This window comes from Bacillus sp. X1(2014) (assembly GCF_007678255.1).
Genome location: NZ_VEED01000008.1, coordinates 115,343 through 173,013, shown reverse-complemented (window position 1 = coordinate 173,013; position 57,671 = coordinate 115,343). Strand labels below are relative to the sequence as shown.

General features: G+C 38.2%; 46 protein-coding genes and 2 riboswitches (1 of these 48 cut by a window edge). Of the genes, 12 read left to right on the top strand and 34 right to left on the bottom strand.

The features are described 5' to 3' along the window. The 3 genes in view from FS608_RS16490 to FS608_RS16480 are tightly spaced (each overlapping or abutting the next) and all read right to left on the bottom strand, a layout consistent with a single transcriptional unit that may run on beyond the window. Nucleotides 1-50, bottom strand: the beginning of a protein-coding gene (locus tag FS608_RS16490) for a hypothetical protein (protein WP_144552914.1). The gene continues 268 nt to the left of window position 1, outside the view; the window shows 50 of its 318 coding nt (coding positions 1-50); it begins with the start codon at nt 48-50; the stop codon falls past the left edge of the window. Next, on the bottom strand, nt 35-1,060 hold the full coding sequence (locus tag FS608_RS16485; protein ID WP_144552912.1) for an anti-sigma factor: 1,026 nt from the start codon (nt 1,058-1,060) through the stop codon (nt 35-37). The genes FS608_RS16490 and FS608_RS16485 overlap by 16 nt, the downstream gene beginning before the upstream one ends. After that, entirely contained in the window at nt 1,053-1,544 is a 492-nt protein-coding gene (locus tag FS608_RS16480; RefSeq protein WP_144552910.1) for a sigma-70 family RNA polymerase sigma factor, read from the bottom strand. Before FS608_RS16480 ends, FS608_RS16485 begins: the two co-directional genes overlap by 8 nt. Before the next feature lie 353 nt (nt 1,545-1,897). On the opposite strand from FS608_RS16480, the gene FS608_RS16475 reads away from it, so the two are divergent. Continuing rightward, a complete protein-coding gene (locus FS608_RS16475; protein WP_144552907.1) occupies nt 1,898-3,451 on the top strand; it encodes an ABC-F family ATP-binding cassette domain-containing protein in 1,554 nt (517 codons plus the stop codon). 364 nt (nt 3,452-3,815) lie between these two features. Here the strand turns inward: FS608_RS16475 and FS608_RS16470 are convergent, their stop codons facing one another. The 14 genes from FS608_RS16470 to FS608_RS16405 form a co-directional block, all read right to left on the bottom strand. Beyond that, nucleotides 3,816-5,360 carry a response regulator gene (locus tag FS608_RS16470; RefSeq protein WP_186328769.1) on the bottom strand — a complete coding sequence of 515 codons (1,545 nt, stop codon included), beginning with the start codon at nt 5,358-5,360 and terminating at the stop codon, nt 3,816-3,818. Nucleotides 5,361-5,373: 13 nt separating this feature from the next. After that, nucleotides 5,374-7,122, bottom strand: coding sequence for a cache domain-containing sensor histidine kinase (locus FS608_RS16465; RefSeq protein ID WP_144552903.1), 1,749 nt, complete (start codon nt 7,120-7,122; stop codon nt 5,374-5,376). Nucleotides 7,123-7,244: 122 nt separating this feature from the next. After that, complete coding sequence (locus tag FS608_RS16460; protein WP_144552900.1) at nt 7,245-8,588, bottom strand: NosD domain-containing protein; 1,344 nt, start codon at nt 8,586-8,588, stop codon at nt 7,245-7,247. A 246-nt stretch (nt 8,589-8,834) separates the two neighbouring features. Next, nucleotides 8,835-9,722, bottom strand: coding sequence for a carbohydrate ABC transporter permease (locus FS608_RS16455; RefSeq protein WP_144552897.1), 888 nt, complete (start codon nt 9,720-9,722; stop codon nt 8,835-8,837). 22 nt (nt 9,723-9,744) lie between these two features. After that, nucleotides 9,745-10,635, bottom strand: a complete 891-nt coding sequence (locus FS608_RS16450; protein WP_251459207.1) for a carbohydrate ABC transporter permease — start codon at nt 10,633-10,635, stop codon at nt 9,745-9,747. A 91-nt stretch (nt 10,636-10,726) separates the two neighbouring features. Further along, complete coding sequence (locus FS608_RS16445) at nt 10,727-12,061, bottom strand: ABC transporter substrate-binding protein (RefSeq protein ID WP_260871716.1); 1,335 nt, start codon at nt 12,059-12,061, stop codon at nt 10,727-10,729. Nucleotides 12,062-12,853: 792 nt separating this feature from the next. Continuing rightward, on the bottom strand, nt 12,854-13,816 hold the full coding sequence (locus tag FS608_RS16440) for a carbohydrate kinase family protein (RefSeq protein ID WP_144552892.1): 963 nt from the start codon (nt 13,814-13,816) through the stop codon (nt 12,854-12,856). A 77-nt stretch (nt 13,817-13,893) separates the two neighbouring features. Then, on the bottom strand, nt 13,894-14,871 hold the full coding sequence (locus tag FS608_RS16435) for an ABC transporter permease (protein WP_144552889.1): 978 nt from the start codon (nt 14,869-14,871) through the stop codon (nt 13,894-13,896). Next, on the bottom strand, nt 14,868-16,430 hold the full coding sequence (locus FS608_RS16430; RefSeq protein WP_144552887.1) for a sugar ABC transporter ATP-binding protein: 1,563 nt from the start codon (nt 16,428-16,430) through the stop codon (nt 14,868-14,870). The genes FS608_RS16435 and FS608_RS16430 overlap by 4 nt, the downstream gene beginning before the upstream one ends. Nucleotides 16,431-16,532: 102 nt before the next feature. After that, a complete protein-coding gene (locus tag FS608_RS16425; protein WP_144552885.1) occupies nt 16,533-17,501 on the bottom strand; it encodes an ABC transporter substrate-binding protein in 969 nt (322 codons plus the stop codon). Between the two features lie 383 nt (nt 17,502-17,884). Continuing rightward, nucleotides 17,885-18,646 carry a DeoR/GlpR family DNA-binding transcription regulator gene (locus tag FS608_RS16420; protein ID WP_144552883.1) on the bottom strand — a complete coding sequence of 254 codons (762 nt, stop codon included), beginning with the start codon at nt 18,644-18,646 and terminating at the stop codon, nt 17,885-17,887. 650 nt (nt 18,647-19,296) lie between these two features. Then, a complete protein-coding gene (locus FS608_RS16415) occupies nt 19,297-21,267 on the bottom strand; it encodes a beta-propeller fold lactonase family protein (RefSeq protein WP_144552881.1) in 1,971 nt (656 codons plus the stop codon). A 13-nt stretch (nt 21,268-21,280) separates the two neighbouring features. Then, nucleotides 21,281-23,380: a glycoside hydrolase family 88 protein gene (locus FS608_RS16410; RefSeq protein WP_144552879.1), complete on the bottom strand. Its 2,100-nt coding sequence runs from the start codon at nt 23,378-23,380 to the stop codon at nt 21,281-21,283. A gap of 195 nt (nt 23,381-23,575) precedes the next feature. Further along, nucleotides 23,576-24,310 carry a hypothetical protein gene (locus tag FS608_RS16405; RefSeq protein ID WP_260871714.1) on the bottom strand — a complete coding sequence of 245 codons (735 nt, stop codon included), beginning with the start codon at nt 24,308-24,310 and terminating at the stop codon, nt 23,576-23,578. Nucleotides 24,311-24,618: 308 nt separating this feature from the next. Here FS608_RS16405 and FS608_RS16400 point away from each other — a divergent pair, with 308 nt between their 5' ends. From FS608_RS16400 to FS608_RS16390, 3 genes are all read left to right on the top strand, one after another. Next, nucleotides 24,619-25,293: a response regulator gene (locus FS608_RS16400; RefSeq protein ID WP_144552877.1), complete on the top strand. Its 675-nt coding sequence runs from the start codon at nt 24,619-24,621 to the stop codon at nt 25,291-25,293. Nucleotides 25,294-25,299: 6 nt separating this feature from the next. Next, nucleotides 25,300-26,697, top strand: coding sequence for an ATP-binding protein (locus FS608_RS16395; RefSeq protein ID WP_144552876.1), 1,398 nt, complete (start codon nt 25,300-25,302; stop codon nt 26,695-26,697). A gap of 164 nt (nt 26,698-26,861) precedes the next feature. Next, nucleotides 26,862-27,041 (top strand): small acid-soluble spore protein H, encoded by a 180-nt coding sequence (locus FS608_RS16390; RefSeq protein WP_045522495.1) that lies wholly within the window; start codon nt 26,862-26,864, stop codon nt 27,039-27,041. A gap of 417 nt (nt 27,042-27,458) precedes the next feature. Here FS608_RS16390 and FS608_RS16385 read toward each other — a convergent pair whose 3' ends face one another. The 12 genes from FS608_RS16385 to cax form a co-directional block, all read right to left on the bottom strand. Next, a complete protein-coding gene (locus FS608_RS16385; protein WP_144552873.1) occupies nt 27,459-27,626 on the bottom strand; it encodes a serine protease in 168 nt (55 codons plus the stop codon). 21 nt (nt 27,627-27,647) lie between these two features. Beyond that, nucleotides 27,648-29,432 carry a phosphomethylpyrimidine synthase ThiC gene (gene thiC, locus FS608_RS16380; RefSeq protein WP_144552871.1) on the bottom strand — a complete coding sequence of 595 codons (1,785 nt, stop codon included), beginning with the start codon at nt 29,430-29,432 and terminating at the stop codon, nt 27,648-27,650. A 142-nt stretch (nt 29,433-29,574) separates the two neighbouring features. After that, a riboswitch (TPP riboswitch) is annotated at nt 29,575-29,689 on the bottom strand. 541 nt (nt 29,690-30,230) lie between these two features. Then, a complete protein-coding gene (locus tag FS608_RS16375) occupies nt 30,231-31,481 on the bottom strand; it encodes an exo-beta-N-acetylmuramidase NamZ family protein (RefSeq protein ID WP_144552869.1) in 1,251 nt (416 codons plus the stop codon). A 98-nt stretch (nt 31,482-31,579) separates the two neighbouring features. Beyond that, nucleotides 31,580-33,652 (bottom strand): beta-N-acetylhexosaminidase, encoded by a 2,073-nt coding sequence (nagZ, locus tag FS608_RS16370; protein ID WP_144552867.1) that lies wholly within the window; start codon nt 33,650-33,652, stop codon nt 31,580-31,582. A gap of 27 nt (nt 33,653-33,679) precedes the next feature. Continuing rightward, nucleotides 33,680-35,365 (bottom strand): serine hydrolase domain-containing protein, encoded by a 1,686-nt coding sequence (locus tag FS608_RS16365; RefSeq protein ID WP_144552865.1) that lies wholly within the window; start codon nt 35,363-35,365, stop codon nt 33,680-33,682. A 476-nt stretch (nt 35,366-35,841) separates the two neighbouring features. Then, on the bottom strand, nt 35,842-37,224 hold the full coding sequence (gene rlmD, locus FS608_RS16360; RefSeq protein WP_144552863.1) for a 23S rRNA (uracil(1939)-C(5))-methyltransferase RlmD: 1,383 nt from the start codon (nt 37,222-37,224) through the stop codon (nt 35,842-35,844). Between the two features lie 121 nt (nt 37,225-37,345). Beyond that, on the bottom strand, nt 37,346-38,131 hold the full coding sequence (gene pdaA, locus FS608_RS16355) for a delta-lactam-biosynthetic de-N-acetylase (protein WP_144552861.1): 786 nt from the start codon (nt 38,129-38,131) through the stop codon (nt 37,346-37,348). A gap of 858 nt (nt 38,132-38,989) precedes the next feature. Beyond that, nucleotides 38,990-40,534: a fumarate hydratase gene (locus tag FS608_RS16350; RefSeq protein ID WP_144552859.1), complete on the bottom strand. Its 1,545-nt coding sequence runs from the start codon at nt 40,532-40,534 to the stop codon at nt 38,990-38,992. 188 nt (nt 40,535-40,722) lie between these two features. After that, nucleotides 40,723-40,920, bottom strand: a complete 198-nt coding sequence (locus FS608_RS16345) for an SE1561 family protein (protein WP_066251284.1) — start codon at nt 40,918-40,920, stop codon at nt 40,723-40,725. A gap of 268 nt (nt 40,921-41,188) precedes the next feature. Further along, a complete protein-coding gene (locus FS608_RS16340) occupies nt 41,189-41,959 on the bottom strand; it encodes a YfkD famly protein (RefSeq protein ID WP_373561737.1) in 771 nt (256 codons plus the stop codon). A 126-nt stretch (nt 41,960-42,085) separates the two neighbouring features. Then, the gene (locus FS608_RS16335) at nt 42,086-42,703 is read right to left on the bottom strand and encodes a YczE/YyaS/YitT family protein (protein WP_144552857.1); all 618 of its coding nucleotides are present in this window, start codon (nt 42,701-42,703) and stop codon (nt 42,086-42,088) included. Between the two features lie 379 nt (nt 42,704-43,082). Continuing rightward, entirely contained in the window at nt 43,083-44,138 is a 1,056-nt protein-coding gene (gene cax / locus FS608_RS16330; protein ID WP_186328768.1) for a calcium/proton exchanger, read from the bottom strand. Between the two features lie 198 nt (nt 44,139-44,336). Between cax and FS608_RS16325 the strand changes: the two genes are divergently transcribed. Together FS608_RS16325 and FS608_RS16320 are read left to right on the top strand one after the other, a co-directional pair. Further along, nucleotides 44,337-45,515, top strand: coding sequence for an MFS transporter (locus tag FS608_RS16325; RefSeq protein WP_144552855.1), 1,179 nt, complete (start codon nt 44,337-44,339; stop codon nt 45,513-45,515). Nucleotides 45,516-45,690: 175 nt separating this feature from the next. After that, nucleotides 45,691-47,604 carry a heavy metal translocating P-type ATPase gene (locus FS608_RS16320; protein ID WP_144552853.1) on the top strand — a complete coding sequence of 638 codons (1,914 nt, stop codon included), beginning with the start codon at nt 45,691-45,693 and terminating at the stop codon, nt 47,602-47,604. A 288-nt stretch (nt 47,605-47,892) separates the two neighbouring features. Here FS608_RS16320 and FS608_RS16315 read toward each other — a convergent pair whose 3' ends face one another. Together FS608_RS16315 and FS608_RS16310 are read right to left on the bottom strand one after the other, a co-directional pair. Continuing rightward, complete coding sequence (locus tag FS608_RS16315; protein WP_144553086.1) at nt 47,893-48,720, bottom strand: YihY/virulence factor BrkB family protein; 828 nt, start codon at nt 48,718-48,720, stop codon at nt 47,893-47,895. 22 nt (nt 48,721-48,742) lie between these two features. Further along, the gene (locus FS608_RS16310) at nt 48,743-49,114 is read right to left on the bottom strand and encodes a YtxH domain-containing protein (protein ID WP_144552851.1); all 372 of its coding nucleotides are present in this window, start codon (nt 49,112-49,114) and stop codon (nt 48,743-48,745) included. 190 nt (nt 49,115-49,304) lie between these two features. On the opposite strand from FS608_RS16310, the gene FS608_RS16305 reads away from it, so the two are divergent. Together FS608_RS16305 and FS608_RS30360 are read left to right on the top strand one after the other, a co-directional pair. Next, nucleotides 49,305-49,529 carry a DUF1128 domain-containing protein gene (locus FS608_RS16305; RefSeq protein ID WP_026564441.1) on the top strand — a complete coding sequence of 75 codons (225 nt, stop codon included), beginning with the start codon at nt 49,305-49,307 and terminating at the stop codon, nt 49,527-49,529. 36 nt (nt 49,530-49,565) lie between these two features. Next, on the top strand, nt 49,566-49,721 hold the full coding sequence (locus FS608_RS30360) for a hypothetical protein (RefSeq protein ID WP_222127367.1): 156 nt from the start codon (nt 49,566-49,568) through the stop codon (nt 49,719-49,721). Nucleotides 49,722-49,760: 39 nt separating this feature from the next. Here the strand turns inward: FS608_RS30360 and map are convergent, their stop codons facing one another. Beyond that, a complete protein-coding gene (map, locus tag FS608_RS16300) occupies nt 49,761-50,510 on the bottom strand; it encodes a type I methionyl aminopeptidase (protein WP_144552849.1) in 750 nt (249 codons plus the stop codon). A 274-nt stretch (nt 50,511-50,784) separates the two neighbouring features. Here map and FS608_RS16295 point away from each other — a divergent pair, with 274 nt between their 5' ends. Next, nucleotides 50,785-51,111 carry a helix-turn-helix domain-containing protein gene (locus FS608_RS16295; RefSeq protein ID WP_144552847.1) on the top strand — a complete coding sequence of 109 codons (327 nt, stop codon included), beginning with the start codon at nt 50,785-50,787 and terminating at the stop codon, nt 51,109-51,111. A gap of 90 nt (nt 51,112-51,201) precedes the next feature. Here FS608_RS16295 and FS608_RS16290 read toward each other — a convergent pair whose 3' ends face one another. Continuing rightward, nucleotides 51,202-51,324 carry an anti-repressor SinI family protein gene (locus tag FS608_RS16290; RefSeq protein ID WP_144552845.1) on the bottom strand — a complete coding sequence of 41 codons (123 nt, stop codon included), beginning with the start codon at nt 51,322-51,324 and terminating at the stop codon, nt 51,202-51,204. 30 nt (nt 51,325-51,354) lie between these two features. Further along, a riboswitch (cyclic di-GMP riboswitch) is annotated at nt 51,355-51,442 on the bottom strand. A 637-nt stretch (nt 51,443-52,079) separates the two neighbouring features. Here FS608_RS16290 and FS608_RS16285 point away from each other — a divergent pair. Then, entirely contained in the window at nt 52,080-52,283 is a 204-nt protein-coding gene (locus FS608_RS16285) for a hypothetical protein (RefSeq protein WP_144552843.1), read from the top strand. 44 nt (nt 52,284-52,327) lie between these two features. On the opposite strand, the gene hutH is transcribed toward FS608_RS16285, so the two are convergent. After that, on the bottom strand, nt 52,328-53,854 hold the full coding sequence (gene hutH / locus FS608_RS16280; RefSeq protein ID WP_144553084.1) for a histidine ammonia-lyase: 1,527 nt from the start codon (nt 53,852-53,854) through the stop codon (nt 52,328-52,330). A gap of 324 nt (nt 53,855-54,178) precedes the next feature. On the opposite strand from hutH, the gene FS608_RS16275 reads away from it, so the two are divergent. Further along, nucleotides 54,179-56,269, top strand: coding sequence for a DNA topoisomerase III (locus FS608_RS16275; RefSeq protein ID WP_144552841.1), 2,091 nt, complete (start codon nt 54,179-54,181; stop codon nt 56,267-56,269). A gap of 102 nt (nt 56,270-56,371) precedes the next feature. After that, nucleotides 56,372-57,640, top strand: a complete 1,269-nt coding sequence (locus FS608_RS16270; RefSeq protein ID WP_144552839.1) for an MDR family MFS transporter — start codon at nt 56,372-56,374, stop codon at nt 57,638-57,640. Nucleotides 57,641-57,671: the final 31 nt, after the last annotated feature.

Below are 57,671 nucleotides of genomic sequence, written 5' to 3'. Positions count from 1 at the left end.
TGCAGTTTTCTTTGTTTTCCTTTGTTCTTATTGTTCATTTCCAGTTCCATAATTTCACTTCCCCGACTTTCATTACTCTGATCAGATGATTATCTTTCAGTTTTCTTAATTCTGGAGTTGGTCCGGTGACAACTCCTCCATAGATATGAATCCCATTTTTCTCGATGTACGGTATTCTTTCTTTTAATGATAAAGACCTTGCCCGCGATATTTTCTCGGCATTTTTTTCATCCTTAGCCAGGAACTTTAAAATGTCTAAAAATACCTCCTCATTTGACTTCTCCCTGCCATTAAATGGTGACCATGTAGTGGTATCGACCTGCAACGGATAGCCGATTGGCGCAACAGAATGTCCCGCTTCATATAAGTTCTTATCCTCAAGCCCTGTGTCAACGGCAACCCATCTTACCTCGACATTATTCCCGAGCTGTTTTTTAAGCTCCTCCGGCTTCATTAATTGATTCAACGAAAGATAAATCTCCCCCACCGTTCCATCGGGAAGGTGATCGAGAATATCCCAGTCCGAATAGACGTTTTTGCCAGATGGCCCGTCCGGATGAAAAAGCATGTTTGTCTCCATGCTCCCCGAAATTGGTAGCGGCCTCTCAAGCTTCATATCACGCTTGGGGAAATTGGGATTATTCAGCGCAAACCGAACCGAGTATTCCCCCGCTTTATAATCCTCTTTCCCAATTCGCTTAAACACATCAAAATAAATATTCATCGTAAACAATCCGATATCCTCTTCTAACTCCATCTCTTCTAAACTCATGTTCGGTTCCGTTACATAAATGGTTTTAGTGGCGATATCAATTAGATGGTTCGCCCTTCCACCAATCGCGTAATACAAATAGCTGCTTAAGGTGAGGACCGGCACAAATAATAGTAAGATGGCCAGGCTTATCATAATGTTTGTCTGCAGGGCATGATTTCTGCCCGCTTTAATCAGCCGTTTTTGTTTCTCTTCCGGTACTTTATGGCTTTTTTCATAGTCCTGCACCGATTCATTTAAAATAGATTGATAAAATTCCTCATCGTTTTGAGTTTGATTTTTATCCATTCTGCCTTCTCCTTTCCTTGACCCTTTCAACCACCATTTTTCTTCCCCTTGATAAATGGCTCTTCAGCGTATTCAAATTTAATTGAAGAATTTCAGCCGCTTCTTTTAAACTCAACTGATGCAGGTCACAAAGAACCAATGCATGCATTTCGGTTTCCTTTAATGAATGAATATCGTTCATGAGTGCTGCAAATCCTTCCTTTTCTAAAAGATCAATTTCCGGTGTTTTCATGCTTATTCGATTATGTACCTCATCGGTGATGACCAGCCGTTTATGTTTTCTAATAAAATCGATAAAGGCATGATAAGCCACTTTAAACAGCCAAGGTCTAATATGGTTAATGTCATCTTCCGACAGTTGAAGGTACGCCCGGTAAAACGTCTCTTGGACTAAATCCTCTGCTGTATGGTGATTTTTTGAAAGGGAAAATAAGTATCGATAAAGATCATCTACATATGCTTCAAACACCTCATCTAAATCCACCACTTTCCCCCCTTCAACCTATCCACGAAACAACTGTATAAAAAGTTGCAAAATCGGATAAATTATTTTATATTTTTTTACAAAGGAGGAAATCCCTTCATTTTTAGTACAGTTATTCCCATATAGAAAATAACTCCTATCTTGCCTTCCGTTTCGGTTGTATAATAGACTTTTACCCAATTGTTATACCCCCAAGTAATATAATTCCATAACTTCATTTTATTAAGAAGGGGCGGACTTCAATTTTGCCCCAAAAATAGAATCATATTTTCACAAAAATAACTTCAAGATAGAAAAAACAGCCAAAATCTAGTAAGATATCCACATGTGATATTAGATAAGGAGTAAAAAAAATGAGCGTATTAAACGTAAAAAATTTAAGTCACGGTTTCGGTGATCGTGCGATTTTTAATGATGTATCTTTTCGACTTTTAAAAGGAGAGCACGTTGGACTAGTTGGGGCAAATGGTGAGGGTAAGTCTACTTTCATGAATATTGTTACTGGAAAGTTGAAACCCGACGAGGGGAAAGTTGAGTGGTCACGAAAAGTTCGTGTTGGTTATTTAGATCAGCATGCTGTACTTCAAAAAGGTACAACGATGCGTGACGCTTTGAGTACTGCTTTTCAATATCTATTTGATGCTGAATCAGAGATCAACGAACTTTATGCAAAAATGGGTGATGAAGGTGCTGATATCGATGCATTACTTGCAGAAGTTGGAGAGCTACAAGAAACTTTAGATAGTAATGATTTCTATCAAATTAATTCAAAAGTTGAGGAAGTTGCTCGTGGTCTAGGATTAGACGATGTTGGACTCGATCGAGATGTAGATGATCTTAGCGGTGGGCAACGTACGAAAGTTTTGCTGGCTAAGCTTTTGCTAGAAAAGCCTGAAATCCTATTACTTGACGAGCCTACGAACTATTTGGATGAACAGCATATCGAATGGTTGAAGCGCTATTTACAGGAATATGAGAATGCATTTATCTTGATTTCACATGATATTCCATTCTTAAACAATGTTGTTAACTTGATCTATCACATGGAAAACCAAGAGTTGAATCGCTATGTTGGTGACTATGATAATTTCTTAAATATATATGAAATGAAGAAGCAACAGTTAGAGTCTGCTTACAAGCGTCAACAACAAGAAATTGCTAATTTGAAGGATTTCGTTGCTCGTAACAAGGCAAGTGTTGCGACTCGTAATATGGCGATGTCTCGTCAGAAGAAGCTCGATAAAATGGAAATTATCGAATTGGGGAAAGAGAAGCCAAAACCAGAGTTTAACTTCAAGGAAGCTCGTGCGACTAGTCGATATATTTTCACGGCTGAAGATCTTGTTATTGGTTACAATGAACCACTTTCTCGCCCTTTGAATTTGAAAATGGAACGCGGGCAAAAAATTGCATTCGTGGGTGCAAACGGTATTGGTAAGTCTACTCTTTTAAAAAGTATTCTTGGGTTGATTGATCCAATTTCGGGTAAAGTGGAACGTGGTGAGTATCAACACATCGGCTACTTCGAGCAGGAAGTTAAACAATCCAACTACAACACTTGTATTGAAGAGATTTGGAGCGAGTTCCCAAGTATGAATCAGGCTGAAGTCCGTGCTGCTCTTGCAAAATGTGGATTAACGACGAAACATATTGAAAGTAAAGTCGAAGTCCTTTCCGGTGGCGAAAAAGCCAAAGTTCGATTGTGTAAAATTATTAACACAGAAACGAATTTATTAATTCTAGACGAACCTACCAATCACTTGGATGTGGACGCAAAAGAAGAATTGAAGCGTGCTTTAAAGGCATACCGCGGAAGTATCTTGATGGTATCCCACGAACCAGATTTCTATCGTGAAATTGCGACTGATATTTGGAATTGTGAGGATTGGACTACGAAAGTGTTTTAAATAAAGCTTAAGGGGTAACCAATGAATAAAAATTCACTTGGGTACCCCTTTTTATTTTTATTTAAATCTACTAAAGATAGAATGAGCTTCTATCTTTCAATATTAATTTTGCAACAACTTTTACATCAATGGACTGTAATTGACAACACAATTAGATGTTGGTTGGTTATCAACATTACAAAAGATTTTCTGTGTAGATATTTCGAAGATTCATCTTTTGTCTATTCATTTACCAATCGCCTCCAGGAGCTTAATTGAATTATTCTCCATTTCGCACATTGATTCAAGCGGGTACTCAAAATAACACTCGTCCGAGCACATATATTCATGTGTCCTCCCCCAACAAATAACTCTCATCCAACAATTACTTTAGTATGTGCTGTGAACGATAGAGACCTGGGGTTGTTCCGATATTTTTCTTGAATACTTGATTAAAGTATTTTTGATTTTCGTAGCCTACCTGTTTACAAATTTCGGATACCTTTAAATTGGTGGTTCTTAACAGTTTTTTGGCATTATTTAATCTGACCTTTGTAATATATTCAAAGATGGTGCTGCCAACTGCCTTAGAAAACAAGTTACAAAGGTAGGCAGGGTTCTTATGGAATAGCTTGCCTAAATCATCTAAAACAATTGGTTCTTTATAATTAGCATTAATGAAACTTTTTAAATCGATGATGAATTTTTCATTATATGACACGTGATTTTCATTTAAATTAGCAGTGGATTGCCCAATAAATTGTTCTAGCCAAACTCTGATTTCTTCAAAAGACTGCAGTTGATTTATTTCTTGATAAACTAAATATCGTTCGCCGCCGCTTTTATTTATTTCATATTCACTTTCGATATATTCCAAGAAATGATTAACGATTTTAAAACAGACGTATTTTGTTTTTTCTGGGGGGAGACTACTCTTTTGGCAATCGAGAAAAACTTGGTCCATGAAAAGATTCGTGTTGCTAAGCAGGTCTGGGCCATTACAATTAAAAAATGTATCAATTTTTTCAATAATACGATTACCAAAGGAATGATTGAATGTTTCTAATTCTTTAAAATAGGTTATTAACTGGTTTGAAAAAATACCATTTTTCAACGCTTCTTTTGCTTCACTATAGGCTTTCTTAATGTCCGAAATCGTTACATAGATATTACTCACTCCAACCATCGGTCTTATGTTCATATCATGAAAGAGCAATGACACAAGATCCTGAACCAAGTCATTCCCGAGCTCTGAACCAGCGTTTGAAATCATAATGACAATTTCACTATCAATCGTAAAGACAAAGTTCTGTATCTTCCTGTTTTCCAATAGACTTTTTAAACACTCTAAGGAAGCTTGAATTTTTTCAGTGGCATTTGAATCATCCCAGTCAAACCCCTTCAATCCGATGTTTAAAAAAGAAAAACTTTGTAGCTTTTGGTCCTTTTCCGGCACAACAAATCTTTGGCCTAAAATGTAATCAAGGATACGCTTTTCTTCTAAAGCCATTTGGTATTCATTAATCCGCACAGTTGCTTGTTTTTCATTTTTTATTTTTTCTAGTTTTAAAATGGCATTTTTAATAGAATGAACAATTTCTTCTACTTCAATAGGTTTAACTAGATAGTCGATTGCCTCGAGTTGAATAGCCCTTTTGGCGTAATCAAACTTTGAATAACCGCTTATTATGATAAAAACAGTTTCAAGATTAAGAGCCTTTGTTTCTTGAATTAAATCCAATCCATTTAATTTTGGCATTCTTATATCTACTAACACAATGTCAGGCTTTTTATTCATGATTTCTTTAAGTGCTTCTTCTCCATCTGAAGCAGATCCTACAATTTCAATCTGATGCTCTTGCCAGTTAACTGCTGATTTTAAGCCTTCAATTACAATTTTTTCATCATCAACAATTAAAAGTTTATACATAATAGAAAACTCCTTAAAAAGTGTCATGGATGATTTCTTCATTCTTTAGGCCAACATTAAGATAAACAGTAGTTCCCTTTCCTATTTCACTTTCAATCTTTAATCCATATTCTTTTCCATAATAAATCTTCAATCGTTCATTAATATTTTTTAAAGCATAACCATTTTTGTTAATATCCACCACATCCATGTCAAATCCCTTTCCTGTATCACGAATAACGAAAAGTAAACCTTTCTCGACCTTTGTGCCTTCAATCATAATAGTACCGCTTTCCTGATGTTCCAACCCATGGTAAACAGCGTTTTCTACAATTGGCTGTAACAGCAATTTAATGATACTTTCTTCCATGATTTCAGGTTCAATCATAAATGAGTAGTGGATTTTATGGTCAAAACGAATATTTTGGATATCCAGATAACTTTTAACTTGTTCTATTTCATTTTTTACAGAGGTAATATGATTACCATCATTTAAGGTAAGTTTAAAGATTTTTGACAAGTTAATCGCAATTTTTGCTATTTGTTTCGCTTTTGCCTTCTCTGCCATCCAATAAATAGTGTTCAACGTATTATATAAAAAATGCGGATTAATGTGGCTTTGCAAGGCCAATAGTTCTGCTTCCTTTTCCTTGATCTGTGATTTATATAACCTTTTTGTTAAATCATTATTCCAATTATAAAGGTGAACAATCTGATTCCCAATCTCTCCAAGTTCATCCTCGTTATTAAAATCAATACCCACTATTTTCTCTCGTTTTTCCATTTTTTCTGTAACCATGCGCAGCAAACTTAACTGGTTTGTTATTCTCCTCGTTATAAATAAAGCAAAAATTAAGGAGATAATTAATGCAATGACTAATAGTGAAATCGTTACCAATCGAAGCTGGTTAACCTCGCGAACAATATTTTCATAGGGGATCATACTGACGACATCCCAATTTGTTTTCTTGTTTGTATGAACATTAAAGAAATATCGTGTTCCATTGATCACTTTTTTACTTGTTCCACTTTTCTCACGACCTTGTATGATTTCGGCTACCTGAGAGGAAGAGAAACGATTGCTGCTTGAAAACAGAATTTCATCATCATCCAATATCAAAATATCCCCTGGCGGATTACTGTTTTTAAACATATTTTCAAAATAAGATCGATCGAGATCGATCAGGACAATCCCATTTTGTTCCTTCGTTCCAAGATCCCGAATATTTCTTCCATAAAGTAAAGATTGATTACTATCTTTCACAAGTTCTAAATTACTGCCATTTAGCCATTCACCCTGCCACTGACTATGGAGTAAACGCTGATAGATATTGGACTTTTTTACCGCTTGATAGATGTCATATTTTAAATTCCGTTCCCCGCGGTTTACTTTCAAAAAACCGTGGTTTTCATTCCCAACATAAATCGCATTGATATAGGGGTTATTTACAATTGTAATATTATTCAAGTTTTCTAGAGATGACGTTTCTAATCTGTATAACTTTGCATCTGTTTTACTATAGGTTAAATAAGACTGTATTTCATTTGAAAGAAAGGTGTCATTCGATAAATTCTCTACATTGCTTGCAAAAGCATTAATATTCCAATCGACAATCGTTAAAAAGTTATCAATCGTGGTAGACACTTTATTTTCTATTACTTTACTAAAATAAATGAAGGTTAAAGGACCAATAACAAGTAAAGGGATTATTGCTGAAAACAGTGCTAATAAGATAATCTTCCGCTTAATTGGAGAATCGATGAGTCTCATTAGTTTAGCCATTATGTTTCTCCAGTTTAAAAATTTTGTCCATGGTCATACTTACTCTGCTGTTTGAATACTTGATTGGTTCACCGTCCATAGGTCAAGCCAATCCACCACAAAAACATCGTTAAATATATTATTTATGCTCCTGGCGTTGGAGTGGCTCTGAATGCATTTACAGTCTTGTCCATTACAACCTGTGCATCACTTCCCGAATCAAGAATCGTATTTTGAAGCGATTCTTTTTCTACCAATACCGTTGATACGGTAAGCGGCTCTGATGCTTCGGTAGTCAACAAAGCTTCTACTTGCGCAGAGAAACAAGAATCACTTATCTTGGCATGAACCTCCGTGGCAACAACATGATTATTGGAAATATAATTTCCATTACCCGAAACAATACGTATGATTACCGGTGTTGCCCCTACCGGCTTGATGTTCTGAGTATTAATTACTTCAGAAAAGTGATTAGCAATTACAGAATTATTATTGCCACTGATATAGAGGAGACCATACAAATCATCTAAACCATTGTCTATTCCCAGAAAAGGCGTCCAAGGTTCATGGTCACGTAAAAAGTGATTTGAAGAAACCAAGTTTTCCGAACAATTTCCCCTGAATACCACCATTCCTGGATAAAATGAATGAATTCTATTATTTGTGATACTAGAACGTGCCACACCATCAAAATAGATACTGCTCGCGCCTCGTGGAAAAACATTATTCGCTGTAATCAAAAGTCCACCAAAATTTTGAGCGTAAATGGAATATCCTTTAAAACCTGCCCCTATCAAGTTATCGGTTATTTTTGAAGCCTGTCCCCAACCTCGTAGTTCTATACAGTTACCACATTCAGCTATGAAATTATCATGTATAGTCAGTGCATCTGCATGATAAATAGTAATTCCATGCTCTAAATACACAAACCCCATACCTGTAATCCGAAATGAGTCACAAGCACTTGCAACATAAATACCCGTTTTCCCGTTAGTGTATGTGTTTTCCGGATTTGTTTCTCCTGTACCATCTTCAATAAAATGCAAACCATCAATACAAAAGTCAGAAAACTCTACAGAGCTTATTCGGGGATTCCCACTTCGTTCAACATAAAATGCAGCTCCTTTATATTCCTCGTCATTTACTTCTAGGGGAATATCTACGAGTATTCGACTTCCTCCCGGCCACAACTCATGCAAATCCGCCCATTCATTCTCAGAAGTATTAAAACGAATACTCGAAGATGTAAACCCGTGTCCAGAACCCATAATTTTAAGATAACTGATGTCTATAACTACTTGACTGCCAAGATGATAATCTCCCGGTGGAATATAGATAACCGCTCCCGGCTTTCCTCCTTTATTCACATCAGTGTCCGTTTGCCTACTTTTAATATCTGCTATAATGCTATTGATTACCTCACCAATATCCTCATACGGATTACCGATAGGCCACTCTGTTACGTCGTAATAATTTTTACTAGCCATAAATAAATTCTCCTATCAATTTAGTTTAAAAATTTTGTTCAGAGCCATGGACACATTACTTTAACCGATAGACATCCAGAGAGAGTAGTTTTACATTTCCGCCATTCGAAAACAACTCAATACCATACATTTCCTCTTTTTCAACATTATAACCTATCACTGTTTCTTTTTTGGCTGATTTCTACACTTTTATCCCAAACTCCTTTGCTACTTCAAACTCAAATTCCACAATCATTTCGCAAGTCGTTATTCTTTTACTGCTCCTAAAGTCATGCCACTTACAATATAACGCTGTACGAAAAAGGAAAATATCATAACAGGCAGACTAAATGAGATGGCCGCAGCTGTCATTGGTCCTAAATCAAGATTATAAGCGGTTAAAAATTCTGAAATCCCTACTGTTGCCGTTTTGGCATTCGTACTGGTCATGAGTAGCGAGAACAAGAAATCATTCCATGCTAACATAAAAGTAAAGATAGCTGTCGTTGCCAGTCCAGGGAGTGACACCGGAAGAATAATTCTGATAAAGGCTCCGATCCAGCTGCATCCATCCACCCTGGCCGCTTCATCAAATTCTTTTGGAACTGAGTCAAAAAAACCAATCATTAACCAAATAGCAAACGGGACATTTAAGCTGGTATACACCAATATTAAGGCAAAATGGGTATCAATTAAGCCCATACTTTTTACAATCATATACATAGGAATTGCAATACTAATCATAGGTACCATTCTGATTACTAAGGTGAATAACAAAAAGTAGCTTCCTGTTATGGAAGAAAATCTAGAAATTCCATATGCAGCCATGGCCCCAAAAAACACACTTAAAATGGTGCTGGCACCCGCTGTAATTAAGCTATTTAGAAAATATTTCCCTATAGGCAAGTAATCAAACATTTTTATATAATTTTCCAGTGAAAATTGCGAGGGCCATAAAGTCGGCGGCACCGAAACTGCCTCTGCGGATGGTTTCAATGATGTTAATAATAGATAGATATACGGACCTAAGAATAATAAAGCCAGCAAGCAAGTGGTAAACAACATAATCAGCGTCCATATTTTATGTTTAACATGTAAAGTTGCAAACCAAACTGGTTTTTCTGCAATCGTTTCTTTTAATGGTATATGGGCCATTTCTATTTCACCTCTCCTATCATCATGAATGTCTTCTCCTAGGTGACCACATTTTTGTAATAAAGAAAGAACTTAGGAATAATAAAATGATGATAAAGATGACTGCCATTGCGCTAGACTGCCCAACCTCTCCATAACGGGTCAATGTCTTATACATATATGTACTTAGCAATTCGGAAGAAAAACCTGGTCCCCCTTGCGTAAGCACCCAGACAATATCGAATGTTCTGGCAGCATCAATAATGCGAATTAATAATGCTACTGTTGCTACTGGGATAAGAGAAGGGAAAGTAATGTAACGGAACTTATGCCATTTATTGGCCCCATCCATTTCAGCAGATTCATATAAACTAATCGGGATTCCTTTAATACCTGCTAATAGAACGAGCATAATGAAAGGTGTTGTTAACCAAATGTCTGCAATAATCGTAGAATAGAGTGCAAAACGGGAGTCTGATAACCAGAGTATTTGATGCGGGTCAGAAAGTATTCCAAGTTTATAAAGCCCCCAGTTGATTATGCCGAATTGGTCATTAAGCATAAATTTCCAAATGATTCCTGTAACTAAAGGTGCCAGCATAAGCGGGCTTAACAATAGTGTCCGAATAAATTGGCTTCCTTTAAAAGCATTGCTTAGAAGCAAAGCAAGGATTAGCCCGATGATAAACTCGAAACCCACCGCTACTCCTATATAAACGACTGTGTTCCAAAGCGCTTTTAAAAATCGTTCGGAAGTCAACGAGTTTGTATAGTTTGCAAAACCAACAAATTCTCGTAATGAAGGATTAATGATATCAATCTTATAAAAACTGTCTCTAATTAAAAGAAAGATTGGATAGACCAGAAATACCAACATAAAGATCCCTGCAGGAAAGAAAAAGATCGTCGATAATGCCCCATTTTTCAGTCTCAAGAAAACCGCTCCTTTCTATCAATATATTTTTTAGAACCCCTTCAATGGATTAGATATCTGCATGAAGAGGTTCTATTAAGTACGTTTCAGTTTATTGTGGCGGCAATAAATCTTTGATTACATCTGCTGCCCAATCTAGTGCTTCTTGAGGTGTTTTTTCTCCAGAAAGTGCATATTGCACGGCTGGGATGAGTGCTTCACTTTCGATTTCTTGCCATTCCTTAATAGCAGGTCGATTTTGCGTTTGTGGTCCGCTTAATGTCGTCATAAGCGGTTTCAAATGTTCATAGCCCTGCTGTGTACTATAACTTTCAAAAACGGATTTTCTCGCTGCTACCCCCAATGATTTCATAAATAGTTCATTCTTTTCATAGATGAAGTTCAGGTACTCTTTGGCAATCTCTTGTTTTTTGGAAGAACTAGGGATAACCTGGTACCAAGGACCTGGGACAGCACCTATTCCCGCTCCGCCACCAATCATTGGGGCACTTCCAACTTTTCCTGCTACCTTTGATTGTTTAGGGTCATTTGAAGGGACATAGAAGTGACCCCAAGCAAGCATCATGGCCGATTTTCCATTCCAAAATAGCTCAGAAGTTTCAGCAGATGCCATTTCTAGTGCACCTGATGGAACCGATTGATCTTTTTTCAAAAGGTCAACTAAAAATTGCAAGGAATCAACATACGGTTTTGTATTAACAAGAACTTTGCCATTATTACCAACAACCAATGGTTTCGCACCTGCTTGGGCTGCATGATCCAGCCAGCTGGCTACCGCATCCCCATTGTTCGCACCAAATACCGTAGTTCCGTACAAATCTACTTTTCCATCATTATCTGTATCTCTAGTAAAAAACTTGGCTACATCACGATATTCATCCCATGTTGTAGGCGGATGTAAATCATATCCATACTTTGCTTTAAAATCGGCTTTATTCTTTTCATCTTCGAAAAGGTCTTTACGGTAGATTAAATTTTTGGCGTTCGTCCATACCGGCATTCCATAAACCTTATTCTGATAACTTCCGCCTTCTACTAATCCTGGGAATAAATCATTTTTAAGGTCATCTGTCATGAGATCTTCTAATGGCAGAAGTCCGCCAGCTAGAGCAGGAAACCAAAGTATATCGATGGTTGCAACATCGAAAGCCCCTGCCCGTGAAGCTACCTCTGCCTTAAGTTTGTCGTAGACTCCTGTATATGGAACGGATTCAATTTTAACTTCGTAGCCTGTTTTCTGTTTAAATTCTGCGGCTGTTTCTTTTGAAACCTTAAAGGCCGGGCTTCCCCCTTCAACGAGGACCGTAATGGATTTATTATCACCTTTTGTTTCTGAACTTCCTGTTTTTTCTCCCGAACAACCCGATAAAAAGATAGATAATACTAAAAGTAATGAAACTACCGTTAGGATTCCCTTTTTCTTCACCTTAACCAGCCTCCTTTATTTATGACTGCATTCTTAATAAATGGTAATCCCCCAAATGGGCTATTAACCTACCATACATTCATTGATAATTCTCCTCTAATGTTTCTATTCTTTTTCAAAACTTGATAACGGTTTCATTTCTTGAAGTAAAAATAATTATCTTTTATTCCCTTTTGCCCCCTCTAACGTTTTTGTAAACTCTCTTTACACTTTTATTGTAATGATTAAGGAGTTTTAATAAAATTCTAACTTTTTTAGAAAAGGTTATATATATTTAGAACTTTTTCAATAACAAACTTCCCAGAATAATTAGTAGCTTGTTCCACTTTTTTATGAGGTGACAGGCACAGGGCATAAGAGATAAAGGAAACACGAAGAGCAAAAGCAACCACTTGCAAAACAAATGATTGGCATCTTTGAAAAGACATCATGGGCTTTGGAACGAGCTGAACAGCAGCTTCTTTGATAATGGAATTAAGAGAAAGCCGAGAAAAGATAATGGAAAGATGAAAAATACCCTTGAGAAAATATGAGGGTTAGCATGGACAACCTTCGGTCAATTATTGAATGCCTGCCTGAAGAAATATTGAAAAAAGCCCGGATTCGTATTGGAACAAACCCGGGTTGGTATGGAGTCAGGACTGAAAATCGGAAATGTTTATTTTAGTTTGGAAGAGTTAATTTATGGGTTACCTTTTTAAAACCAGCAGTGAACAGCACTCCACATGTGTGGACTGTAATTGGCAATACAAATAGATGTTGGTGGGTTTACCAGCTCTTTCAAAACAGTTACTAATTTTGATTATCCATTAGTTTCTTAATTTCTTCCATACAAGGCATGCTTAATATTGCACCTTTCCTTGTTGTGACAATTGCTCCAACCGCATTTCCAAATATAATAATTTCTTCCATATCATCCATGTTTAAATTAGCAATAGGTTTATTTTTTTCTAAATATTTGTATAAAACGCCACTATAGAAGCCATCTCCCGCACCTGTTGTATCAACTGGATTCACTTTGAAGGATTTAAATTTCCCTACGTTCTCCCCTTTTCGATAAAAACAGCCTTCTGCTCCTAAAGTGACAAATATAAGTTCTGTGTTATACTGTTCAACGAGTTGTCTTGTTCCTTTTTCTAAATCTGCCTTTCCAGTAATGAATTCCAACTCTTCCTCCGAAAGCTTTACGATGTTTGCATATTTCAATCCCTCTTTAATCATTTTCTTTGCATGCTCTAGATTCTTCCAAAGCAAGGCCCTTAAATTAGGATCATAGGAAACAACTTTCCCTAGTTCTTTTGCTAATTGGACTGTCTTTAGAGTGGTAGTGGCAGCTGGTTCATTAGTGAGGGAAAGAGATCCAAAATGAAAAATTTTGGTTTGAGCTACGATATTTTCATTAATGTCATCCTCTGTTAACTTGGTATCCGCACCGGGATTTCGATAAAAGCTGAATGAGCGGTCACCAAATTCATCTAAATGAACAAATGCCAGTGTAGTATTTGCTTTTTGGGTAAAGGATAATCCTTCACAGCCTATGTTTGTATCCATTAAAACTTGCTTTAAATAATGTCCAAATTGATCATCTCCTACCTTACCAATGAAACAAGTCTTCTTGCCTAATTTGGTTAAGCCCGCTAATACATTGGCAGGGGCACCACCAGGATTTCTTTCAAAGACAACTTTGCCAGGCTGAGAAGAGTTATAAGGAGTTAAATCAATTAATAACTCTCCAAGAGCTGTTACATCATACATTTGAACCTCTCCTAAATTCTAAAATTTATTAAGCCAGAAGACTACTCTTCTGGCCTTTTATTTGATATGGACCTAATTTAAGTTCTGCTTCGTAATCTATCAAGAAGCACAGCAATAACAATAACTATCCCTTTTACAACTTGTTGCCAGTAATAATCCACGTTAAGCAAAGTCATTCCATTTGTTAACACAGCCACAATCAAAACCCCAATGATAGTTCCTTGTATACGGCCCCGTCCCCCTACAAAACTAGTACCACCTAGTACGACAGCTGCTATAGCATCTAGCTCAAATGCTATTCCTACCATGGGCTGCCCTGAGAATAAACGTCCTGCCATCACAACGCCACTAACACCGGCTAATAAGCCACTGATCGAATATACGTTAATCAGGGTGCGATTAACTTTAATCCCCGTAAGATGTGCGGCTTCTTCATTACCACCAATAGCATAAACATGGCGCCCGAACATCGTATACTTTAAAACGATTAACATGATGATATAAACAATTGCCATCACATAAATAGGAGTAGGAATCCCTAGAATTTCACCTGCCCCAATAAACTTGAATTGCTTTGATGCCAAAACTACAGGATATCCGCCGGTTATAACATAAGCCAACCCCCTCAGGTATGTCATACTTCCAAGCGTCACGATAAAGGCCGGCAACTTAGGTACAGCTGTTAAAAATCCATTAATAGCCCCAGCAACGTATCCTACAGCAACTCCTACTAACATAGCGATAACTGGAGGAGTTCCGGCATTTGATAGTAATACAGATATAACACCGCTCAATGCAAGGGTTGAGCCTACCGATAAATCAATTCCTCCTGTTAATATAACTACCGTCATCCCAGCTGCCAGAATGGCAGTGATTGAACTTTGCTTTAGTACGTTTAAGATATTACTTGATTCTGTGAAATTCGGTGCAAAAATAATCATTACTATGATTAATAAGGCAAGAATTATTACCATGCCCAGCTGATTAAAAATCTGTTTTGAGCGTTCCTTAAATGAAACTACGGATGAACTTGACATTTGTAAGTTTGTATTCATTGTTTAACCTCTCCTGTAGCATAGTACATAATTTTTTCTTGTGTAGCTTCATTACGAGATAGTTCAGCTCTTAGTTTTCCCTCATGAATCACTAAAATCCGATCACTAACTCCTAATACTTCTGGTAATTCAGAAGAAATCATCAATACAGCAAGCCCTTGTTCTGCTAATTTACTTATGATTTTATGAATCTCGGTCTTTGCACCTATGTCTACACCACGGGTCGGTTCGTCAAGCAGCAGTATTTTAGGACCAATAGATAACCATTTAGCAATAACAACCTTTTGTTGATTTCCTCCACTAAGGCCCATAACATTTTGTTCCTTTGATGCCGTTCTTACTCCAAGTTCTTTAATGTATCGATCCGCGTCACGATTCATTTGCTTATACTGCAATAGTTTAAATTTACGATAGGTTGGCAATTGTGCCATCAGTATATTTTCTTTTACAGATAAATTTGGTAATAACCCCTGTTCCTTCCTGCTTTCAGGAACATGAGCAATGCCAAGTTTTATTGCGTCAATAGGACTTTTTATATGAACGGGCTTGCCATCTAAAATTATTTGACCCTCTGACAGTTCGGATAGTCCAAAGATTGTTCTCACCAACTCAGTCCGTCCCGCACCGACAAGGCCTGCTAAGCCCACAATTTCACCGGGGTAGATTTTCAGCGATATTCCCTTTACAACCTTCTTGTCAGAGACATTTTTTAACTCAAGGACTGGCTTTTGTTCAGGTCTAACAATACTTTCGATTCTCTCTCTTACAAATAGCTGATTTAACTCTCTTCCTACCATAAGTTTTACTAGATTCTCGGGATTTGTATCCGAAATTGGTCCACTTGTAACCCAATGACCGTCTCTAAGAACTGTAAAGCGATTTGAAATTTTAAAAATCTCATCCATTCGATGAGAGATATAAACAATAGCTACGCCTTTTCTTTTTAATTCTTCAATGATGACAAAAAGCTTTTCTATTTCTTTATCTGTCAGAGATGCCGTCGGTTCATCCATAATTAAAATCTCAGAATTAAGTGATAAAGCTCGAGCAATTTCTACCATTTGTTGTTGGGCCACACTTAAGGTGGAAACATCCGCTCGAGGATCCAAGGAAGATCCTATGGATTTTAAAACTTGGGCAGCATTTTCATAAATATCATTCCAATTTATTAGGCCCAGCCTATTTTTCTTAAATGTTGTCCCCATCATAATATTCTCACCAATGGACAAATTAGGTGAAAGGCTTATTTCTTGGTGAATAACACTTATCCCTTTATTTCTTGCCTCCATTGGATTATTCCAATGTACTTCTTGACTTTTATATTCAATCGTTCCCCCATCAGGTTGATACACACCAGCCATGATCTTCATTAAAGTAGATTTTCCTGCACCATTCTCCCCCATCAAGGCATGGACTTCCCCTTTATAGAGTTCGATATTAACATTTTGCAACACCTTGACACCGGAAAATTTCTTCGTAACCGCCTTCATCCTAAGGATGGGTAACTGGGTCTGTGGTAGACGACGATTTATTTGTTCTTGAACCTGAAATACTGCCATTAGCGCCACTCCCTAAGCTCTTTTTAAGCCCTATTTTACTTAGATATAAATATAGTGCTCGAGATAGAGCACCATATTTTACCTCCACTAGAGGGAAATAAATTACCAGCCACTATAGGAATCAACATTATCTTTAGTGATAAATTTAGTTGGAATAAGAACTTTTGAGTCAACTTTCTTACCATCAATGACTTTTAATGCTAAGGCAACACCATCAATAACCATTTGATTCGGGAATTGTGCTGAAGTACCAGCAAAGCTTCCGCCTTTTTTCAACGCATCAACCGCGGAAGGTGCACCGTCAACACTTACGACAAAGAATTCATTTTGTCTACTAGCTTGTTCTTGAGCGATTTGTACTCCAACAGCCTCTTCATCATTTATTGTAAATACTGCATCGATTTTTTTGTTTGCTGTTAGTGCACCTTCCATTACAGTAAGAGCCTTTTCACGATTCCCTTCACCATTTTGTTTAGCAACAACCTTGATATCTGGATATTTTTTAATGACTTGGTTAAAACCTTTAATTCGGTCTGTCACTGCTGAAACAGGAGGTCCATCAATAATAACAATATTACCTTTTCCATTAAGTTGTTTTACAAGGTAATCCGCAGCTAATTTACCTGCTTGGACGTTATCAGACATAACCACTGTGTCAATGCCACCTTCTGCAAATCCATCAAGAGCCACAACTGGAATACCCGCTGCTTTTGCCTCACTAACTGCACCAGCAATACCAGCAGAATCAAAAGGGCTTAATAATATTAAATCAACTTTTTTTGTTATAAAGTCTTCAATTTGTGCAGTTTGTTTAGCAAGGTCTTGATCGGCACTTACAGTCGTTACTTCAGCATTATACTTAGAAGCAACTTCTTTAGCCCCTTTAGACATCGCTACAAAGAATGGATTACTTAAATTTGGAACTGTTAAACCAATCTTTAGCTTTTTTTCATTATTAGACTTGTCATCTGTTTTACCAGTATTAGAAGCACTTTCATTGTTGCTGCATGCACCTAAAAAGCATAAAGTTAAAATTAATAATACTATGTTAAAAATTTTAAAGTTTTTCATCGTTTGTAATTCCTCCTAAATATAGTTTTGGAAAGTAATAGATACTTCTAGCAAAACTCAATCCTTGTAAAAAAATCTGTAATACCGTAGTATAAAAATGAGTGCTAAAATTAGTAATAATTTTAGATATACTCAAGCAGGGTTATGATTTTGGGCTTTTTTCCATTTGGTCGTGGTTGCCCTGAATCGTAACCTTTTTTGTGATTCTTTCATTTTTCTCATCCAAAGAACAAGTTAATTAAAACTATTAAAATCTCTTCTATTATTTTCATAACTCTATAAACATCACCTCCTAAAAATGGTGTGGATATTTTTTAAAACGTTTTCATTTAAACCCCTTCATTTTTTTATCTGATATTAGATCCTTACCTATTGGGGAAAAGTCAGACTACGCGAACAGAAATTCCTGATTCCTCAATGCGGTTAAGTACGGTCTTTTCCGCAGCACTATCGGTAATTAAATAATTTATCTCATGAATCTCCGCAAACTTCGCAAAGCTTACTTGACCTATTTTGGTATGATCAGTGATGAGAATAACTTTTTCCGCACAATCAATCATCTTCTTTTTAGTTGATGCCTCAATTAAATTTGGGGTGGTTAAGCCATTTTCTACATCAACGCCATTCGTAGCAATAAACGATTTGTCTACACAAATTTGATTAAAGCTGTTTTCAGCCAATGGACCTACCAACGCTAGTGTTTCTGAACGCAGAGAACCACCACATAATAAGACTTCAATTCCAGATACATCCTTTAATTCATTGGCACATAATATCGAATTGGTAACCACCTGTAAGCTCGAAAAGTTTCTTAGTTCTTGAGCAAGATAATAAGTTGTCGTACCCGAATCGAGCAAGATACTTTCACCGTTCTCAATAAGCTTAGCCGCTTCCTTTGCAATAGCCCTTTTCTCTTTTTGAAACTGCACTTCTTTCTCAATGTAGGTCGGTTCGAAGGTCACACTTTTGAACAAGATAGCCCCACCATGCGTTCTTTTTAACAATTGTGCTTCCTCTAGTTCCTTTAAGTCCCTACGAATTGTTGATTCAGACAGGTCGAAGTGTTGACTTAATTCTTGTACATCTACTCTAGTATACTTGTTTAGTAACTCTAATATGGCCGACTTTCTTTCTATACCGTACACAGAATCGTTTCCCTCCCATTCATTTGAAATGCGCCGTTTGACTGTTTTAGCTCACTTTTGAATGAATTTGATGTTTTATGCTCATTTTTGATTATATGTGCTATTTTACCAATTTACAATATTAATTTCAGAATAATTACAAAAATTCAAAATTACCAAATTTAGATAAAAAACTATTGTTTTTCAAAGATTAGAATACGTTAGGCTATACTTATTAGTGGAACAATCTGACTAAGTAAATTTAGAAGTAAACACAAGTAAGGGCTTTGAATGGTATGATTTGAGAGAAATGAAAGTAGTTTTGAAAAAGAAAAATTGAAGTATAAATTCTAAAATAAAACTAAATCGGAAAAAGGAGTTTCTCCATTTAGGGAGTAACTCCTAGTTTGCGGTCCCATAATTGAATAAAAGCAGGAAATCCCTTACTGGGTTCCTGCTTCTTCTTTTAAAATCATAGCCGGGACGCATTCGGCATATATAGACTACTGATTGTAGTCAACTAAAAAAATAGACTAATGTAGCTTTGTTCACCTTTTAATATTTTTAAAAGTATTAAACGTAATTTTTAAGTCCTTTTGTTTAAGAATAAAACAGGAAAAATACATACCTTCGTTACTAAAAAAAACTGCCGCTTTTACGACAGATTTCGCCTACTCAATTGATTTAATATATTCGGCAATGGCATTCACTTCCCATGTTGATAACATCGGAATGCTGTTATTTCTATGACGCTCAATCGCAGATTCTATGGTCTTTGCGCTGCCATCATGAAAATACGGCGCAGTTGCCCAAACACCCCTTAAAGTTGGAGTATCAAATTTTTTGCCATTACGCGGATTCTGATATTGACCGCGTGCATCTCCTTTTGAAGGCACGTCGAGTTTGCTTCCTGTTCCAATATCATGGAGAAAGTTTGTGTTTCGTTCCGTCAGCTCTCCTTCTCCATTCACAGCCTTGCCGCTGTCAGTGAAGAACTCCCCGCCATGGCAGCTGAGACAGTTTCCTTTTCCGTTGAACAACCGTTCTCCTTCTTTGGCTGTGTTTGTTAAACTGCCATCTTTTTTTCGATAAGGACTTTGAGGGGGAGGATACGAGTTTGGATCTTGCAAAAAAGCCAGGAGTGCATCATACATGTGCTGTACATCTTCTGGGATCGGTTTGGCAGGATCAAGTTCCATCATACCTCCCATTTCGCCTTGAACAGTATGAATGTAATCCGTAAACTCATTGCGTGACCCGTCCCACAAAAAAAGCCCTGTTTCCGTCGTTACCACGTTGCTTGGAATATTACGTGGACCTTTTGCCGTCGTTAACGTTAAGCGATTCATGTCCCCATCGGCATGGCACGAGGCACAGCTCATCCAGTTGTTCCCCGTTATGCTTGTGGCGAATTCATCACTGTTGGCACTGTAAAATATTGTTTTACCTTCCCGCACCTCTTTTGAAAGAGAGTCTTTTTTAATCAGTTTTACAGGTTCCCCTGAAATAGTGGCCCGCGCATAAGGGCTGTCTCCCCCTGTCTGAATCGTCGCCAAATTATGACTCATCGCATTATGAACATATAGTGTCTGGCCATCATTTGAAATGGCAATCCCCCGTGGGTTATCTCCTTTAATGCGCCGCAAAATTTGGGTCGCATTTCCGCCACGTGTTAAATCAAAAACGACAAGGTCTTCGCTGCCCGACATCACCACATAGGCTTTACTGCCATCCGGCTGAAAGGCTACATCAAATGGGTTCGCTACGATGATGGTTTCATTTTTTACATCCCGTATATTCATTTCGTCAAAGAGCTCTTTTCGTTCATCTACGATTTCTTCGTCTTTTCCTAAATCGATAACGGACACCGCAGGAAAGATCGTCTCTTGAAAATGAATTGGGGTATCGATATTCGTTAACAAGTGTGGAACAAACGCCTTTTTCCCATCAGGCGATATCACAAACTGCTCAAAAGTATTAGGAATCCCCTGGCTTTTCTTACGGTTAGTCTGATCCGGTGAATTAGCTAAGGTAATAGTCTTTGTCACTTTATCTACCTCTGTATCGATGACAGAGATATTGCCATCTAAATAATGAGGAACATATAGCTTTTTCCCATCCTTGGTCATGGCAACCGTTCTAGGACGGTCACCAATTTTTAATTCCTTCTTTACTTCCCTCTCATTTGTATCAATGATAGATAGCGTACCAGACTGATAGTTTGCTACATAAAGTGTTTCACCATTTGGGCTTGTGACAAGCCCAAATGGTTGAATGCCAACCTCAATGGAGTCGACCACTTTCCTCTTTTTTGTAGAAATGACGTCTACCTGGTTATCAAATAAACACGAGACATACACGAATTGGCCATCGGGACTTAATGTTAGCTGCTGCGGTTGTTTTCCGACCGAAACTTCCGCTTGTATTTTTTTCGTTTTTGCATCAAGAATCGATATGGTATCTACATCTATATTGGCCACATAAAGTGTATCACCTTTTTCATTTAGCACCATATTATCACTATGAACTGCATGGTCACGAAGGACCTCTTTGTTCGTGGCCATTTGTTCCGGCATACAGCTTACAGCGATAATGGCCGTTGCAGATAAAATTTTTAATTGCAAGAGTCTCTTCCACCACATAATATTTCCTTCCTTACCGTTTCTTCACTTCTACGTTCACTAAAATAGGCGCAATCCCATATTTCCCGTTCCCTGCCTGCACTTGCGGAACATTGTCTTTGTCGGTATTCCCAAGCTTTTTACCGTCAATATAAGCATCTCCTGTATCCCAGAACTCACTTGCCTGCATTCCTTCCTGTAACGATGGCCCGTCAATAACCGTATCGTAAAAAGAAACATAGCGGGAGATTATCGTTTCACGGTCCAGAGCTGACAGTGTATCTTGGTCTCCGTCCGCATTGTATAAGTTATTTAAAGCAACACGGAAGACAGCTGATAAAGCCCCTGCTGTCATAGGGTTATATTTCATTTCATCTTTACTTGTGTAATATAAATTGGTTTCTTTATCGAGCATTTTCTCATCCATCGCTTGGTATAATTCACGTGCTTCATCGCGGTACTTCGTTTCTTTCGTTGCTAAGAATGCTCCAGTCAAGCCTCTAATTGCTCCTAGTTGTGCATCTAAAGTTGGCTCTGTATCGTCCTTACCTTTTTTGATCGTATATCCGTTTGCAACTAGCCCATCTTCACGTTTTAACTCATTGATGATAAAGTCGGCTTGCTTTTTGATCATTTCCAGAGCACGCTTTCCTTCTTTAGTCTCTAATCCTTTTGCATCCTCACCATTGGCGTATCCGACAGGAAGACCGTCAATCGCACGCTGGAACATTCGCAGCGCCTCTGTCGTGTATCCGGCCTGGAATGTATCTACATGCGCTCCCTGTGTCTTTCCGTCGTGTTGATCGATAAAAGCTCCCGCTTCATTGTTAAAGTGCATGGCATCGATATTTTTAAAGACTTGCAGCAACACATCGCGGTTGATGGAATAAGGATCAGATGCCTTTACATCGTTGGCAGCAGAACCATCTACATTCTCCTTAGCTGCACTCGGAAACGGTTTACCGTCAAATGCGGCTAAAAACGCCGGGTTTTGCGCTTTGTTTTCCGGGCGCTGATCTGTCATGCCGTAAAATTCGGATGCCGGCCATAGCATCAGCCATTGATCTTGCAGCATGCTTCGTGCATCTTTTACGGTCAATTGTTTGGCGTTTGGCATCTCATCATTACCGTCTTCCACGACTTCGATTTGGTGCGGCAAATAAACAAAGCCATTAGCCGGATTATATTTGCTTCCAGTCCCAGCCGTCAGCTGCTTTTTAGCTGTATCGTAAAATAAACCCTCTCGAATGTAGTTCAGCTTGTTCCAAATTTGTTCTGTCAGAATGGCTCCCTGCATTCCATCCGCTGAACTAACCCCTAACGCGATGTTTGCATCATCATCATCTTTCGGTGATGTCGCTTCAAGTTCTTCATCACTGTCTACTTTATGTAAGCCTCCCATAAAGTCTCCAGCCCAAAGAGCTTGCTTCAAGAAGGTTGCTCCATAGGCTGAAGGATTTAATGTTGTGTCCATCTTTGCCCTACCCCAGCGCAACGTTTCAAAATTCACCTGATACATTGGGACATAAGAGTCATCGTCATTTTCTGCATAAACCTTTGTATCCACTTTTTGTATGTAGTGCGGGTCACCAGAGGAATATTCAATTAATGTTGGAAACATATTCCTAAATAGTTCATCTTTTGGATAACCGACACTGTCTGCCAGTTCATAAAAACGTTCACCTAGCATAGTCGGTGCGTCTTTTCCTGTTTTCTTCGCTAATTCTGCAACCGCCGGGCCGTGGATTAAATGTAAGCCAAGGCCGGATTTTTCAGTCACTTCATACATCGCTTCTTCTGAATATTCATATGATTCTACACCTGCTGTGTAGTCAAATTTGGATGGTTGATCAAGCTTTCTTACATTAAGAACATCTAAATCTAAGCCAAGACCTTCTACTAAGGGCTCTCCGGAGAGCTCAAATTCTGCATAAGCAAACATATTCGCGGCTGTATCAAACCTATAATCTATCACTGGAACAGATACGCTGCTTTTTTTTGTATTTGTTACCGTTTTCGTATCTGCTTTTGTATCTTCCTTGGCAGTTGATTTCTCGTTTGAGCAGGCACTTATTAATAAAAGTGATGAAGCCAATGCAACTGTTGTCATCACTTTCCATGGTAGTGTTCTCATTATAGTTCTTCTCTCCCTTAATTTATGACTCTATAATTGAAAATTGATTATTATGGCATTTTCTGATTTTAATTGATAATAACAATCATTATCAATTAAAGTTAGCTTCATTTACGTAATTCAGTCATTTCTCCTAATCTATTTATTTTCACATCCCCTTATAAAAAAATGGTCTATAAGGGTGTCAAAATGATGTTATTCTTGACGAATTAATGATTTTACATGCTTTTCTTTTTCAATATGACTATTTTCACTAAAGTAAGTTTCTTGAACATAAGTGATAAATTGTTCGATCCGCTCATTTTGGGACACCTGAGCTTTTTCTAAAGAACTTACAACCTCGTTCATACTGTCTTGCAAAAGTTTTTTAAGGTCTTCTTGAGGATACATTTCTTTAAATTTAGGAATCGTTAAATCTCTGGATTTATTAATAGTTAAGTTCAATAAGTGATTTAACTTGAAATACTTATCCAAGCTTAAATGATACATTTTTCTTCCACTAAGTAACAATCCAAATGCGCTTGTATAAAGAGTAAGGCTCATTATATTGATATTACCTGAAAGAAGAAAGTTAATATGCATAAAGAGACACGCCAGAATGGAGGGAAGTATCATAAACCCGGCGATGAGAAACAAACCAACCAACACCTGAACGATGGGAATGGCATAATTTAAAGCCATTACTTGCTTCAAGGCCGCTTCTTCTATAAAAAATTTATAAAACTCTGGCACATTGGGTTTATCTAATGTATTCATCAGATAATCACTTAGAAATACTCCTGGTTGGGTAAACCAAGAATGTCCTGAAGAACCCCCTTCACCTAAAATCTTCGTTACTCCTGCTAAAAGCCAGCCTATTCCAAATAGAATGCGCATTAAAACAACTAAATTATGAAAAAAGTGTTTTCCTGAATTATTTTGATTTTGCATCATAAGCCCCCTCCAAAATATATATTGTTCGAAGCAAAAGTGACAATGATAATCATTATCACTTTTAACCGTTGGCGATATATTATAAAAAAGTTCTTAAAAACTATTTAAAATAAAATTAAAAAAATTTAATATTTCACACTTACCATGTTGCTTAATGAGAGGAGTTGTTTTAGTTGACTTTCAAAAGGAAATCATTACCTGATTGACCAAAAAAGAGTGATAATTTAAGATATTATTATAAAATAATTGATAATGATTATCACTATCGATATATAAAATGAGTGAATTTGTTAGGGGAAATGGACATGAGGTTGTTATTGGTTGAAGATGAGTCAAAGGTAGCCCGTTTTATATCGCAAGGATTAAGAGAACACCAATATGTTGTAGATGTGGCGAACGATGGTGAAATCGCTTCCGAACTCGCATTTGCAGAAGAATATGATCTTATGATTGTCGACCTTATGATTCCGAAGAAAAATGGCATGCGATTGATTAAGGAACTAAGGTTGAATGGAAAAAATATTCCTATTCTCATTCTCAGTGCTAAAGATTCCGTGGCAGATAAAGTAGATGGACTCGATTTAGGAGCGGACGATTATATGACAAAGCCGTTTGCTTTTACGGAGTTATTAGCACGTATACGGTGTCTATTAAGACGAGACCGAGAAAAGGCATCACCTCTTTTACAAGTAGCGGATCTGACGTTGAATCCTTCTACGAGAGAGGTGACTCGAGGGGGACTTCATATGTTCCTTTCCAATAAGGAATATGCTATTTTGGAATTTATGATGAGAAATGCCGGTAGGATTTTATCTAGAACGTTAATTCTAGAACGTGTTTGGACAGATGCGTATAACATAGGAACCAATGTAGTCGATGTTTATATTAATCACTTAAGAAATAAAATAGATAAAAACTTTGATTTAAAACTGATACAAACGGTATATAGTATTGGTTACATAATCAAAAGTGAAGAATAAACCATCATGAGGTTTTTAAAAAGTATCGTATGGAGAATTACGATTTGGCATTCGATTATGTTTATATTCATTTTATTCCTATTTAGCGGATTCTTATATTTTACATTTTCTGAAATGGTAACCAAAGAAGTCGATTCGATCCTTACCAGAGAACTTGGTTTGATTGCCTATTGTTTGGAGGAAGGGGATTCGTATTCTAAAATCGAACAACACATCAACCGATTGCGAAGTTTTGAAAGCGTAAATCAAGAAGAGATCTATTGGACCATTGAAACTGATCGAGGGCAAATCATTGCAGAATCTAGAAATTTGTACGGTCAACTCATCAACGATTCAGAAACTTTAAAGAAGATGGACGAGAATACCTTCAGCTGGGATCCCGAGCTAAATGGGATACCGCTTCGTGCGATGTCCATGCAACTGATATCAGAAAATAAATTGACATACAGAATTACGGTTGCTACAAACGACGCGATACGGCATTTCGCAATTGATCAGTTGCGGAACATAATTATCATCTCTAATTTTGTATTCCTAGGAATATCAATCGTGATGGGATGGTTGATTTCGAGAAAAACTCTGAAGCCGATTCATCAAATTATCAGTACGACTAATACCATTACTGCAACCAGTTTACACGAACGGCTGCCTATTGAAGGGCCGAAAGACGAATTGTATAGTTTATCAAAAACTCTCAATCATATGATTGACAGACTAGAAAGCTCTTTCACGCAAATTCAGCAGTTTACTTCCGATGTTTCTCATGAACTTCGTACTTCCTTAACAATTATGCGAGGAGAATTGGATGTTGCTTTAAATAGAAATAGATCTGAAGAGGAATATAAGGACGTGCTGTATACTGTTTTGGAAGAGGTCATCTATTTATCTGATATGGTAGAAAAATTCTTATATTTATCGAGAAATACCTCTAATTCAAATCTGATAGAGCGAAAAACCGTTGACGGAATGCTTTTATTCCAAAATGTTAGGAATCATTTACTATCATTGGAAATGAAAAAACAGATTGAATTACATATTCAAATACCTGATCCTTTCATTTTATTCGGGGATGAAGATCTCTTACGAAGATTATTTATTAATTTGATTGAAAATGCTCTTAAGTACACTCCAGAAGGTGGCAAAGTGGAAATCCAGGCAAACAGGACGGAAAAATTCATTTATATTAATGTAATTGATAATGGGATCGGGATTTCAGAGGAACACTTGCCTTTTATTTTTCAGCGATTTTATCGCGCGGACGATTCCAGATCAAGAAGTCTAGGAGGAACTGGGCTTGGATTGTCTTTATGTAAATGGATTGTAGATGTTCATGAAGGAACGATTGAGGTTCGTAGTAAGCTGGATGAAGGGACGAGTATAACTGTAAAGTTGCCTGTTTGTTAATCGCCCAAACTGGCTACAGCGCTTCTTCACGCTTGTTCCGAATTCTATGGACTGAACCAGTTAAAAAAAAGGTAATCAAATAACATCATTTCTAAAATAGACGTATAACAAGTAGTTCAGAGGAAATACTTAAAATGGCTTTAATACGGAAAGGAGGTCGTGACATGGACGTACAACGAGCACAAGAAATTACTAATTCACCGACTATGGCTAATGTAACGTATAACGGAACACGTATCTATATTGAGCATGTAGATCAACAAAACGGAACAACTACAATCCATCCTCTAGATGAACCAAATAATAAACAAAGTGTTTCTGTATCAAGCCTGGTAGAACATTGATTAGATAAATCTTCTCCGAGTGAAAGCATAGTTTCTAAGAAAACATCACTTCAGAGTGGTGTTTTCTAGTTCCACGAAGACTGTTATCGCTTTCTCACCGAACCAGTTCTATTAATCTAAGGAGAAAATCACCAATACTATTTAACAGAGTCTTCTAAAAAACATTCTGTAAGATATACCTCATCATATTCACAATAGTCATAGTCATGCCCTGTTTCTGGAATATGATATAAAAATCCTAATAATGGCGAATTACCTTCTCTTACATTTGTAATAATAAAAAGTGATTAATAGCTTTTACTATGGAATTTTATAGAGAAAAATAAAAAACCTTACCCTATTATTAATCAAGGTAAGGTTACATGGCTATCTTTTTAATACCCTCTTGTTGAGAGTGTTTTTTTTCGAGTTTTTTGTTTAATAATATAATACGTTTACCTTATAACACTTCAAACATTTTTCATAATATTGATCGCCATCAAAACGATGATCACAATTTTGCTGAATCTCCTTTAAACGCTCCTCTAAAAAAGCAAGGCTAGTTTTCATTTTGGTAATTTCCTCTTTAATCTTTTGAACATTCATCCGTATAACCTCCCAAGAAAGTTACTGATATATGCTGCCCCCAGATACCTTAAACTCCTTAGCTTTTTCCTTCATACCTGTTTCAATAGCTTCCTTCGTATCAAGTTTGTTTTCTTTCGCATAATTACGAATATCTTGAGAGATTCTCATGCTACAAAATTTTGGTCCACACATTGAACAGAAATGAGCTGTTTTTGCACCCTCCGCAGGTAAAGTTTCATCATGATATTCTATCGCTCGTTCAGGATCTAAAGATAAATTAAACTGATCTCTCCAACGGAATTCAAAACGAGCTTTTGATAAGGCATCATCTCTTTTTTGTGCTCCTGGATGTCCTTTTGCCAAATCAGCAGCATGGGCGGCAATTTTATAAGTAATAACCCCTACACGAACATCCTCTCTATTCGGTAAACCCAAATGTTCTTTAGGCGTTACATAACAAAGCATAGCTGTACCATACCAACCAATCATGGCAGCCCCAATAGCAGATGTAATGTGATCATAACCAGGTGCAATATCAGTTGTAAGAGGACCAAGTGTGTAGAATGGTGCTTCCTGACACACTTCTAGTTGTTTATCCATATTTTCTTTAATTAGGTGCATTGGTACGTGACCAGGTCCTTCAACCATCACCTGTACATCATGTTCCCAAGCAATTTTTGTTAACTCTCCCAGAGTCTCTAATTCTGCAAACTGCGCTTCATCATTCGCATCTGCAATAGACCCAGGACGTAAACCATCCCCTAAAGAGAATGCAACATCATAAGATTTCATTATTTCGCAGATTTCTTCAAAGTGAGTATATAAAAAGCTTTCTTTATGGTGGTGTAAACACCATTGTGCCATGATTGAACCACCACGGGATACAATACCTGTTAACCGTTTTGCCGTTAGTGGAACATATCTTAAAAGAACACCAGCATGAATTGTGAAGTAATCAACACCTTGCTCCGCTTGTTCAATCAAGGTATCACGGTAAACCTCCCATGTAAGATCTTCAGCAACACCATTTACTTTTTCAAGTGCTTGATAAATGGGGACGGTGCCGACAGGAACGGCTGAGTTTCGAATAATCCATTCTCTTGTTTTATGAATATTTTTACCTGTTGATAGATCCATAATATTATCAGCACCCCAGCGTGTCGCCCATGTCATTTTTTCAACCTCTTGTTCGATGGATGATGAAACAGCCGAGTTACCGATATTCGCGTTAATTTTAACATGAAAATTCCGCCCTATTATCATAGGTTCTGACTCTGGATGATTGATATTAGAAGGAATAATCGCTCGACCTTTTGCAACTTCATCACGCACAAATTCAGGTTTCATATTTTCCCTTATTGCGATAAATTCCATTTCAGGAGTAATAATTCCCTTTTTTGCATAATGAAGCTGTGTAACATTTTTCCCTTTTTTTGCACGTAATGGTTTGCGCTTCAAACCCGGAAACACATTATGATTTGCACGAGGATCATTTTCATCCTTATACCCATTATCTACAGGCTTAATTTCTCGACCTTCATATTCTTCAACATCTGCTCGTTCATGAATCCATGTGCTTCGAATGGCAGGAAGACCTTTTGAAATATCAACAGAATAATTTAGATCCGTATAAGGACCGCTTGTATCATACACGCGTACTGGAAGGTTTTTCTCTTCTCCAAACGTACCCGTAGTAGGACTTAACTCAATTTCACGCATTGGTACTTTAATGTCGGATCTCGAACCTGTTACATATACTTTTTTACTTCCTGGAAAACTAGACATGATGGAAATATTTTGTTCGTTTAATGAAGTCGTTGACATAATAAATCTCTCCTTTTTTTGAATATAAAGGACGAGATACAGAACATAACAAGTGAATAAGCGTATAAAAGTACATCAAAAAGCCGGGACCATAAATGGTTGGACCCGGCTAAAATGTATGCAGAAGTATAGTTGCATTGAAGATTGTCTATTCTAACTTCCCCACGCTGGTATGATCCAGATCAGGTCCCAAGAGTCAAGAAACTTCATCGTGTTTCTTTCTCAGCCCAACTTATTGGGCACCCCTAGTTATTTATATTCAATTAAATTACATTATATATGAGTATCGGTTAAAATGAAATACATAATATTATTTAATGTAATATAGTCGTGTTTAGATATTATGTCTAGGATGAAGAGAGAAGGGAATATTATATTAAACAAATCAACAACTAGAGCTATTTAATATAGAAAAGTAGAAACTAGGCAGTGCCTGCTTCTTTTGATCTGGTAAGGTAAAAATAAATTATTCCCCCACTTAAATAACCAAACGGCTCTTTAAGTTGGACTCTCTGTTTGCCTACTTTATTTCCTCCAAAGTTGGATCAATAAAACAAAATTCAATCTTTTTATTGAAAGCACCCTGTAGCTCCTTTTTCTCAACAAATACGCCATTCGTTTTGACAATGAATTCACTCGTCTTTAAACGATTCTAAGTCTATACGCATGCTCCTTAAGAAACTTAGTTTTATCATTCTCTTTACGTTCTCTACAATAGAAATGTGAGATTTTCTTTTGCGGAATAGGCTGTGTCCGCAAGAAAAGAGGCCTCCTAAAAAGAAGGCCCCCTCACACCTATTAATATAATAAATACTTCTCACGAACCTCGTTAAATTCATCTAAATCGGCCTGCCATGCAGCTTTTATTTCTTTAATAGATTTGCCAGCCTCAATATCAGCACGGATCGAACCATTCCCGACAAGGTTATCAAAGAAGGAGATTCCTGCTGCATTTGGCACTCTGAATTGGAAATTGTTTGGATACATATCATGGATCGTTTTTACGATATATAATCCAGTTTCAAACGGCTTATAGGCATTTCGATCTGTTACATGAATTTGAATTCCATGGCTTAACACATTCACATGCTTTGAGAAGGTCGGTATAAACGAAGCCGCTCGGAATGTGACACCAGGTAATCTGTAGGAGTTTAACTCGGAAGCCAAGTTGTCGCTATTAATGAACGGCGCTCCAATCAATTCAAATGGCTTTGTTGTTCCTCGTCCCTCGGAAACATTGGTTCCTTCAATGAGGGCAGCCCCTGGGTAGACTACAGCAGTTTCCAGGGTTGGCATGTTTGGTGATGGAAGGATCCATTCTAATGGTGTCTCATCGTAATACATGTTTCGTTTCCAGCCTTCCATTTCCACCACCGTTAAATCGGCTCCAATACCAAATTCGCTATTGAAAAGCTTGGCTAATTCCCCGACGGTCATCCCGTGGCGAACAGGAATCGGATATTCACCGATGAACGAAGAGTACTTATCCTCGAGCACAGGTCCTTCGACTTTTGTCCCGCTGATTGGATTCGGACGGTCAAGAACTATAATTGGAATATTGTTCTCTTTTGCTGCTTCCATCGCTAGTGCCATAGTGTAAATATAGGTGTAAAAACGTGTCCCCACATCTTGGATATCAAATAACAATACATCGACATTGCTTAGCATTTCAGGTGTTGGCTTTTTGGTCTTTCCATAAAGACTGTAAACAGGAAGCCCTGTTTTTTCATCCGTATATTGTTCAACATATTGACCAGCTTGTGCACTTCCACGGACACCATGCTCAGGACCATAAAGAGCAGTTAAATTTACATTGGTGTTATTGTAAAGTAAATCTACGATACTAGTAACGTTTTGATCTACCCCCGTCGGATTAGTGATTAATCCGACGCGCTTATCCTTTATCAAATCAATCTTATCCTGCAACAAAACCTCTACGCCCAAACGGAATTTTCCATTCTTCTTCTCTTTATCATTCTTTGCAACAGCTGCTGAAACGGTCGAAAGTAGTAGCACGAGAAGCAATAAACCTGTAAGCCACTTTTTCAAAAGTACCCCTCCTCTTTTAATCTATCAAAGTTTAGGGAATATAGCCCTACCCCTATTAGAAGCAGTCACAACTAAATTCCGCTTTATCTATCCCCTACTTAGTATCCTAACCCATGATCAAATCCATATAAAACACTGCCATCATGGTTGTAAATCGTAACTGGTAGTTTTCCTGTAGGATTATTTTTACCAAAAATTGTTTTCGCTGTTGCTTCAAAGCTCGTTGGTCTAAAACCAAATTGAACAAGAAAGGCATCTACATCCGTATAGGACATAACGTCATATGGATTTCTAGCCCCAACAGCAAGGACAGGTACACCCGTCTCGATGAGTTGTCTTGTCATCACCATTTGACTAGCGTCGTTGGCTCTGCCTCCAACACTTGAGGTGTAGGTTCCAGCAATGATGTATTTCGCATCCTTCACTTGTGCTAATTGTGTAGCATTAAGTGATCCTGAAGCATTGATATAAATTGCGCCAGGATGGTATTTTTGGACCTCAGCTGCAAGGAGATTCATGGAGAAAGTAGAACCACCAACCACAACAATCTTATCTTCAGGAGAAACATTAATTGGAAGCACATCATTATTCTTTACAAGCGTAATTGATTTTTCTGCTGCTTCTTTTTCAACTGCTTTATGTTCAGGTGAACCTACTACTTGAATAGCATTCGCAACCTTTTCATCAAGACTCTTTTCCATTTCTGCCTTAACAATGCTTCTATTTAATTTCAGGGTTAATATCCGCTCTACTGACTGCTCAAGTCTATTTTCTGAGATATCGCCAGCGTTGACTGAATCATAAAGTCCATTTGCCACTTCTTGGATTCCCACTGGCATTAATAGGACATCTGCACCTGCTTTTACAGCACGGATAGCGGCATCAACGGATCCAAAATGATCAGCAATCGCACCCATATTCATCGCATCAGTTACGATAACACCTTTAAAGCCCATTTCTTCGCGCATTAGACCAGTTAATATCTTGTGTGAAAGCGTACCTGGTACAGAGACTTCTGTTCCGTCCTTTTTAGAAATTGCTTTTGTATCATCAATTTTTGGGAACGTTACGTGTGCAGACATAATCGCATCAATACCAGCATTCATTGCCTGCTGGAAAGGATATAATTCTACTTTCTTCAATCGATCAAGATCATGAGGTACCGATGGAAGTCCTACATGTGAATCAACCGCAGTATCTCCATGACCTGGAAAATGCTTAGCAGTGGCCGCAGTGCCCGTTTCATGAAGTCCTTTAATATAAGCATTTCCCAACTTTGCAACTAACTCAGGGTCCTCACCAAAAGAACGAACACCGATAACAGGATTATCAGGATTATTGTTTACATCCAACACTGGTCCAAAATTCATGTTAATCCCCAGTGCGTTTAGCTCTTCACCAATTGTCCTGCCGACTTTTTCAGCTAGCTCTTCAGATCTAGTCGCACCTAACGCCATATTCCCTGGCATATCGGTACCAGTTTGCAGACGAGTAACAATTCCACCTTCCTGGTCAATCGAAATCATCAGGCCGTACTTTTCCGCAGCTTCTTGATAGGCACTAACGAGCTTGGTTGTTTGATCAGCTGTCACCGTATTTTCACGGAATAAAATCACACCACCAAGATGATAATCCTTTACAAGCTTGACAATTTCGTCGTTCATTACCGTGACATTTTTGCCATTCCAATTTCTAAAGTCAGGCATTAGCATTTGTCCGACCTTTTCTTCCATTGACATGTGATCGATTGCATTGCCGATAAGGTCATAACATGCGCCTTCTTCTTTTTTAACAAGGATTTTGTCTTGATTTCCCTTGAATCGAATTGAAATTCTGTCGCTATTGCTGCCATCGCTGACAGAGATAAACGATGTACCATTGTGTCCGGATAAAGTTACTTCTCCATCTTTAGATACAGATGCAACATTCTTATTAGAAGACTTCCATTTTAAGTTCTCAGACGCCAGCATAAAGTGGCCATCCTCATAAACATGAAGTGCGTTTAAATCAAGTTTGTTATCCTTTACTTCCCTTGTAACCTGTGGAACATTGAGATCAATCACTAAATCCGTGATTCCTGAAGCTGCTGTTGCTCCTGAAAACGGAATCCCAGTCAACACGAGTGCAAATGCTAGAAACGAGGTCATAAATGTTTTTAAAAATTTTCGCATGTTTCTCCTCCTCAAGTTATTCTTTTTTTAATAGTCCCTTAGTTCCCATTCATTTTTTGCAAAAGATATAGCATCACCTGAATCAAGTTTTGGATTCTGAATATACCAGCCGCGGGAATTTGTAGAACTATCGGTTCGATAGACAAACCGTAATTTCGTTGAATCACTAGGTATATCCAATTCTTTCTTTTCCCAGCCATTGCTTGTGCCTGTTAATTGAGCAAGCTGGTGCCAACTGCCATCTCTAAAAATCTCTACGGATCCGATATCCCATACATTCTCAATCATGTGCCATGTGAAGAATGTGAGTGCGGTATCCTTGGATAATTGAAGATCAGTTTCCATTACTCGGTTTAGCTTGTCGCCGTACCCTGCAAACCAAGCATCACTCTTACCAGGAATCGAGACAGGAATCGAATCAGCTACATTTCTAGCAAATAAGCGACGGGTTTGATTCATTGACCCCATATTTCTTGATGGGTGGACACGGTTGGTCAGTAAGATCGATACTGTTTTATTGTTCGGGCTTACTACAATCGAAGTTCCTGTATACCCCGTATGGCCAAAAGAGTATGTACCTTCTGATAAAGCATCCATATACCAACCCTGACCTAACTCCCAGCCAAGGCCATGGTCATTTCCAGAGAATGCCTCATTCTGATTTTGCAGCAGCAACTGTACCGTTTCCAGTTTCAGGATTCTTTTGCCACCATACTTGCCTTCATTAATAAAAATATGGGCAAGCTTAGCGAGATCATTTGCGGTTGAGAACACACCCGCATGTCCGGCCACCCCATCCAATGACCAAGCATTCTCATCATGAACTTCTCCCCAGACGAGACCACGATTTGGTGTTGACTGGTATTCAGTCGCAGCAATTCGATTTTTCAAAGAAGCTGGCGGATTATACATCGTATCCCTCATCCCTAAAGGTTCTGTGATGTGCTCCCGGACAAATTCATCCTGGCGCTGGCCGGACAGGTGCTCAACTAACATTCCTAACGTAATCATGTTTAAATCACTGTATTCGTAAGTGGTACCGGGTGCATTTTTCAAAGGTTGGTTTAATACCAACTTCAGCCTATCTTCTCTTGAATTCCCTTTTGAATATAAAGGAATCCAGGAGACAAATCCGGATGTGTGGGTTAACAACTGTCGAATCGTTACGTTTTCTTTCCCGTTTGCAGCAAATTCTGGAATATGTTTTGCCACCGGATCATCAAGATTGAATAATCCTTTTTCAAAAAGAATCATCACGGCCGTAGCAGTGAATATCTTGCTGATAGACGCTAAGTCAAAAATCGTTTCGTTTTCCATAGGAATTGGATTTTCCATTTCGGTAAACTTACCATCGGTGTATTTAGCTGAATATCCATAAGCGTCATGTTTCACAATTTTCCCAGCTCTCGCTATAAATGTGACAGCACCTGGCATTAATTTTTGTGAAATTGCTTGGTTCATAATTTGATCGATTTGATGGAGTGGAGCTTCCACCATTCCGGCTCCTCGTGCAGAGCTTGGGTGAAGTACGCTGGAAACATGGATGACAGTCGAATTCCATGTAAAGACAGGGTGTGGTTTTTTAGATGGGAATGTGAGTTTTCCTTGCTCTTCAATCGTTGGATCTTTAGGAAGGTCATTGTTGGCAAATACTGTTGATGCGCCTAGTAGCATGGTACAAACTGCTGTAATCATAAACGTTTTTCTTTTCATATGTCCTCCTTTATACAATTGAATGAATTGTAGGCGGGATCTCCCCTTTGTATACCAATATACTGGCAACGCTTACAATTTATAGTAAAAGCATATAGGTAATGGTGTACAGTAGTCTATACCACATAAGTCCCGTAATAGACATTTCTACAGGTATAAAGGATTACGCCATTGGCATTATTTTTTAAAATTTTTGATAAAAATGTGAAATTTTATTTCAGATTACAGCGGATTTGAGATAATTCTCTAAAAGATTATCAAATATTGAGGACTTGGTAAGGTTAATTCCCCCCTCCTATTTAAAAGCAGTATTTATGAAATTTAAAATGGTCACTGGTATAAGGACTATCACTGCACAATTAGAAAACACAAATTATTTCAATTGTTAATAAATTGGGATATACACAAAAAGAACCCCCGATAATCTATTCGGGGGTCTAGGTAGTTATTTATTACACACGGCCACAAAATACTTTTTATGCTTTCAATACTAGTAGTGAACAGCACTCCACATGCGCAGTGTGCGGGAACATGTCCACTGGCTGGATATATTTCACTTCATATTTAGCACTTAACGTTTGAATGTCCTTTGCTAATGTTGAAGGATTACATGAGATGTAAATAAGCTTTTTTGGTTCTGCCTTAAGGATGGTTTGGATTAACTGTCCCTCAAGACCGGTTCTAGGTGGATCAACGACAATGACATCGGGCTTCCAACCCTTTTTGACCCATTTTGGTAGGACTTCTTCTGCCTTACCAGGTACATATTTTGTATTAGTCAATCCATGCCGCTTTGCGTTTTTCTTCGCATCCTCAATCGATTCTGGGATGACGTCCATTCCACGGACTTCTCCTGCCTGGTCAGCAAGCCATAAACCGATGGTTCCAACTCCACAATAGGCGTCTACTACTTTTTCTTGACCAGTCAGCGCGGCTGCTTTTTTCACTTCATTATATAGCTTCACGGTCTGAATAGGATTTAATTGGAAGAATGTCCTTGCAGAAAGCTCAAACTGAAGATCTCCTAGTGTTTCTTGGATGAACTCTTCACCCGCTAATGGAAGGGTTTCCTCACCAAAAATAAGGGACGTCTTTTGTCCATTTATGTTCTGAACAATTGATTTCACATTCGGAAGACGTTTTTGAATTTCCTGAATGATGGTGTCCACTTTTGGTAATTCTATTTGCGTTGTAATCAGAACGACTTGCAGCTCTCCAGTTTGTATACCAACCCGTGTAACAATGGTTCGAACAATACCTTTTCTGGATTTTTCATTATAAATAGGAATTTTTAACTCCTCTAAAATCCTTTTAACCGCTGATGTTGCTTCATTTGTTTGTGAGTGCTGAACCGCACATTCGTCAATATTTATCAATTGATGAGAATTAAGGCCATAAAGCCCCGCAAGGACCTTGCCATCCATTGCCTTCACTTGAAAACTGCTCTTGTTTCTATACCCCCACGGGTCTTCCATTCCAACCGTTTCTCGGATATCAAGGTTGCTAATGTCCACTTTGGTATGGCGCACCAATGATTGAATGACGATATCACGTTTTTCCTTTAACTGTTGATCATATTTTAAGTGCTGTAATTGACATCCTCCGCATTGATCATATACCGGGCAAAGCGGTTGGACTCGATTGGGGGATTTGATGCGAATTTTCTTGATTTTTGCCTCGGCAAATTTAGGATTTATCTTCGTTGCTTCTACAACCACTTCTTCACCAGGAAGTGCACCGGGCACAAAGACAACCTGTTTTTTAAAATAACCGACACCTTCCCCATTAATACCGAGCCGTTTAATCGTGAGCGGAAAGGTTTGCTTCAGTTCTATTTTGATATTTTGATCAGTTTTCATCTATTTCACTCCATAATATTCCATAAATTCATATAGATCGTTTCATTTTAATTTCCCCGTATTATAGCACGATTCACACAGAAAAACCGAATTCCAAAAAGAAATTCGGTTTTAGTGGGTATTAATTATCATCTGGCATTATTTTTTTCCTTGGAAATTTATCCAGGCTTTTGAACTTGTAGCCTTTTTTCTTTAAATCTTGAATCGCTTTTTCAAGGGCATCGGCATTATCCTTTGATACAGTGTGTAAAAGCAGTATACAGCCAGGATGAACCTGTCTCATGATATTGTCATAGGAATATTGCCAGCCTTTTTGCGAATTCACATGCCAATCAACGAACGCGAGGGACCAGAATACATGCGTGAAGCCCTCTTCTTTAGCAATCTGCATGGTTCTTTCACTAAATACCCCCCGAGGTGGACGAAGGTATTTCATTTCTTTCTGGCCGGTTAATTCTTTAGTTTTGACGCGGACCTTTTCAAGCTCTTCACGAATCCTTTGGTCACTAACGGTTGTTAGGTCCGGATGATGCCACGAATGGTTACCAATAATATGCCCTTCTTTTACCATTCTTTTCACGATATCCTCTGCCGAAAGCAAGTAATGTCCGGTCACAAAAAAAGTCGCAGGTACCTTTTCCTTTTTTAAGACATCCAGAATCTGAGGTGTATATCCTTGTTCATAACCATTATCGAAAGTTAGGTATAACGTCTTTGAGTCGGGGTTACTTTTATAAAAAGCCCCGTATTTTTCGATTAACTGATCAAGCTCCGCTCCAGCTTCTGCTTGCTGTTCATTTGCACCTTTTTTAAAGCCCCAATGAATCGGCTGATTGGAAACAGCCGCATATGTACTCTGCGGTATGAATAAAAGCAGCATACTGAGGATGCACAAAAATCTTTTCATCCATGTTCCCCCTATTTTTGTTTTTTTTAGTGTTTGTTTAATTGGGAAAATAATTATTAGTATTTATAGGAAATTTTGAGGCTGATGGTAGACGCGGCCTTTCGTGGTACCTGTATAAGGGAAGCATAATGTAGATAAAAAGTACGAGGTTATTCTTGTAGATGGAAGGTGAAGGAATGTACGTATTTCCTTGTTGGTGAATGATGAAGGGTTTAATAAGAAATACTCTCTTATCGCATCTACACAAGCATCATTTGAAATAAAATGACAAATAGGACAAACCCAAATTTTTCTATTATATTCCATTGGAAATAGATAACATTTGGGGCACTGTACACCAGTTATAATTTCAGATTTTTGAATATTAAAGTTTTGAAGAATATCTGTAATTAGAGGAGTGTGGCTTTTTAAAAGGAGTCTTTTAATTTTCTCAATGGTTTTAGGATCAAGGAAAATCTTATTATGTTGATGGTAAAATACGTCTATTTTTCCAAGTAGTTCACTCACTCGGCATATCTTTTTTTCTGCAATTGCGTATCCAGGACTAATGCATAATTCAGTTGAGGATTTACAAATAGCTACTAGCGAGCTGCTTATGTCGTTGAATTTTTCAAAATAGGAGATAATTAAACATTTTGAAAGGTTTATTTTACAATTTTTCAATTTATTTTACATAACTAGGAGTTAATTCAACAATAATTAGAAATTCATTTCCAACCCCAAGAAAACAAGTTAGTTATTTTACAAAATTGAGGGGTATTTTTACAAAATAGCTTAGTAATCACACAAAAGATGGAACTAAATTCCTTTTCAATAAAAAATAGGCGCCCGCAGCCCGAGCGCCTATCCCACAACTCTCTATTTAAATACTGGTTCCTTAAACGCTGCTAACTTCTCTAATGAAGATTTATCAACATCTGCATGCAGGCTTTTTCCGTGTGAGTCCATTGTAACAACTGCTGTAAAGCCCTCTACACGCAGATGCCACATCGCTTCTGGAATACCAAATTGCATTAAATCGACACCTTCAACAGATTTGATGCAATCTGCATAATACTGGGCAGCTCCACCAATTGCATTTAAGTATACCCCGCCATGTTCTTCCAATGCAGCTAACGTCTTCGGTCCCATACCGCCTTTACCGATGACAGCACGGATGCCGAACTTCTTCATGATATCACCTTGGTAAGGCTCCTCACGAATACTTGTTGTTGGTCCAGCCGCTTTAACATGCCAATCACCGGCCTCGTCCTTCAACATAACCGGACCGCAATGATAAATAACTTGTCCATTTAAATCCACTGGTGCGTCATGATCGCTTAAATACTTATGAATTGCATCACGGCCAGTGTACATCATACCATTAATTTGAACGACATCGCCTACTTTAAGAGAACGGATTTGTTCTTCAGAAATTGGCGCCTCCAAAGTGATAACCCCTTCAGATGTAGCTGCTGTTTCCTGCTCCGCTACTTCTCTTTCAGCAAAATCAATGAATTCCCCGTCTTGATACATCCATTCGTTGATTTCACCAGTCTCCGCGTTTACACTCACACCTAAACGACGGAATGCCCAGCAATTGTAAGCAACAGACACATAGAAACTTGCAGGAATACGGTTCATGACGCCAACTTTACAGCCTAAAAGGGTTGCTTCGCCACCGAAGCCCATTGTGCCGATTCCTAATTTATTAGCGTTTTCCATGACATACTCTTCTAACTTTCGAAGGTCTTCATTTGGGTTCACATCTTCCACAGAACGGAATAACTGTTCTTTCGCTAAATCGTATCCAGAAGAACGGTCACCACCAATACCAACACCGATAAAGCCAGCGCTGCAGCCTTGGCCTTGAGCCTGGTAGACAGAATGCATAACGCACTTACGAATTCCATCAAGGTCACGTCCGGCACGGCCTAACCCGTCTAATTCACATGGAAGGCTGTATTGAATGTTTTTATTTTCACAACCGCCGCCTTTTAAAATCAGACGGACGTCGATATAATCTTTTTCCCATTGGTCAAATTTGATAACAGGTACGCCTGCACCAAGATTGTCGCCACTGTTTTCACCAGTTAGGGAATCGACAGAGTTCGGGCGAAGCTTCCCTTCTTTTGTTGCCAACACGATGGCATTACGAATCGCTTCTTTAATTTCTAATTGATTCACACCTACTGGCGTTTTAATTTTAAAGGTTGGTAAACCTGTGTCCTGACAGATGGGTGACACTTGATCGTCTGCCATCTTGATATTATTTGTGATTGTCGCAAGGCTCATTGCGGCGCTTGTTCCTGCATTTTCATTTTCCTTAGCCCGTTTAACAGCTCGGCGGACGTCCTTAGGAAGTTTTGTTGATGTTTCAACGACTAGCTTGTACATGCTTTCTTGAAATTTAGAAATATTCAATTCGAGTACCCCTCTCCCCATGTTCCCCATTAATATTTTTCAATTTTACAATTTTTGCACGCTTATATTATACTCCTATAACCACTAGAATTAAAGGATTAGCTTGCAACCGCTGCCAGGATAATCGAGGAAATCCCCATGTAAATATTGGATTTCACCTCATACCCCCATTAAAAAGAGCCTGTTGATTAAACAGACTCACTTACTTCACGGTTATTAAATTCCCTGCATTTAGATTCCATATCATCTAACATCGAAATTAAGCGGTCAATATCTTCAAGATCCGTATCTTCTGGATCAATGGCATCAAGGACATCAATGAACATGTTTAAGCGTTGCTTTAAAAAATTCACTTGTGTATTTTTATCTTCAATCGGACTACCCAAGTTGTTTCACTCCTTTCGTTAACGTTCTCATCCTATCGAAAAATTGATGCTTTGACAATCGATTAATAATATTTTGTCCAACTTTTTAAAAATAAGGCTCTGTTAAACTGGCTGTTGATTTCCACTTCAGGCACTTCGCTTTCCGCGGGCGGTCCGGGGCCTCCCGCAGGAGTATTCGTGCCTTACGTTCCAATCAACTTGCTATAAAACAACAGTAGACTTTAACAGAGCCAAAAATAAAAAGACTCCTGCAACCAGGAGTCCGCTTTTAGCGTGGTCGTTCTGACGCTGCAAATCCAAAGGATACATAATCTTGAACCGGGATCCATGCACCGATTCCTTGAGAGGTTACATTTTTAATTACGATAAACTTTTTGCTGCCTTTGAGCATTAAATAGACTTCACCGTAGGTTACTTTACCTTTTTCATTCACACCTGGTGCATAGGCATATAAGTAGCCCAACCGGTTCGGTGGAATGTTATAAATATGGTCATTCTTGGTACCTGCCCCAATAATCGTATCAAATGCAAGTGGAAGATGTGTTTTTTCCATCGCCTTCAAAAGCATCATTTTTTTTACAGCTTCAGCACTGGCGATTTTAGCGGTGAGCCCGCCTCTGATAATCTTCTGGGACTCCTGAACATATTTGATCTGATATGGGACCTTGCCGCCGCGATTATCGAAATAATTGGTGTTAATCTTTTGGAACTCCCAGTTTGGAGAAGTTTCCGATGATTCGTAATTTAAGGGCCACTGACCTAGGTAGACGATAGCACGATAGCCAATCGCAAAGGGTGTGCTATTAATACTCGATTCATTTAGCATCCGGATTAGATCAGGGTTTTCGATTTTCACCTTTGATGAGTTAATCAACTTTTTAGTTAAATCACTGGGTTGTAATAATGGCAGATCCTGTGTCGAATTTGGATAGGTATTCTCCTTGGTAATATTTCGAACCGAAGCTGGGACTTGATATTTTACCGAAACTTTTTGCGCTTGACCCTTTTGTGCGAAGGCTGAGGGAATAAAAGTTAACATTAATAGCAGTGTCATCAGGATAGTGACATTTTTCTTCACGAGTTAAACTCCTTTCACTAATAACATAATCAGTCTGCTAATAGTTTTTTCGGAGTTGATTATTTTTATCCATCTCAGCAAGTAATTTCAATATTTCGTCTGTAGTCGCAACATAAATTTTTCAAAAAATGGAAAGAACAATTGGATCGCAGGTCCTACAGTGAATGTAATGATAATGGTACCGTATGATATAGGTCCATGTAGTAAAAAGGCAGGAATCAATGCTGTAATCTCTCCAATGGTTTTGGCAACCATTAAATTAACTCGAAAACGTTCTTTAATGGCTAACATAAAATTATCAATCGGACTTTGAGGGAATTTTGCCTGAATGTATATAGCTGCACCAAATCCAATAATCAAGATTCCTACAAATAGCATAACTATTTTAGGGATTAGTTGATTGACTTGAAATAATTCAAAAACAGTTACTAACCAAAAATCAACTAATGAACCTATGATTATAATTGTTAGAAGTGAAAGAAGATCAGGTCTTTTCTTTAATAAGAGAGAGACCACTATGACTAAAAAAGCCCCATCAATCATTACCCATTTTCCTACTGATAAACCTACCTTTTCAGTTAAAGCTACATTAAGAGCATCCCATGCACCAACACCAATATCCGCCACTTCAATGGTCATACATACACCAAACGTCATAATACTAAGTCCAAAAATAAAAAATAAAAACCGAATTAATAATCTCATTAGCTCTCCTTAAAAAGTAACATAAATGTAATATTCAGAACATTTACAAAATTAAAATTTAATAATATAATATACTTAACTTATCAACAAAGGAGGGCCGTAATCAATCTGCTTCCATTACTTATTATCCATAAGGAGGTTGGGATTCCCGTCTTATATGAGATTCAACACTCGTGTTCATGTATCTAAATAAACATGAAGGTTGGTGATTGATGGCCCAAAGAAAAGCGATTGATTTTTACCCTGCTAAACGGTTATTTTATCATAATAGCTCAGGCTTGACGATTAACCCCCGTACATTGAAGAATGGAAATGAAACTTAAATTTAATAATAAAGACTCTATGCCACCAGGCTTAGAGTCTTTATTTTTTACAATAGCTAGAGTAAGTAGAAGCCAATTCCCATAATTAAATAGGCAGCGAGTAGTGTTAACCCTTCGAACCAATTGGATTCACCGTCGTTGGAGATAACAACCATAAGAAGCACTGATGACACCATCGCAATTAACTCTTGCCAACTAAATAGCAATGGCATGGTGGTATCAAAGAAAAGAGAGACAAGCACAAGAACAGGTAATACGAACATAGCCACCTGTAATGTAGAACCAATCGCGATTTCAACGGCAATATCCATTTTGTTTTTAAATGCCATAACAATGGCAGATGCATGTTCGGCTGCATTCCCTACTATAGCCACGATAATGACACCAATAAACAATTCAGACCAACCAAGTGTTTCTCCTACATATTCAAAAGTATGGACTAGGTGCTCGGAAATGTATGCAACTGCTATGGTTGCAATAAAAAGAACAGCAATGGCTCTCCCTTTCCCCCATTCCGGTTCCTCTTCCTCATAGTCGACTTTTTCAGTACTAGGCTGGTATACACCTCGATGGGTAACCAATTTAAAAAATAAGGCAGCAAGATAAAGGATGATCAAAATAACTGAAATCCCAATACTTAAGGAAAGAGTTTTTGTCTCATTCATATTAATAGAAAAAACTTCAGGGATGACAAAAGCAATGATAACCGCAAACATCAACAGCCCTGAATTATGCCTAGCATCGTAGACATTAAATGACTGTCTCTTAAATTTTAAGCCCCCAATAAAGAACGAAAGCCCTGCCACCAGTAGTAAGTTTCCTAACACGGAACCTGTTAGCGAGGCGAGAACAATTCCAACAAGCCCGGCCTTCAACGAAAAGATTGAAATAATAAGTTCGACTGCATTTCCAAAGGTTGCATTTAACAGTCCGCCAATCCGCGGTCCTGCAACAATCGCTAGACTTTCTGTAGCCCTTCCCATATAACTAGCTAGTGCCACGATCGTTAAGCAATAAATAATAAATAAGACAATATTTGACCAATGCATCAGTGAGCCAATAACAGACAGCGGCACCCCAATGAATGTCATAAGCATAAAAATCCTGTTCACCGTATTCCCTCCATATTCTTAATATCTAACGAGGATATTTTCTTTTAAACTTTTCCTTTTGTTCCTTAATTTACCTAAAATTACCCCAATTGTCTAGGGTCGAAACTTTCCTCTTGCAAATGGACGATTTTCTCGTTACCATAATTTAGGAAATATATAATTTAACTTGAATGAAAATTGTAGAATTGAGGAAGTTTTATGAATAAAACTAATCTGCGATTTTGGATCCTTGTTAGTATCGTTGCGATTTCTGGGTTTTCGCAAGGAATGTTGCTGCCTCTCATTGCTGTAATTTTTGAGAAAAGTGGGGTATCCCCTTCATTAAATGGTTTAAATGCGACAGCACTTTATATAGGAATTCTCCTTGTATCTCCATTTATGGAAATGCCCCTAAGAAAATACGGCTATAAACCAGTGATTATCTATGGCGGCGGACTCGTCATCGTTTCACTCGCTCTATTCCCTCTCTGGGAGACGTTTTGGTTTTGGTTTGCCCTCAGGTTACTGATAGGGATAGGTGACCACTCTCTCCACTTCGCCACACAGACTTGGATTACTTCATCAGCTCCTGCTGATAAGCGAGGACGAAATATTTCTCTATATGGATTATTTTTTGGAATTGGCTTTGCCAGTGGGCCATTAATGACACCTTTAGTAAACGTAAATCAATCTCTGCCTTTTATTGTCTCCTCAATCCTTTGTTTTATTGGCTGGATTTTTGTATTTATGCTTAAAAACGAACGACCTGAACTAGAGGTTGGTATCAATTCCTTCCTATCAACTATCAAACAGTTTAAGAAGGCTTTAAAATATGGATGGGTTGCTTTCCTTCCGCCATTTTCTTATGGATTTTTAGAATCCTCCTTAAATGGCAGTTTTCCTGTCTATGCCTTAAGAATGTCTATAAACGTCACCAATGTTTCCATGTTGTTAACTGCATTTGCCGCCGGCAGTATTATTACCTCACTTCCTTTAGGAATTTTGAGTGATAAGTATGGCCGGCGCAATATCTTAATGACGATACTTTTTCTTGGATTTTTTAGCTTTACAGCCGCCATCTTCCTTGAACACTCTTTTATTGGACTGTTTGTCGTTTTCCTTATTTCTGGAATGATTGTCGGCTCAACATTCTCGCTGGGTATCAGCTATATGACAGACTTACTTCCAAAAACTCTACTGCCTACCGGAAATTTGTTATGCGGAATTTTTTTCAGTCTCGGAAGTTTAAGCGGACCCATCATCGGCGGTTTGTTTATTAAATTCGTTGAAAATGTGAGTTTCTTCTATATCATTAGTACGATGCTCTTAACCTTATCTATTATCATCTTCACATTTGGTAAGAAGACTAAGTCGGTATTTAAGCAACAAAGTTCGTAAATGGATAATTGTGGAGCAAATTCATATCTTCCGCATAAAATATGTGGTAAGATAAACATAAATAGAAACCTTATAAAGACTGTGCTGTCATCCTTTTGATGACAGCTTTCGTATTTTTTAAGGGTATTGACTTTGATTATTCTTATCAATTAGCAATCGGAGGGGGGAAAAATTAGTGAGTTCCGAAGCAAAGGCGCTAACAAAGAGTATGAACAAATTAGGGCTATTCGAAAAAATCAAACCACATGCAGAACTAATTGCAGCAGGACTAAGCGGTGGTTTAATTGCAGCTGGCTGGTTATTTGATAAGTATGGAAATGGATCAGATTCCATTATTGCTTACCTGCTAGCATTTGTAATTGGTGGTTTTGCCAAGGCAAAAGAAGGCATTGAGGCTACCTATGAAAATAAGGAACTGAACGTGGAAATGTTAATGATTTTTGCTGCTATCGGGTCGGCCATTATTGGATACTGGACAGAAGGTGCCATGCTAATCTTTATTTTTGCTGTAAGCGGGGCACTTGAAACCTATACAATGAATAAAAGTCATAAAGAAATCTCCTCTTTAATGAAACTGCAGCCAGAAGAGGCTTTGCTCATAACAGATGGCAGTGAAAAGAGAGTTCCTGTTTCAGTGCTTCATGTCGGGGATTTGATTCTAATAAAGCCCGGTGAGCGCATTCCTTCTGACGGGATGATTATTAAAGGACAAACCAATATTGACGAGGCAGCAATTACTGGCGAATCTATGCCTGTATCTAAAGGCGATAGAGAAGATGTTTTTGCAGGGACTGTTAACATGACAGGCTCAATTACTGTCCAAGTAACAAAAGCGAGCCATGACACTCTTTTTCAAAAGATCATTCAGCTTGTACAATCAGCTCAAAGCGAGAAATCTCCTTCACAACAATTCATTGAACGTTTTGAAGGAACTTATGTTAAAGTAGTTCTCTCTGTTGTTTTATTGATGTTTTTTCTTCCGCACTTTATCTTAGGCTGGAGTTGGCAAGAAGCTTTTTATCGGGCGATGATTTTATTGGTGGTGGCTTCTCCTTGTGCCCTTGTTGCTTCCATCATGCCTGCTACATTATCGGCCATCTCCAATGGAGCAAAACGTGGAATCCTGGTAAAAGGCGGGGTGCACCTTGAGAATTTAAGCCATTTGGGTGCCATTGCATTTGATAAAACCGGGACATTGACAAAAGGCAACCCAGAAGTAACGGAAGTGATTGTAAAGGATGGTCTTGATAGGGATACCCTGATTTGGAAGGCAGCATCGATTGAAAGCCATTCTAACCATCCACTTGCCACGGCAATTGTGAAATATGTAAAATCAAACTTTAACAAAGAACTCCTCCATCCGGACAGTCTGGAAGATATACCAGGATGGGGAGTAAAAGCCACCATTAACGGGGAGAATTGGAAGATTGGTAAAGCTGCATTTATAGACCAAGAACCAATAGAAGAGTTTGCTGGTGGAAAGATTAAAGAACTCGCTACTCAGGGCAATACGCTTGTATTTATTGAAATTGATGGCGAGTTATCTGCGGTAATCGCGATGAAGGACGTTGTCCGTGAGGAGACTAAACTTGCGATTGATCACCTGAAAAAGCAAGGGATCCGTACAGTTATGCTGACTGGTGATAGTGAAAAAACGGCACGCGCAATTGCCTCGGAAAGCCATGTGGATGAATTTTTCGCAGAATGCTTACCTGAGGTAAAAGTCGAAAAACTAAAGAAGTTAAAAACAAAATATGAAACCGTGGCAATGGTAGGTGACGGAATCAATGATGCACCTGCACTTGCTATCGCCAATGTTGGTATTGCCATGGGTGGTGGAACGGATGTTGCACTTGAAACTGCGGATATTGTCTTAATGAAAAATGATTTACCTCGCATTGCTGAGGCCATTGATCTTTCGAAGCGAATGAATAAAATCATTAAACAGAATGTTATTTTCTCGATAACTGTTATCATGATCTTGATTTCGTCAAACTTCTTTCAGATCCTTGATTTGCCATTTGGGGTCATTGGTCATGAAGGCAGTACAATCTTAGTTATTCTAAACAGCCTGCGATTGCTTAAATAATATAAAAAGCTCCAGCGCCCGTAACAACTAGCCGCTGGGCGCTGGAGCTGGATTAAAAAACCGGATGAACATTCATCCGGTTTTATTATTTTATTTGAGGGAAAGACCATTAGTGATATCCGTTTGAACCGTTTGCTGAGCCGGAAGTTTTGTTTCCTTTGCTTCCTTTGCCTTTTTGCTTGGTACCGCCATCTTTTTTAGTTTTCTTTGTCATATTAAGAACCTCCTTAAAAAAAGTAGCCTGCCATCTTAGTTTGGACAGATTGGCAAGTTTCATGAAGGTAACTATTAGCAATTCTTACGGTTTTTTTCACTATAAAAGGCATTTATTTCTCCACCTAAAATAATAATAAATGCCGATATGTATAACCAAATCATTAAGACAATGATTGCCCCGATACTCCCATACGTAAGAGAATAATTACTTATGTTTCCAACATAAAACGTTAATCCAATCGAGGAAACAATCCAGCCAATTGTCGCAAAAGCGGCACCCGGAAAGGCACTGCGGCATTTTAATTTTACATTTGGTGCAATCCAATACAATCCTGTAAAAATAAGGAACAAAATAATCGCACTAACGAGCCAGCTTAATGTATTCCAAAGCTTAATAAATTCTGTCGTGTAGCCCAATTGAGAAAATAAAAAAATACCTATTTCTCTGCCGAACACTGGGAGAACAATAGCAAGAATTAATACAAAGATCATCCCAAATGTTAATAATATAGCCATCCCTCTAGAAACAATAAATGAACGGCTTTCCTTGACATTGTATGCCTTATTAAATGCCTTGACGATCGCATTAATTCCGTTCGATGCTGACCAAATCGTGCCAATAATCCCGAACGAAAGCAACCCGCCATTCCGATGGTTCATGATATTATGGACATTTTTTTCAATTAAATCCATTGCCTCGACTGGTGCAAAATCTCTCACTACTCCCAGCATATCCTGATGTGGAATCGGAAAATAGGGAAGGAGTGTAAAGAGAACAATCAGAAGCGGAAATAGTGACAATAGAAAATAATACGCCAACTGCGCACTTAAGCCTGGCAGATCATCTTCATCGACCCGATGCCAAAGTAATCGTAGTAGAGACGAGCGGACATTCCCCATCTTTTCCATGTCCATCCTCCTTCTAATTCGTTCTTTTGTCTTCTCCTAACACTTCTTCTAAAAGCAGGGATTCATCACTCTTTGAGAAGGTATCCTTCGTTTCTTTTATCATGTCAGTTACCTGTGGTGTTAATTCGCGTAATTCTTCCACCTTATCTGTGATAAAGGAGATATCTTCGTTCACCTGCTTTACGGTTGTCTTTACCTTTTCAGCTGTTTCCTTTACTTTCTCTGCAATTTCACCTGGATTCCTAAAAACATAGGTTACCTTCGATGTGGTTTTTTGTACATTTGCTTTCATCACTTCACGTGTTTGTTTATCTAAAAGGCTAATGGCCCCGCCAGCAATGGCTCCAAGTATCATTCCGCGCCAAAATTGATTTTTCTGTGTCATGTTAACGTCTCCTTTAATCCTTGTTATTATCAATAGTACCCCATGTAAAAAATACCAAAACCTGCATATTTTTATTTTCCTTGATAGACGGAGTCCATGCAAGTCCAGATTCTCTTTTAATGATTTTTTTATTGACATATAATTTCTTACATGAAAAGATGAACTTAATAATTCGGAAAGGATGACCGAAATGAATTTATCTGAAAAGTCGATTGAAAATGTCGAATATATGATTGAACAAATAAAGGAAAAATTAAAGGTCTTGAACCTTGGGGCAATTAAACCTTCACACTTTGATGAAGAAATGTACGAGGAACTGAAAGAGATTTATGATATGGTCCAACGAAAGAATTCGTTTAGTCCAAATGAAATGCAAGCATTAGTTGAAGAGCTTGGAAGCCTTCGAAAGAAATAGGATGTGTTAAAGGTTAATGTTGATTTTGGCACTCTGTTGACCTTCGTTCCAGGCACGAAGACTCTTGCGGGAGTACGGGGCAGGGGAGACCCCGCAGGAGCAAAGCGACGAGGAGGCTCCCCGGCACGCCCGCGGAAAGCGAAGTGCCTGGAACGGAAATCAACAGGCAAGTTTAACACAGCCAAGAAATAAAATGAAAACCCGTTATGCACATAACGGGTTTTTTGGTGATTAATCTTGTTCAGTTAAGATGACGGTTCCCTCTTTGGTAATGGCAAGGGTATGTTCGTATTGCGCTGAAAACTTTCCATCAATAGTTCTTGCCGTCCAGCCATTGAGATCCATTTTTGTTTGGTATCGTCCTACGTTAACCATGGGTTCGATTGTAAAGACCATACCCTCCTTGATTCTTGCACCTTTACCTGGCAGCCCATAATGAGGAACATCCGGTTTCTCATGAATTACTGCGCCAATTCCGTGGCCAATAAAGTCACGCACAACCGAAAACCCTTCGCTTTCAACATATTTTTGAATTGCGTGTCCTATGTCTCCGATTCGATTACCGACAACCGCTTGTTCAATCCCTTTATACAGTGCTTCCTTTGTGACTTTTAATAAGCGCTCAGTTTCCTCTGATACATCCCCAACTGCATATGACCAAGCTGAATCCGCTAGCGCACCGTTGTAATTAACAACCATGTCTACCGTCACAATATCCCCTTCATTTAAAGGTTCTTTCCTTGGAAAGCCATGGCAGATTTCGTCATTTATACTCGCACATGTCGCATATTCATAGCCTTTATAACCTTTTTGTTCTGGTGTCGCACCTTTTTTCTTTAGAAATTCTTCCACAAAGACATCAATTTCCCAAGTGGTAATACCTGGTTTAATCAATTTAGCTATTTCTTTATGACAAGCAGCAAGAATTTCCCCTGCTCTTTTCATTGCTTCTATTTCACGTTGTGATTTAAGGACAATCATTATTATAGGGTCCCCTTCCTTTTTTATTTATTTTTATGTATGCAAATCAAAATCGTTATTCGACTAAAAACATACCTCTAAAAAATTATACAACATGCCGTATTAGGCAACACTTTTAATATTAACTCTATCCTGGCATTTTTTCAAAAATACTTTAACTAATTTTTTTCTTAAAGTTCATATTTTCTCCTTATTTCTTTGTTCTTAATATGGTGCTTTTCTATTCTTTTTGATAGAATTAACGTAAAGTGAATAATAATTGGGTGTGAGACTAATGATTGGTGATCGCGTAAAAAAATTTCGCTTAGATAGAAAAATGTCGCTATCCGAACTTGCTGCTCAAGCAGGTGTGGCTAAATCTTATTTAAGTAACCTTGAGAATAATAAACAAGAGAATCCTTCTATAAAGTTCCTAGAAAAAATCGCTGTTGTTTTAAATATTCCTGTAGATCACTTGATACATGAAGAAATCAATAAAGAGGAATTAGATATTGATTGGATGAATTTAGTCAAGGACGCAATGAATTCTGGCGTTTCTAAGGAACAATTTCGGGATTTCCTCGAATTTAACAAGTGGCGAATTAATCAAAACGAAAAATAGATAAATAATCTTATTAAAAATAAAAGCATTTTACAAAAAAGTTACTTTTGTAAAATGCTTTTATTTTATGTACGAATATGATGAATCTGTTCATCTTTCGTTGACCAAGAAATCACGAACTGCTTCTATGGATAACCCTAAGTCCTTTGCCTCTAATATGAGTGCCATCCATTCCTGATCGATTACTTCAACTTCACTTTTTGTAATAACCATTTTACTCACCCCTAAAATACATAATGTATTCCAGGTAGCCCGGCCATCATAGCAAAAAACCCGCCTTAGACCCTCGGCTTTGCGTCCCTGCTTTTCAGCAGGTTTGCCTTTTTCTGACATTAATAAAACTTAAGTCACTGAATTAGCATTTCGTTTTAGTTTTGATAGGTCGATTTACTTAATCTACACTGATATTATATCTAGTGCTATTTTAGTAGGGTGTTGTAATTTGTCGTATTGATTAAATTTTCACACAACTTATTCTAACAAATTATCCCATATTTCTACAAAAACATCCTATTTTGGACTATCAATTCAAAAATACCATCTGTCAAAAGAGAGAATTTTTGGAAGAAATGCCCTGCAATTTATTCACTTCGTTAACCATAACCAAAAGATTTTCCCAACATATACACTAAATATTTGTCTAAATTATGACAATTAGCATATAATGTAAACAATATAATTATTTTCTTAATATTATTAATTTTCCAAATATGGTTGGTGATGTTGTGCAATGACCCTTATTCATGTGTTAAACTTCTCCATTCCGATTGCATTTATTGTGTTTGCCGGGTATTTTTTGGACCGCATATGCAAACCAGATTCTACAAAAGAAAAAGCTGGTGAAGAATGAATCTTTTTTATTGGATTCATCTGTCATTCAGCTTTTTCTTTTGGATCAGTTAATTAAAAAGTAATTATTTCACTCCGTTTCGGGAATGATACTTGCGTAGACGAAAGGAGTGTTACAATTGGCACGTGGAGAACATTTTGAACATAAAAAGAAGGGTCATCCAGGAAACTTTCCACAAGATACTTTAGTTGAAAAACATGCGAAAGAAGCAGTTGGTGACGAAGAATTCCTAGTTGTACGAGAAGCTTTTAAAAATCGTGTGGAAAATGAAGATGAGTATCGTGGAGATACTGCTCGCTTATTAAATGATCAGACAGAATAAAAGGCGTGAGCATCTCACGCCTTTTTCCTATTAAGAAATCATTTTTAGAAATGTCCCTTTTCGATCCTTATATTTCTAATAAATGGAGAAAATTCGATTGACTTAAGCCAATAAGCAACTTTTTCAATATCTTTTGAAAAGACCCTATCTTGTTTAATGGATGCTACCTGTTCGCGAGCCTTGTCGTAGAACAACCTAGTAATTGTCGCCATCTTTTCAATCCCGCGAATCTCCACGGCCTGCATGGCACAGATCAGTTCAATCGCCACAACTCTTCGTGCATTTTGGATAATTTGATAAGCATGCCTTGACGCAATCGTGCCCATACTAACATGGTCCTCTTGATTAGCAGATGATGGTATGGAATCGACACTGGCTGGATGGGCAAGTGTTTTATTCTCTGATACCAGTGCTGCTGCCGCATATTGCATGATCATCGCCCCTGATTGTAAGCCAGGCTCGGGACTTAGAAATGCTGGTAAATCATTCAACTGCGGATTAACCAACCTTTCAATCCGTCTTTCTGAAATATTCGCCAGTTCAGCCACAGCAATTTTCATAAAATCCATGGCAAAAGCAATCGGCTGTCCATGGAAATTCCCCCCTGAGATCACCTTTTCACCATTATCAAAGATTAACGGATTATCCGTTGCTGCGTTCATTTCGATTTCTAATTTTTCTTTCACATAATCCAGGGCCTGCCACGATGCACCATGAACCTGTGGTATACAGCGGAGAGAATAAGCATCTTGCACCCGTAATTCGCCCTGCTCTGTAGTTAATAAACTATCACCTAAATAACCACGGATTCTTGCTGCCGTATCAATTTGCTGTTTATACCCTCTAGCAACATGAACTTCTTCCGCAAATGCATCGATAATTCCATTTAACCCTTCCATTGTCATAGCTGCAATTAGCTCACTTTCATGTGCCAGTTGCTCTGCCTCCAAATAGCCGATCACACCCATAGCTGTCATAGCTTGTGTCCCATTAATAAGGGCTAGACCCTCTTTTGCCTCCAACGTTAATGGTAAAATCCCTTCTTGTTGGAGTGCATCAAAAGCCTCTATTTGCTTACCTTTGTAAAATACCTCTCCTTCGCCAATTAAAACCAATGCAAGATGAGAAAGCGGGGCTAAATCACCACTTGCCCCCAAAGAACCTTGCTGCGGGATCACAGGAATGATATCCTGATTCACTAACTCTAATAACTTTTCAATCACAACAGGTCTGACTCCTGAAAAACCCTTGAGGAGTGCGTTAGCTCGTAGAAGTACCATTGCTTTGGAAACTATTTCCGGAAAAGGTTCACCAACCCCGCATGCATGAGAGCGGATTAAATTAAGCTGGAGGTCTTGAACATGGTTTTTATCAATAAGGACGTCGCTGAACTTTCCAAATCCCGTCGTAATTCCATATACTATTTTTGATTCTGAAACAATTCTTTCAACTGCTTCACGACTCTTCTTGACTACTTCCATGCTCTCACTTGAGGCCATGACCTTTTGCTTTCGATATAAAATATCTTTCATCTGCTCTAATGTTAAACTTCCACCTGTCAGTGTTACCATATCGTCTCTCTCCTCTACCACTGTAGTATAATAAAGAAAGAGGCTGGATTCCGAATCTACTTGATTTGGAGTCCAGCCTCTTTTATGATGAATTGATTGAATATTATCAGACGCCTCATGGGTATCATTCCATTCTTTATCTATCTTAGTGATAATATTGTATGGGATGATAAGCTTTTTTGTCAATTTAATTTTCAGAATTTTAGGACGATAATACTTTAGCAAGATAATAAATGAAAGGAAAAAGGCTCAGGTTACAAAATATCTTGAGATTCCGTTATACTATATAAAGGTTAAAATGGATGTACCCTGAAAGGAGTAAATATGAAATCTCTTGTACTTGCAGAAAAGCCAAGTGTAGCCCGGGAACTTGCCCGCGTTCTTGGCTGCAATCAAAAACATAAAAGCTATATGGAAGGAAATCAATACATTGTCACATGGGCACTCGGCCACTTAATCGAATTAAAAATGCCAGAGCATTATGATACGAAATATAAAACTTGGAATTTAGAGGATTTACCGATTATTCCACAAAAAATGGGCTTGTTGGTCATGAAGCAAACCAACCATCAATTCCGTGCGATTGAATCTTTAGCAAAACGGAAAGACATTAACGAATGTATCATCGCAACTGATGCTGGTCGTGAAGGTGAACTAGTTGCTCGCTGGATTCTTGAAAAGATTCGATGGAACAAGCCCTTAAAAAGGTTATGGATTTCTTCGCAAACAGATAAGGCCATTAAAGACGGATTCAAGCAATTAAAGCCTGGTAAACAATTTGAGGACCTTTACCATTCGGCCGTTTGCCGTGCGGAAGCTGATTGGTTAATTGGATTGAATGTAACAAGAGCACTAACAACGAAATATAAAGACCCACTCTCGGCTGGTCGGGTTCAGACCCCTACTCTTGCCCTTGTATTGGAACGAGAACAGCAAATCCAATCCTTTGTTCCAAAGGAATATTGGACGATTCGAGCCGATATTGGCCCACTTTCAACAGATTGGGATCGGGACAATGAAAAGCGCATCTTCGATAAGGCAAAGGCTGAAACCATACAATCAAAAGTAAATGGGAAAAAGGCGGCGCTCGATAAAATAGACCGCAAGAAAAAATCAGAGCCACAGCCACTGCCATATGATTTAACCGAACTACAGCGAGATGCTAACAAGCGGTTTGGTTTCTCGGCAAAAAAGACATCATCTGTTTTACAACGCCTTTATGAGCAATACAAATTGGTCACTTATCCAAGAACTGATTCACGTTATTTAACCACCGATATGATGAACACTATGACAGACCGCTTGCATGGCATGGCTTCCGGGTATAAGGAAGAAGTTCGTCCCCTGCTTGCAAACAAGGGGACTGTGCTCGCCAAACGCGTCTTTAACAATGAAAAGGTAACAGACCATCACGCGATTATCCCAACGGAACAAAGGCTTAATCTTAGTGAACTTGATTCAGATGAAAAAAAACTTTATGACATCATTGCTCGACGTTTCTTAGCACTGTTTTTACCAGCTTATGAATTTGAAACCATACAGGCAACATTTAAAGTTGAAGGCGAAACCTTTACCGCCAAAGAAACAAATGTAATTGAATTGGGCTTTAAAAAAGTGTTAGGAAGAGAAGGATCGGAACAATTGGCTACTGGACTGCAAAAATTAGCTCAAGGTCAGTCCTTTTCGGTAAAAAATTGCTCACTAAATCAAAAATGGACGGATCCGCCGCAGCGCTATTCCGAAGCTGATGTTCTGGCTCAAATGGAGAAATTCGGCCTCGGGACGCCAGCAACAAGAGCAGAAATTATTGAAAGACTTGTGGAAACGGAAGTCGTAGAACGACAGAATGGACGCTTCCACTCAACAAAAAAAGGCAAGCAGCTTATTGATCTTGTTAATGATGAATTAAAATCACCGGAACTAACGGCTAAATGGGAACAAGAACTTGAGAAAATCTCCAAAGGAAAGGCGGACCCGAAAACCTTTTTACAAAAGATTCGCCGCCAAACGGAGCAGTTGGTTTCTGAAATTAAAAAAAGTGAAAAATCCTATCGTGCCCACAATTTAACCGGTTCAAGATGTCCTGAATGTAACGAATTCCTCAAGGAGCGGAATACAAAGGAAGGCAAGATTCTCGTTTGCTCTAGTCCAGAGTGTTCCTTCCGAAAACGTAAGGATCCAAAGCTTTCCAACCGCCGTTGTCCGCAATGCCATAAAAAAATGGAGATTCATAATGGAAAAGCCGGCGCGTACTTCCAATGCCGCCGCTGTAATGTCGTTGAAAAAGCAGAAGACAAGAAAAAAGCCGTCAATAAAAAAGAAGCACAAAAGCTCGTCCAGAAATATACCCAAAAAGAGGATTTTGGAACCAGCTTAGGTGATTTACTAAAACAAGCCTTAAACAATCAGGAATAAACATAAATGGTAAGCACTTAGGTTGTGCTTACCATTTATGTTGCAAGTTTTTCAATTTGGCCAGTATTATGCTTGGTCAAAATTTTAGAAACGAGGTCATGTATGAGAATTAGGGATTGGGATCCTAATTTAAAGGTTCGCTTATTCAGCGAAGCGATGATGAACATCACGTTTTGGATGTTTTTTCCTTTCTTAACGATTTACTTCGCAGAAGAGTTCGGTAAAAGTAAAGCAGGATTATTATTAGTTTTTTCACAGATTTTTTCAGTACTTGCTAACCTTATGGGCGGATACTGTGCTGACCGGTTCGGTCGGAAACGGATGATGGTTCTGTCGGCAATTGGTCAAGGACTTTCATTTATCGCATTTGGCTTCGCTAGTTCACCCTGGTATGAATCCCCGTGGATGGGCTTTGTCGCCTTTGCAATTGCCGGTGTATTCGGTTCCTTTTATTGGCCGGCTAGCCAAGCGATGGTAGCGGATGTTGTCGATGAGAAAGACAGAAGCAATGTATTTGCTATTTTTTACACATCCATCAATATTGCGGTTGTAATTGGCCCGATTCTAGGTGCGATTTTTTATGTTCATTACCGGTTTCAACTTTTACTTGTCGCTGGGTTAGTCTGCATTTCCTTGGGACTTATTTTAGCCAAATGGACTCGTGAAACAGTCCCGGTTAATCAAAGTGCTTTTTCGTCTGACGGGAAATGGTATTACTTTTTAAAAAATCAACTGAAGGATTATTCACTCATTGTTAAAGATAAAACCTTCCTGCTATTTATCCTTGCGGGAGTATTAGCGGGGCAAACATTTATGCAATTGGATTTGTTGATTCCAGTTTATATAAAGGATGTCTTTCAAGATCAGAGTCTATTTTCAATTGGGAATTGGTCGTTTTCGGTTAATGGTGAGCAAGCATTTGGTTTGGTGCTCGCAGAAAATGGCTTCCTTGTCGCTCTGCTGACAGTAATTGTCACAAAGTGGATGAGTACTTATTATGAAAGAAATGTATTTGTTCTCTCGTCAGTTGTGTACGCCCTTTCAATGATTCTTTTTAGTCAAACCACGTGGATTTGGGGTTTAATGATCGCAATGGCGGTTTTCACTTTTGCTGAATTAATGGGGGCTGGGCTCCAGCAAAGCTTTGTATCACGACTTGCTCCAGATCATATGCGAGGTCAATACTTCGCTGCCGCAAGCCTTCGGTTTACCATAAGCCGAACCATTGCACCGCTTGCAATTCCAATGACGGTATTGCTTGGTTATAGCTGGACGTTTTTCGTGTTAGTTTTTCTAGCCTTGTTCAGTGCTGGGATGTACTGGGTCATGTTCCATTCATTTGAAAAACAAAATATTAAATCACATATATAAATACTGGTCAATAATCTCTTAATATTTGTAC

Excerpts from the sequence above, each read along its gene's own strand:
- FS608_RS16485 (WP_144552912.1), bottom strand. The coding sequence starts at position 1,060 with ATGGATAAAAATCAAACTCAAAACGATGAGGAATTTTATCAATCTATT.
- FS608_RS16475 (WP_144552907.1), top strand. The coding sequence starts at position 1,898 with ATGAGCGTATTAAACGTAAAAAATTTAAGTCACGGTTTCGGTGATCGT.
- FS608_RS16470 (WP_186328769.1), bottom strand. The coding sequence starts at position 5,360 with ATGTATAAACTTTTAATTGTTGATGATGAAAAAATTGTAATTGAAGGC.
- FS608_RS16465 (WP_144552903.1), bottom strand. The coding sequence starts at position 7,122 with ATGGCTAAACTAATGAGACTCATCGATTCTCCAATTAAGCGGAAGATT.
- FS608_RS16460 (WP_144552900.1), bottom strand. The coding sequence starts at position 8,588 with ATGGCTAGTAAAAATTATTACGACGTAACAGAGTGGCCTATCGGTAAT.
- FS608_RS16455 (WP_144552897.1), bottom strand. The coding sequence starts at position 9,722 with ATGGCCCATATACCATTAAAAGAAACGATTGCAGAAAAACCAGTTTGG.
- FS608_RS16440 (WP_144552892.1), bottom strand. The coding sequence starts at position 13,816 with ATGTATGATGTAACAGCTCTTGGAGAGTTATTAATTGATTTAACTCCT.
- FS608_RS16435 (WP_144552889.1), bottom strand. The coding sequence starts at position 14,871 with ATGAATACAAACTTACAAATGTCAAGTTCATCCGTAGTTTCATTTAAG.
- FS608_RS16430 (WP_144552887.1), bottom strand. The coding sequence starts at position 16,430 with ATGGCAGTATTTCAGGTTCAAGAACAAATAAATCGTCGTCTACCACAG.
- FS608_RS16425 (WP_144552885.1), bottom strand. The coding sequence starts at position 17,501 with ATGAAAAACTTTAAAATTTTTAACATAGTATTATTAATTTTAACTTTA.
- FS608_RS16415 (WP_144552881.1), bottom strand. The coding sequence starts at position 21,267 with ATGTGGTGGAAGAGACTCTTGCAATTAAAAATTTTATCTGCAACGGCC.
- FS608_RS16410 (WP_144552879.1), bottom strand. The coding sequence starts at position 23,380 with ATGAGAACACTACCATGGAAAGTGATGACAACAGTTGCATTGGCTTCA.
- FS608_RS16405 (WP_260871714.1), bottom strand. The coding sequence starts at position 24,310 with ATGCAAAATCAAAATAATTCAGGAAAACACTTTTTTCATAATTTAGTT.
- FS608_RS16400 (WP_144552877.1), top strand. The coding sequence starts at position 24,619 with ATGAGGTTGTTATTGGTTGAAGATGAGTCAAAGGTAGCCCGTTTTATA.
- FS608_RS16395 (WP_144552876.1), top strand. The coding sequence starts at position 25,300 with ATGAGGTTTTTAAAAAGTATCGTATGGAGAATTACGATTTGGCATTCG.
- FS608_RS16390 (WP_045522495.1), top strand. The coding sequence starts at position 26,862 with ATGGACGTACAACGAGCACAAGAAATTACTAATTCACCGACTATGGCT.
- FS608_RS16385 (WP_144552873.1), bottom strand. The coding sequence starts at position 27,626 with ATGAATGTTCAAAAGATTAAAGAGGAAATTACCAAAATGAAAACTAGC.
- thiC (WP_144552871.1), bottom strand. The coding sequence starts at position 29,432 with ATGTCAACGACTTCATTAAACGAACAAAATATTTCCATCATGTCTAGT.
- nagZ (WP_144552867.1), bottom strand. The coding sequence starts at position 33,652 with ATGCGAAAATTTTTAAAAACATTTATGACCTCGTTTCTAGCATTTGCA.
- FS608_RS16365 (WP_144552865.1), bottom strand. The coding sequence starts at position 35,365 with ATGAAAAGAAAAACGTTTATGATTACAGCAGTTTGTACCATGCTACTA.
- rlmD (WP_144552863.1), bottom strand. The coding sequence starts at position 37,224 with ATGAAAACTGATCAAAATATCAAAATAGAACTGAAGCAAACCTTTCCG.
- pdaA (WP_144552861.1), bottom strand. The coding sequence starts at position 38,131 with ATGAAAAGATTTTTGTGCATCCTCAGTATGCTGCTTTTATTCATACCG.
- FS608_RS16340 (WP_373561737.1), bottom strand. The coding sequence starts at position 41,959 with ATGTTAACTTTTATTCCCTCAGCCTTCGCACAAAAGGGTCAAGCGCAA.
- FS608_RS16335 (WP_144552857.1), bottom strand. The coding sequence starts at position 42,703 with ATGAGATTATTAATTCGGTTTTTATTTTTTATTTTTGGACTTAGTATT.
- FS608_RS16325 (WP_144552855.1), top strand. The coding sequence starts at position 44,337 with ATGAATAAAACTAATCTGCGATTTTGGATCCTTGTTAGTATCGTTGCG.
- FS608_RS16315 (WP_144553086.1), bottom strand. The coding sequence starts at position 48,720 with ATGGGGAATGTCCGCTCGTCTCTACTACGATTACTTTGGCATCGGGTC.
- FS608_RS16310 (WP_144552851.1), bottom strand. The coding sequence starts at position 49,114 with ATGACACAGAAAAATCAATTTTGGCGCGGAATGATACTTGGAGCCATT.
- FS608_RS16305 (WP_026564441.1), top strand. The coding sequence starts at position 49,305 with ATGAATTTATCTGAAAAGTCGATTGAAAATGTCGAATATATGATTGAA.
- map (WP_144552849.1), bottom strand. The coding sequence starts at position 50,510 with ATGATTGTCCTTAAATCACAACGTGAAATAGAAGCAATGAAAAGAGCA.
- FS608_RS16295 (WP_144552847.1), top strand. The coding sequence starts at position 50,785 with ATGATTGGTGATCGCGTAAAAAAATTTCGCTTAGATAGAAAAATGTCG.
- FS608_RS16290 (WP_144552845.1), bottom strand. The coding sequence starts at position 51,324 with ATGGTTATTACAAAAAGTGAAGTTGAAGTAATCGATCAGGAATGGATG.
- hutH (WP_144553084.1), bottom strand. The coding sequence starts at position 53,854 with ATGGTAACACTGACAGGTGGAAGTTTAACATTAGAGCAGATGAAAGAT.
- FS608_RS16275 (WP_144552841.1), top strand. The coding sequence starts at position 54,179 with ATGAAATCTCTTGTACTTGCAGAAAAGCCAAGTGTAGCCCGGGAACTT.
- FS608_RS16270 (WP_144552839.1), top strand. The coding sequence starts at position 56,372 with ATGAGAATTAGGGATTGGGATCCTAATTTAAAGGTTCGCTTATTCAGC.